At 41.2% G+C, this 57,671-nt stretch carries 59 protein-coding genes, 2 tRNA genes and 1 other RNA gene (1 of these 62 running past the window's edge); 2 read left to right on the forward strand and 60 right to left on the reverse strand.

The window, feature by feature from the left end; genetic code table 11:
- Window positions 1-212 precede the first annotated feature (212 nt).
- From FZF09_RS11210 to FZF09_RS11255, 10 genes are all read right to left on the reverse strand, one after another.
- A complete protein-coding gene (locus FZF09_RS11210; protein ID WP_158736694.1) occupies window positions 213-1,226 on the reverse strand; it encodes a DUF3231 family protein in 1,014 nt (337 codons plus the stop codon).
- 327 nt (window positions 1,227-1,553) lie between these two features.
- On the reverse strand, window positions 1,554-2,534 hold the full coding sequence (locus FZF09_RS11215; protein WP_158736695.1) for a tyrosine-type recombinase/integrase: 981 nt from the start codon (window positions 2,532-2,534) through the stop codon (window positions 1,554-1,556).
- Between the two features lie 162 nt (window positions 2,535-2,696).
- Window positions 2,697-2,778, reverse strand: a tRNA-Leu gene (locus FZF09_RS11220).
- Window positions 2,779-2,781: 3 nt separating this feature from the next.
- Window positions 2,782-2,871 (reverse strand) — tRNA-Leu (locus tag FZF09_RS11225).
- A gap of 406 nt (window positions 2,872-3,277) precedes the next feature.
- Window positions 3,278-3,652 (reverse strand): hypothetical protein, encoded by a 375-nt coding sequence (locus FZF09_RS11230; RefSeq protein ID WP_158736696.1) that lies wholly within the window; start codon window positions 3,650-3,652, stop codon window positions 3,278-3,280.
- 11 nt (window positions 3,653-3,663) lie between these two features.
- Complete coding sequence (locus tag FZF09_RS11235) at window positions 3,664-4,527, reverse strand: hypothetical protein (protein ID WP_158736697.1); 864 nt, start codon at window positions 4,525-4,527, stop codon at window positions 3,664-3,666.
- 22 nt (window positions 4,528-4,549) lie between these two features.
- On the reverse strand, window positions 4,550-5,521 hold the full coding sequence (locus FZF09_RS11240) for a hypothetical protein (protein WP_158736698.1): 972 nt from the start codon (window positions 5,519-5,521) through the stop codon (window positions 4,550-4,552).
- A gap of 15 nt (window positions 5,522-5,536) precedes the next feature.
- Complete coding sequence (locus FZF09_RS11245; RefSeq protein ID WP_158736699.1) at window positions 5,537-5,767, reverse strand: hypothetical protein; 231 nt, start codon at window positions 5,765-5,767, stop codon at window positions 5,537-5,539.
- Window positions 5,768-6,357: 590 nt separating this feature from the next.
- Window positions 6,358-7,044, reverse strand: a complete 687-nt coding sequence (locus FZF09_RS11250) for a YdhK family protein (protein WP_158736700.1) — start codon at window positions 7,042-7,044, stop codon at window positions 6,358-6,360.
- Between the two features lie 159 nt (window positions 7,045-7,203).
- Window positions 7,204-7,404: a hypothetical protein gene (locus FZF09_RS11255; protein WP_158736701.1), complete on the reverse strand. Its 201-nt coding sequence runs from the start codon at window positions 7,402-7,404 to the stop codon at window positions 7,204-7,206.
- Between the two features lie 214 nt (window positions 7,405-7,618).
- On the opposite strand from FZF09_RS11255, the gene FZF09_RS11260 reads away from it, so the two are divergent.
- Window positions 7,619-7,927, forward strand: a complete 309-nt coding sequence (locus tag FZF09_RS11260) for a hypothetical protein (protein ID WP_158736702.1) — start codon at window positions 7,619-7,621, stop codon at window positions 7,925-7,927.
- A gap of 60 nt (window positions 7,928-7,987) precedes the next feature.
- Here the strand turns inward: FZF09_RS11260 and FZF09_RS11265 are convergent, their stop codons facing one another.
- From FZF09_RS11265 to FZF09_RS11395, 27 genes are all read right to left on the reverse strand, one after another.
- Window positions 7,988-8,938: a F510_1955 family glycosylhydrolase gene (locus FZF09_RS11265; RefSeq protein ID WP_158736703.1), complete on the reverse strand. Its 951-nt coding sequence runs from the start codon at window positions 8,936-8,938 to the stop codon at window positions 7,988-7,990.
- On the reverse strand, window positions 8,935-9,153 hold the full coding sequence (locus FZF09_RS11270) for a hypothetical protein (RefSeq protein WP_158736704.1): 219 nt from the start codon (window positions 9,151-9,153) through the stop codon (window positions 8,935-8,937). Before FZF09_RS11270 ends, FZF09_RS11265 begins: the two co-directional genes overlap by 4 nt.
- Window positions 9,150-10,517 (reverse strand): HAMP domain-containing sensor histidine kinase, encoded by a 1,368-nt coding sequence (locus FZF09_RS11275; protein WP_158736705.1) that lies wholly within the window; start codon window positions 10,515-10,517, stop codon window positions 9,150-9,152. The genes FZF09_RS11270 and FZF09_RS11275 overlap by 4 nt, the downstream gene beginning before the upstream one ends.
- Complete coding sequence (locus tag FZF09_RS11280) at window positions 10,514-11,218, reverse strand: response regulator transcription factor (RefSeq protein ID WP_199256778.1); 705 nt, start codon at window positions 11,216-11,218, stop codon at window positions 10,514-10,516. Before FZF09_RS11280 ends, FZF09_RS11275 begins: the two co-directional genes overlap by 4 nt.
- A 639-nt stretch (window positions 11,219-11,857) precedes the next feature.
- Window positions 11,858-12,241, reverse strand: coding sequence for a DUF302 domain-containing protein (locus FZF09_RS11285; RefSeq protein ID WP_158736706.1), 384 nt, complete (start codon window positions 12,239-12,241; stop codon window positions 11,858-11,860).
- 72 nt (window positions 12,242-12,313) lie between these two features.
- Window positions 12,314-13,828 (reverse strand): multicopper oxidase family protein, encoded by a 1,515-nt coding sequence (locus FZF09_RS11290; RefSeq protein ID WP_158736707.1) that lies wholly within the window; start codon window positions 13,826-13,828, stop codon window positions 12,314-12,316.
- 107 nt (window positions 13,829-13,935) lie between these two features.
- Window positions 13,936-16,080, reverse strand: a complete 2,145-nt coding sequence (locus FZF09_RS11295) for a heavy metal translocating P-type ATPase (RefSeq protein WP_158736708.1) — start codon at window positions 16,078-16,080, stop codon at window positions 13,936-13,938.
- 93 nt (window positions 16,081-16,173) lie between these two features.
- Complete coding sequence (locus FZF09_RS11300) at window positions 16,174-16,410, reverse strand: SHOCT domain-containing protein (protein ID WP_199256779.1); 237 nt, start codon at window positions 16,408-16,410, stop codon at window positions 16,174-16,176.
- A gap of 359 nt (window positions 16,411-16,769) precedes the next feature.
- On the reverse strand, window positions 16,770-16,976 hold the full coding sequence (copZ, locus tag FZF09_RS11305) for a copper chaperone CopZ (RefSeq protein WP_199256780.1): 207 nt from the start codon (window positions 16,974-16,976) through the stop codon (window positions 16,770-16,772).
- A 144-nt stretch (window positions 16,977-17,120) separates the two neighbouring features.
- Window positions 17,121-18,209 (reverse strand): acyltransferase family protein, encoded by a 1,089-nt coding sequence (locus tag FZF09_RS11310; protein WP_158736709.1) that lies wholly within the window; start codon window positions 18,207-18,209, stop codon window positions 17,121-17,123.
- A gap of 898 nt (window positions 18,210-19,107) precedes the next feature.
- Window positions 19,108-19,602 (reverse strand): SRPBCC family protein, encoded by a 495-nt coding sequence (locus FZF09_RS11315; protein WP_158736710.1) that lies wholly within the window; start codon window positions 19,600-19,602, stop codon window positions 19,108-19,110.
- 225 nt (window positions 19,603-19,827) lie between these two features.
- Window positions 19,828-19,947, reverse strand: a complete 120-nt coding sequence (locus FZF09_RS23340; protein WP_370514456.1) for an ArsR family transcriptional regulator — start codon at window positions 19,945-19,947, stop codon at window positions 19,828-19,830.
- Window positions 19,948-20,123: 176 nt separating this feature from the next.
- Window positions 20,124-20,735, reverse strand: a complete 612-nt coding sequence (gene wrbA / locus FZF09_RS11325) for an NAD(P)H:quinone oxidoreductase (RefSeq protein WP_158736902.1) — start codon at window positions 20,733-20,735, stop codon at window positions 20,124-20,126.
- A 594-nt stretch (window positions 20,736-21,329) separates the two neighbouring features.
- Window positions 21,330-21,693, reverse strand: a transfer-messenger RNA (tmRNA) gene (gene ssrA / locus FZF09_RS11330).
- Between the two features lie 81 nt (window positions 21,694-21,774).
- The gene (gene smpB / locus FZF09_RS11335) at window positions 21,775-22,248 is read right to left on the reverse strand and encodes an SsrA-binding protein SmpB (RefSeq protein WP_158736711.1); all 474 of its coding nucleotides are present in this window, start codon (window positions 22,246-22,248) and stop codon (window positions 21,775-21,777) included.
- A 176-nt stretch (window positions 22,249-22,424) separates the two neighbouring features.
- Complete coding sequence (gene rnr / locus FZF09_RS11340) at window positions 22,425-24,758, reverse strand: ribonuclease R (protein ID WP_158736712.1); 2,334 nt, start codon at window positions 24,756-24,758, stop codon at window positions 22,425-22,427.
- Between the two features lie 39 nt (window positions 24,759-24,797).
- On the reverse strand, window positions 24,798-25,553 hold the full coding sequence (locus FZF09_RS11345; RefSeq protein ID WP_158736713.1) for an alpha/beta hydrolase: 756 nt from the start codon (window positions 25,551-25,553) through the stop codon (window positions 24,798-24,800).
- A gap of 47 nt (window positions 25,554-25,600) precedes the next feature.
- Complete coding sequence (locus tag FZF09_RS11350; protein WP_158736714.1) at window positions 25,601-26,323, reverse strand: alpha/beta hydrolase; 723 nt, start codon at window positions 26,321-26,323, stop codon at window positions 25,601-25,603.
- Window positions 26,324-26,703: 380 nt separating this feature from the next.
- On the reverse strand, window positions 26,704-26,934 hold the full coding sequence (gene secG / locus FZF09_RS11355) for a preprotein translocase subunit SecG (RefSeq protein ID WP_158736715.1): 231 nt from the start codon (window positions 26,932-26,934) through the stop codon (window positions 26,704-26,706).
- 251 nt (window positions 26,935-27,185) lie between these two features.
- A complete protein-coding gene (eno, locus tag FZF09_RS11360) occupies window positions 27,186-28,469 on the reverse strand; it encodes a phosphopyruvate hydratase (protein WP_158736716.1) in 1,284 nt (427 codons plus the stop codon).
- 18 nt (window positions 28,470-28,487) lie between these two features.
- Window positions 28,488-30,020: a 2,3-bisphosphoglycerate-independent phosphoglycerate mutase gene (gene gpmI, locus FZF09_RS11365; protein ID WP_158736717.1), complete on the reverse strand. Its 1,533-nt coding sequence runs from the start codon at window positions 30,018-30,020 to the stop codon at window positions 28,488-28,490.
- Window positions 30,013-30,774: a triose-phosphate isomerase gene (tpiA, locus tag FZF09_RS11370; protein ID WP_158736718.1), complete on the reverse strand. Its 762-nt coding sequence runs from the start codon at window positions 30,772-30,774 to the stop codon at window positions 30,013-30,015. The genes gpmI and tpiA overlap by 8 nt, the downstream gene beginning before the upstream one ends.
- A 42-nt stretch (window positions 30,775-30,816) precedes the next feature.
- On the reverse strand, window positions 30,817-32,001 hold the full coding sequence (locus FZF09_RS11375) for a phosphoglycerate kinase (protein WP_158736719.1): 1,185 nt from the start codon (window positions 31,999-32,001) through the stop codon (window positions 30,817-30,819).
- Between the two features lie 171 nt (window positions 32,002-32,172).
- On the reverse strand, window positions 32,173-33,177 hold the full coding sequence (gene gap / locus FZF09_RS11380; protein ID WP_158736720.1) for a type I glyceraldehyde-3-phosphate dehydrogenase: 1,005 nt from the start codon (window positions 33,175-33,177) through the stop codon (window positions 32,173-32,175).
- Between the two features lie 116 nt (window positions 33,178-33,293).
- The gene (locus FZF09_RS11385) at window positions 33,294-34,313 is read right to left on the reverse strand and encodes a sugar-binding transcriptional regulator (RefSeq protein WP_158736721.1); all 1,020 of its coding nucleotides are present in this window, start codon (window positions 34,311-34,313) and stop codon (window positions 33,294-33,296) included.
- Window positions 34,314-35,057: 744 nt separating this feature from the next.
- A complete protein-coding gene (rpoN, locus tag FZF09_RS11390) occupies window positions 35,058-36,410 on the reverse strand; it encodes an RNA polymerase factor sigma-54 (protein ID WP_233269477.1) in 1,353 nt (450 codons plus the stop codon).
- A 104-nt stretch (window positions 36,411-36,514) separates the two neighbouring features.
- Window positions 36,515-36,760, reverse strand: a complete 246-nt coding sequence (locus FZF09_RS11395; protein ID WP_158736722.1) for an amphi-Trp domain-containing protein — start codon at window positions 36,758-36,760, stop codon at window positions 36,515-36,517.
- A gap of 305 nt (window positions 36,761-37,065) precedes the next feature.
- On the opposite strand from FZF09_RS11395, the gene clpP reads away from it, so the two are divergent.
- Window positions 37,066-37,644, forward strand: coding sequence for an ATP-dependent Clp endopeptidase proteolytic subunit ClpP (clpP, locus tag FZF09_RS11400; RefSeq protein ID WP_158736723.1), 579 nt, complete (start codon window positions 37,066-37,068; stop codon window positions 37,642-37,644).
- 326 nt (window positions 37,645-37,970) lie between these two features.
- Here the strand turns inward: clpP and FZF09_RS11405 are convergent, their stop codons facing one another.
- The 23 genes from FZF09_RS11405 to FZF09_RS11515 form a co-directional block, all read right to left on the reverse strand.
- On the reverse strand, window positions 37,971-38,228 hold the full coding sequence (locus FZF09_RS11405) for an HPr family phosphocarrier protein (protein WP_158736724.1): 258 nt from the start codon (window positions 38,226-38,228) through the stop codon (window positions 37,971-37,973).
- Between the two features lie 31 nt (window positions 38,229-38,259).
- On the reverse strand, window positions 38,260-39,222 hold the full coding sequence (whiA, locus tag FZF09_RS11410) for a DNA-binding protein WhiA (RefSeq protein WP_158736725.1): 963 nt from the start codon (window positions 39,220-39,222) through the stop codon (window positions 38,260-38,262).
- 68 nt (window positions 39,223-39,290) lie between these two features.
- On the reverse strand, window positions 39,291-40,235 hold the full coding sequence (locus tag FZF09_RS11415; RefSeq protein ID WP_304503063.1) for a gluconeogenesis factor YvcK family protein: 945 nt from the start codon (window positions 40,233-40,235) through the stop codon (window positions 39,291-39,293).
- Window positions 40,228-41,121: an RNase adapter RapZ gene (gene rapZ / locus FZF09_RS11420; RefSeq protein WP_158736726.1), complete on the reverse strand. Its 894-nt coding sequence runs from the start codon at window positions 41,119-41,121 to the stop codon at window positions 40,228-40,230. Before rapZ ends, FZF09_RS11415 begins: the two co-directional genes overlap by 8 nt.
- Before the next feature lie 30 nt (window positions 41,122-41,151).
- Window positions 41,152-41,619, reverse strand: coding sequence for an 8-oxo-dGTP diphosphatase (locus FZF09_RS11425; RefSeq protein ID WP_158736727.1), 468 nt, complete (start codon window positions 41,617-41,619; stop codon window positions 41,152-41,154).
- A 272-nt stretch (window positions 41,620-41,891) separates the two neighbouring features.
- Entirely contained in the window at window positions 41,892-42,836 is a 945-nt protein-coding gene (trxB, locus tag FZF09_RS11430) for a thioredoxin-disulfide reductase (RefSeq protein WP_158736728.1), read from the reverse strand.
- Window positions 42,837-42,983: 147 nt separating this feature from the next.
- A complete protein-coding gene (locus tag FZF09_RS11435) occupies window positions 42,984-44,039 on the reverse strand; it encodes a tetratricopeptide repeat protein (RefSeq protein ID WP_158736729.1) in 1,056 nt (351 codons plus the stop codon).
- Between the two features lie 239 nt (window positions 44,040-44,278).
- Window positions 44,279-44,908 carry a bifunctional phosphoribosyl-AMP cyclohydrolase/phosphoribosyl-ATP diphosphatase HisIE gene (hisIE, locus tag FZF09_RS11440; RefSeq protein ID WP_158736730.1) on the reverse strand — a complete coding sequence of 210 codons (630 nt, stop codon included), beginning with the start codon at window positions 44,906-44,908 and terminating at the stop codon, window positions 44,279-44,281.
- A complete protein-coding gene (hisF, locus tag FZF09_RS11445; protein WP_158736731.1) occupies window positions 44,905-45,663 on the reverse strand; it encodes an imidazole glycerol phosphate synthase subunit HisF in 759 nt (252 codons plus the stop codon). The genes hisIE and hisF overlap by 4 nt, the downstream gene beginning before the upstream one ends.
- On the reverse strand, window positions 45,664-46,398 hold the full coding sequence (gene hisA, locus FZF09_RS11450) for a 1-(5-phosphoribosyl)-5-[(5-phosphoribosylamino)methylideneamino]imidazole-4-carboxamide isomerase (RefSeq protein WP_158736732.1): 735 nt from the start codon (window positions 46,396-46,398) through the stop codon (window positions 45,664-45,666). It lies immediately after the preceding gene.
- On the reverse strand, window positions 46,391-47,035 hold the full coding sequence (hisH, locus tag FZF09_RS11455) for an imidazole glycerol phosphate synthase subunit HisH (protein WP_158736733.1): 645 nt from the start codon (window positions 47,033-47,035) through the stop codon (window positions 46,391-46,393). The genes hisA and hisH overlap by 8 nt, the downstream gene beginning before the upstream one ends.
- Window positions 47,036-47,577: 542 nt before the next feature.
- Window positions 47,578-48,168, reverse strand: coding sequence for an imidazoleglycerol-phosphate dehydratase HisB (gene hisB / locus FZF09_RS11460; RefSeq protein WP_158736734.1), 591 nt, complete (start codon window positions 48,166-48,168; stop codon window positions 47,578-47,580).
- Entirely contained in the window at window positions 48,168-49,442 is a 1,275-nt protein-coding gene (hisD, locus tag FZF09_RS11465; RefSeq protein ID WP_158736735.1) for a histidinol dehydrogenase, read from the reverse strand. Before hisD ends, hisB begins: the two co-directional genes overlap by 1 nt.
- Window positions 49,439-50,077: an ATP phosphoribosyltransferase gene (gene hisG, locus FZF09_RS11470; protein ID WP_158736736.1), complete on the reverse strand. Its 639-nt coding sequence runs from the start codon at window positions 50,075-50,077 to the stop codon at window positions 49,439-49,441. Before hisG ends, hisD begins: the two co-directional genes overlap by 4 nt.
- Window positions 50,070-51,257, reverse strand: a complete 1,188-nt coding sequence (locus FZF09_RS11475) for an ATP phosphoribosyltransferase regulatory subunit (RefSeq protein WP_158736737.1) — start codon at window positions 51,255-51,257, stop codon at window positions 50,070-50,072. The genes hisG and FZF09_RS11475 overlap by 8 nt, the downstream gene beginning before the upstream one ends.
- A 417-nt stretch (window positions 51,258-51,674) precedes the next feature.
- The gene (locus FZF09_RS11480; RefSeq protein ID WP_158736738.1) at window positions 51,675-52,184 is read right to left on the reverse strand and encodes an acyltransferase; all 510 of its coding nucleotides are present in this window, start codon (window positions 52,182-52,184) and stop codon (window positions 51,675-51,677) included.
- Complete coding sequence (gene ppaX, locus FZF09_RS11485; RefSeq protein WP_158736739.1) at window positions 52,181-52,828, reverse strand: pyrophosphatase PpaX; 648 nt, start codon at window positions 52,826-52,828, stop codon at window positions 52,181-52,183. The genes FZF09_RS11480 and ppaX overlap by 4 nt, the downstream gene beginning before the upstream one ends.
- On the reverse strand, window positions 52,818-53,768 hold the full coding sequence (locus tag FZF09_RS11490) for a nucleoside recognition domain-containing protein (RefSeq protein ID WP_158736740.1): 951 nt from the start codon (window positions 53,766-53,768) through the stop codon (window positions 52,818-52,820). The genes ppaX and FZF09_RS11490 overlap by 11 nt, the downstream gene beginning before the upstream one ends.
- A gap of 308 nt (window positions 53,769-54,076) precedes the next feature.
- Complete coding sequence (gene lgt / locus FZF09_RS11495) at window positions 54,077-54,955, reverse strand: prolipoprotein diacylglyceryl transferase (protein WP_158736741.1); 879 nt, start codon at window positions 54,953-54,955, stop codon at window positions 54,077-54,079.
- A 30-nt stretch (window positions 54,956-54,985) separates the two neighbouring features.
- Complete coding sequence (hprK, locus tag FZF09_RS11500; RefSeq protein ID WP_158736742.1) at window positions 54,986-55,921, reverse strand: HPr(Ser) kinase/phosphatase; 936 nt, start codon at window positions 55,919-55,921, stop codon at window positions 54,986-54,988.
- A gap of 188 nt (window positions 55,922-56,109) precedes the next feature.
- Window positions 56,110-56,466, reverse strand: a complete 357-nt coding sequence (locus FZF09_RS11505; RefSeq protein ID WP_158736743.1) for a phage holin family protein — start codon at window positions 56,464-56,466, stop codon at window positions 56,110-56,112.
- Window positions 56,466-56,666 (reverse strand): PspC domain-containing protein, encoded by a 201-nt coding sequence (locus FZF09_RS11510; RefSeq protein ID WP_158736744.1) that lies wholly within the window; start codon window positions 56,664-56,666, stop codon window positions 56,466-56,468. The genes FZF09_RS11505 and FZF09_RS11510 overlap by 1 nt, the downstream gene beginning before the upstream one ends.
- Window positions 56,667-56,678: 12 nt before the next feature.
- Window positions 56,679-57,671, reverse strand: partial view of a DUF4097 family beta strand repeat-containing protein gene (locus FZF09_RS11515; RefSeq protein WP_158736745.1) — the 3' portion only. It continues 201 nt past the right edge of the window; the window shows 993 of its 1,194 coding nt (coding positions 202-1,194); the start codon falls outside the window, past its right edge; its stop codon occupies window positions 56,679-56,681.

Consider the following 57,671-nt stretch of genomic DNA (forward strand, 5'->3'; position numbering starts at 1 on the left):
CACTAGATTACTTAACGCCGGCTGAATACAAGTCTATGCACCTTTAAATATTTGTCCAGTTTAGTGTTGACATACCATTATTAAAGTTTTGAAAATAAAAAAGGGAGGGGGGTTACCCCCCTAATCCAATCCTGTGTCTTATTTCATATACCCTTTCCACAAAATATAAACCTTTTTAACCCAAACTTTTTTACCGTTTTGTCTTTCATTTTTCACTTTTTAGCTAATTCATCACGGTCTAATGCCCGTGGTGGTTCTTCCATCCAGCCATGTTTAATCATGATTTTAGCCCCATCATCAGCGTATTTTAATATTTCCGCAACTAATCTGCTATACATAACGCCAATATCCCTTCTTGGACTCATGGACATGCTTCTTCCGTAGTATCCTACACTAAGTGCAATTAAACTTGTTGTATAAAACATCATTTTCCTGTCAGAAAAAGTGTACGTAGTAGAGTCAGTAACCTCTGTATCCCATGTCATAGGACAGGGTAAATCACTTTGCTTTAAGAGTGAACCAAATATTTCACAATGCTTATTTGCCATTTCCTTTCCTCTTAATAGAAACTGTTTTACTTCTTCATCCTGGGCAACTTGGCTATAGCCAATTAGGGTGGCTGCCCCTAATGCATTCCTTTGAAAATTGGTATATAGGTTTGTGATTTCGGTACCTGTAAGGGGTCTTTTTTCGCCAAAAAAGCCTGCCAAAAAACTTTTCTGTTTTACAAAGTCATATGATTCAGGTTTCGGGAGATATGGTGACCTGATAAACAGACCCTTTGCCAATAATATATCGTTGGTTTGTTTGATAAGATTATCGGATTCACTTAAACAATTACTAAAAAAGCTATAAACATCTTCTCTCACTGTTACAGGTATAGCCATGCTATATGCATTTAAACCAATCTTACCAAGTTGATTAACATTATATAAAAAATAAATGTCAGAAAACAATCTTGGGGCAGTCACATCAACGTCTTCATTTAATTTAAAGCCATGAGGTACAGGATAACCTTCCTGAGTAAATATTTCGGCTATTGTGTTAACGTGCAATTGCGAAGTGTCTAATGCATACTGAATAACAGATTTAATTTCCGTATCTTCCACGATATTTAGGTAATGTTTTAAATGACAGATGGAACCACTGTCATTCATGTATGCAGACCATAGATTTGTTATCTCTGCCGATGTTAATTTGATATCGTATTGTTGAGTAGAATTCATTTTCATCCCTCCAAAAGAATATTCCTTAACCTTCAGTTTCCCCAATAAATAACTATATATGTAAGTCTATTTAGTGTTGTCGATTTGAAATTCAGTCAAATCAAGTATAGTGAACTAATATTTGATGTTAAGAAGGAAAAACCCTATGTGGATTGAAAAAGTGTAGGTATATACAAAAAACTGTATGAAAATTTTGTGTAAAACTTGAAGAAAGAAAAAAATACGTGATAATTAAAAAGGGCAATCCCCTACTGTTCTTTTCTAAAAAGAATCTTGGGACTGCCCCATATTATTACTTTAAATCCGTGATTTCATTTTTTTTAAAATTTAAAGCCTACTCTTTAAATTCTTTAGTGGTGAAAAGTCCTTATGCTTTTCTAGTACATCATCACTGAATAAGTTCACATAGTTACGTACCATTTCCATAGAAGAATGTCCTAATATCGCTTGCAGTATGAAAATATCTGCCCCAGCTTTTACACTTAATTTTGCAAAGGTGTGCCTAAATGTATGGGCACTGCATCTAACCCCTTGAATATCTGCTTTCCTTCCATAGAAGGTAATTCTATTTTGAAGTTGTCTTTTTGACATTGGGGTGCCATCTATTGTTAGGAACAAGGCATCTGTATCTTCTACCCTGCCCCTTATGTGCAAGTATTTCGTCAATAGGTTTTGCATAGGCTTTTGAATTGGTACAAGCCGTTCTTTATAGGTTTTAGCGTTCCTGATTAGGACAGTACCCTCTTTAAGGTTCACATCCCTTACAGTGATTCCTATACACTCATTTGCCCTTATTCCTGTTTCCAGTAACAGAGACATAAGGACATAATCCCTCATGCCTGTGAACGTTCTTAAATCAGGAATCTTGAACAGTTCTTTTAACTGTTCCCGTGAAAAGGTTTCAACTGCTTGCTTTCTATCTTTCAAAAGCTTGATACCTTGAACGGGGTTCTTTCTTATATATCCTTCCCTATGCAGAAAGTTAAAGAAGCTTCTAACCGCCCTTATACGTGCATTAATAGTTACAATTTTTCTTTCTTGTTCTTCTTTCATGTAAAGAATCACATTTCTTTTAATGTGTTCACTGGTTATAGAAGAAGGGGCAGGTTCAATTCCTTGTTCCTTCATTATTTTATAAAAGGTTGATAGTTCATTCTGATAAAATTTGATGGTATGCCCTCTAAGGTTTCTTATGTTGCAATCTTCAAGAAACTTATTTAGTGCTTCTCGAAAGTCAATTTCATCACTTGTTACCCCATCAAAAATCTTTTCAATTTCTTCAGTATTTAAGCGGTTATTTCTTCTCATTGTTAAATGCCTTCCCTTCAATTAGTGTAATTGATAGGGCAATGCACACTACTATGGCACACTACATAAGGGCAAAAAATAGTGTGTAATAAGACACAAAAAAAGACCCTCTGCAATATGCAAAAAGTCTTCAAAATCAACGTTTTGTTAAGTTCCGTTTAGTACCGGTGGCCGGGGTCGAACCGACACTCCAGAAGGAACACGATTTTGAGTCGTGCGCGTCTGCCAATTCCGCCACACCGCCATGTGGTGCCGAGGGCCGGACTTGAACCGGCACGGTTGTACACCAACCGCAGGATTTTAAGTCCTGTGTGTCTGCCAATTCCACCACCCCGGCATCTATTTGAATGATGAAGACATCACCCGGATTCGAATGATTACCTTTAGCCACTCTCTCCAACAGCAGGACTATTAATATATCATCTTAAAGAAAGAACGTCAACAACCATTTATATAAAAAAAGAGCACACATCCTGTGTGCAACGTAGAAGTCACCACATCGTGTGGAAGTACGTCCTGTGACAACGCTGAACTGGCTTGCACAGGAGGTGTTGACTTTTGCGTTGCGACAGGACGTTCGCGGTTTTATCAAAAGTTCCTCTTTATCGTGTACGACTGAGCGGCTGGGCGCTGGAGCTAGACATTTAAAACGCGAAATATTTATACTATCTTACCTTTTAAAAAAAGAGGTATTTCTCCTCCTTTATAGATCTCGCTGTTCTTTTAAGCTGGTGAATGAAGAATTATTTACTACCTTTCCTCTTCATAACATTTATGATTACTTTGTGTCTGAATAGGATATAGAACAATGCAGCAGCCCACCAATAATGATAAAAGGTCCACCTTGTACTATATATTTCGGGAATAAGAAGCAGCGTCATGCACGTTACAACAAATATCGGTGCTTCTTTTTTTATGGGTAACTTTGCCAAAAACCATAAGGAAGCTGCCAAAATAGCCATTAAGTAGATCCCGTTATAAATGGCCGAGATGTGTAGCAGCACATCATTCACATGATTGCCGTATGCAGTTCCAACGATGTGACTAAGTAATTCCCTGTCTGTAACGTAAAAGGAATAGGCTAGTGCGGCTGTTATCATATACCATAAGAAAAACATATGCAGTCCCCTTACGCTTGTCCTTCACGTAATTCTAGCAGTATTTCAATCGCTTCTTCTTTTGCATGGCCTTTGTGCATCATGGTTCCCCACATCATGTCTAAATCATTTTTATTCATGTCCTCATATTGTTCATACGCTTCCACGATGGCTTGCCTGTATTCTTCGTTAAAGACAAAACGGTCCCGCGGATGGTTGCTTTCTTTTATATAGGATTGAAGGTTTTCTGGAAGCTGTTCAAGACTTTCTTGCACTTCCTCTTCCTCCAGCTTTTCAAAGGTCGCTTCTCCTGTACGGTGTGCGCTACCCTCTTGCGATAACTCTTCTTTGGCCACGCGCGTGATGTTATACGGCTCATATTCCTCTACCCCGCGTATATAGTAATCAAGATCACGATACATTCTTAACAAGTCCATCACACGCGTCTTCCTTTCCTGTTCGTCCATGTTCTGTACGTCGTTTGCTTCTTCCACTTCTTTCTGTAAGGAAACAGAATGGTTATAGATGTCTGCTAGGTCTGCTATTAATGCGTCGCCTTCCGCGTTTTCTATCGCCTCTTCTGCCATGGGTATGTGTTTTTCCAGAGCCGCACCAAGGTCTGCATCATCACCGATGGTCCGTCCTTCCACTTCTATATATTTCATCATCGCGGCGTGGCCTGCGACAATAACATTATGGACGGTTTGATGGACGTTGTTTGCTTTCGCTTCCCCTTCGATATAAGGTCTACTTTTGTTTTCTTTTTCGTTTACTGCTACTTCCTCTGTCTCTTGTTCTTGCGCTTCCATTTCTGTTTCCTCGTTTGCGCTACTTTCACTGCAAGCGGACAACATAAGTGTGGCTGCCAACGCTGTCATAATAGTGCGTTTTTTCATTTTACTCTCCCCCCCCCCCACATTATTCGTTTTGTTGTGCTTCCTTCACTTTCTTTGCAAAATGCGTGGTGTCCGTTTTTTCAATTGTAATGTCTCCTTTTACGTAATAGTTAAGGTCCCGATATATTTCCGCCAACCTTAAAATAGATTCGTTTTCCGCGTAACGATCTATGTCTTCAAGGTTTTCTTCTAACCCTTGCAGCAACTCATGTGTTTCTGCCAGATCCTTTTTTAACGCTTCATCTTCTGCTACTTCAAGCGCTTGCTCTGTATAGGGAATATAGCTTTCCAATGTTTTATCCAAGCGTTTGTAATACGATATATCTTTATCGTCGCCATGTTCGATATAGCCGTTCATCCTATCATAGCCGCGCGATATAAGACCGTCTATTGTTTTATGGACACCGTCTTCATTCCCAGTCAGTTCTAAAAATCTTGGATGTGGTTTTAATCGATGGTCCATGCCGAGTTCTTCTAACTTAGATACATCATCAAAATAATACATGTCTTCTGGCAAATGATGATTAATCGTCACGTTAATAGCTTCGCCTGCTTCATATCCCCTGATCGGATAGTTAGACATGCGTATTTGAGTGCCATCTATGAAGTAATACTCGTTACTCTGCATCTTTTGTTCCACAATGTCTTCTACCATGCTTTCAAACTCAAACCCTGTCTCGTCTGGCGCTTCCATAGAAAACTTGAGAATGGCTACATAATCATCTATATACTCCTTATTTGCAGGTCCAGAAAATCTTGTATGCAGCTGCATCTCTCCCTTGTCAAAGAATGTATCTCGCGTAACTTGCCTGACGTATATCTCATCTTTTAAATCAAATTCGACTTTCCCCTCGTTTGGCGTGTTGTGGTGGGATATGTCTTGTGGTGTATAGTCGGTTGCAAACGCCTGGAATCGTTCTTCTACATCTGCATTGTTGTTGCAGCCTGTTAACAAGGCTGCTGTCAAACCTAAGATTAATAAGTATTTTTTCATCTCTTCCTGCCCCTATTATGGTTTTAATCGTTGTTCAGCACCTTCTTCTTTCAATTCCTGCAAAGCCGTGTAATGTGGGCTGTCTTCGTGTACATTGTTATCCACAAAAATATGAACGATTTCTTCGCCTTCATCTGAATTTCCAGGGTCCGTTTCGATTCTGGCAGTTATAATAGTGGTATCATTGTAATATCTTTTTTCTGTCCTAGCTGCTAAACCTGTTACGCATAATATCTTCCCTCTCACCGCACGTCACCCCTCTCCTATTACAGAATGACCTATGTTATAGATGACGCTTTCACTGCCAATGGTTACTAGAATATGAGTCGTCATGCTTCCTTTTTTCGTTACGACATCTAGCATAAAACACCTATCTTTACGATAGATTGGCCTCCAGGTCTTCTTTAGCTGGTGCACCTCGTGTTTCATGAAAAGCCTGGTTCCCTGGTGATCTATTCTTAGGATGAGCCCTTGCAGCAATAAATGGTTCAATCGCTGCCTGTTTACATTCAACATTCCGGATTCCTGGTAAGAGTAACAATGTTCGTGAAAAATGCTTTCCAATTGTTTCTAATCTTTATGATTCAGAAATTCAATAAAATCAATAACTTTGTTTTACCGGACGTTAGCGTGGTATAGAGGTTCTTTTAAATGAAATGGATGATGCGCTAACATATAGTTTTCCTCTTTTGAAATATTTACTGCAATGGTCATGCCTTATTTTCCGCTAAGTTGAGCGTTTCTCATACCATGAAATCTCATTCATGCATACGTAAAAAGAGAGCTATCCAAAAGAATTAGCTCTCTTTCACAACTCACATTCATTTTTTAAATTGTTATTCCACAGGGCTTAGTTCCTCTTCAATAACCCATTTATGATTTTCTACTTTTTCACCGCCAGAAGTTGTGGTGAAATCAACCATATAAACCGTCGTTTCTTCTGCTGAATCAATTTCAGCTGTTGCTCCTTCCATTCCTTCCATATGAGAGGCATCCAACGTGACTTCAGTTCCTGGTTCTAATGGGGCCTCATCAGGCTCTTCCAACTCTTCGTGGATAACCCACTTATGGTCTTCCACGGGGTCTCTGCCGTTAGTTGGAGTAAAAGAAACAGAATAGGCCGTTGTATCAAAAGCTCCTGTAATGGCTGCTTCAGCCCCTTTCATCATTTCTTCGCCCCCTTCGCTATGCTCAACTTCAATAATTACCTCATCGCCAACATCATAAGCAGGGTCTTCTGCTTCCGCGAGTCCTTCCGGAACTTCACCAGAGCTAGACATATGGTCATGCATGTTCTCCTCGGAATGTTCCCCCGCCTCTTCGTCCATCTCCATATCTTCATGATTTTTGTCTTCGGAGTCAGACTCTGTTCCCGTATCGTCCTCGGTATGTTCTTCAGAATCGGGCTCTGTCTCCATATCTGTGTTATTTTCCGGATTTGTTTCTTCATTACCGCCGCATGCTGCTAAGAGCAATATAGAGAAAATAAGAATGAACCCCATGCGTATGTAAATGTTTGTCATTTTTTATCCTCCTATCAATTTTTTATAAAATAACATTCCCCGTATGAATCGTATTATAAACATTCTTTCTCATTTTTATAGAACTTATCGTAGGATTTATATTCTCTTTTCTATTACCTGTAATAGTGGGTTAACCTATCCCTTTTTGGATGAAAGTTGTCAGCCACCTTTAATACATGTCATATCAGAACTTCCAACAGAAATGTTTAATTCTTGAAGAAGTGAAGAAAGATGTTTGTTTTCGACTAATATTTCTAAGGTTTGATTGGTAATAGGGATATCATGTTTTTTAAAGGTATGTACTGTCTCTCCCCAAATTTCCACAATTGCTTTTGATGACATATTTGATTGTATGACCAATTGTAACCCCTCCTTTTTCATCCTTTATTTGCCATTACTTTATACTTATCTCTTTATAATGTCGTTTGTTCTAATGATTTTCATCTTTACTGCACTCACTACAGTAATGTTCACTAAGATTCATAATATACACAAAGCTGTCAATTCATCTTCACAGTTCCTTGATAATTTTCATGCAAAATAGAAGTATCCAGAGACAAAGGAGCTGATTACATTGAAAAAAATATTTATCGGTGTGTTGTCATTAGGGTTAGTGGCTGCTGGTGGCATTACGGCAGTGTATGCTCAGAGTAGCAGCAACGATATGTCGGTAGTAAAAGCAGAGCAAATGGCGAATAGGAACAACATGCACCAAATGATGCACGATGAAATTGGCCCAATTAATTATGGACAAATGAAGAAAGCGATGGAACAAGTTCATCCTGAATGGACGAAAGAGCAAGTAAAAGAAATGTACAATTCGATGCACGGCAAAAACAGCGCTGAACCTAGTGTGAATTTTGAAGAAATGAATGAAAATTAAGAGATGACACATAGGAATGCTGCCCTGGATTAGAAAGATAGATGCCAGGACAGCTTTTTCTTATGAATTATTTTGGCTTTTTCCTTCTTTAACTGTTTTTTCCCATGATTCCCCATTATCTTCTGTATAAAAGATATCCCTTTCCATAGTGGTTACCATTATTGTTTTAGAAGACTCAGGGTTTTGTGCTATGTATTGAATAGCATCTTCCTCTTTTATATCCGGCTCCGGCATTTGTTCTGTTTCTCCGGACGAATCAATCACTTGTAGAGTCGTTTTTTCCCCAATCCCTTCAGCAGCAAGCATCTTACCGTCATGAGTAAATATTAAAGCTGGAACCGGGCTTACGTCTAATACTTGTTCAAATGTGTCTCCAGCATCCTGTGATAGAAATACTCCTTCCTCTGTACTTACGGCCACTGTGGATTTCTCTTCCGGATGAGCTGCAAGAGCTATAATATTTCCAGATACCCCGCCCATATCTCCTTTATCCCAATCCTTTGCTTCGTTGGTGGTTACATATAGGCCTGTATCCTCCATACTAGAGTTTGGGTGGGGATTTATCACATAGATCGCTCCAGAGTTATATCCTGCCGACATGAGATGAAAATCCACTTCTCCTTCTAAACCCAAAACTTCCGTAGATTTTCCTTCATCGGTACTTTTGATAATACCGAGTGGATTCTCATTATTCGTCTGTACGGAAGGGTGTCCGCTACTATAGAAGCCATCTGCCGTCATCGTAAATCCCATATAATCATGTCGCGGCCCTTCTACTCGGCTCCATATCCCCTCCTCAAATACCCTGAGGCCATCATGTACCGGAGTGAATGCTTTTTCTCCATCCTCTGTAAAACCAAGACCATGCATATGTGGAAATTCGACTTCTGCTGCATTCTCTTTTTCTTCTGCTTGTTCTTCTGAAACATCTGGTTCAGCTGAGTCTGTTCCACATCCCGTAATGATTGTTGCAGTTATTACACTTACAATAAAGGTACTTATAGGTTTCATAATACTTTTCCTTTCCGTTTTTTGATTGACATGATGATCATATAAATGACAAATCCCCCCAAGATGGGGATTCCCATCCAAAAACAAACGCGAAGCAAGAGAGAAAAATAGGCGGGATCTCCTACTGTTCCTGGCAAGAGAGTCCCAGCCATGACGAGACAATGAAGGCCCAAAGCAATAAAAATCGAGGCAATCACCCACTCTACTCTTTTCATTCGTCACCCTCCCTCGCTTCCGGAAAACACAGTGTAAAAGTTGTTCCTTTACCATCACAGCTTTCTACATCTATCGTTCCATATTGAAGTTCCGTCAATTGTTTCACAATGGCCAGCCCCAGACCTGTTCCCCCGAAGTCACGTGCCCGTGACTTTTCGATTCTATAGAAACGTTCAAAAATATGCGGGATTTCCTCAGAAGCGATTCCAAGTCCCGTGTCTGAGACCGTTCCTATTACTTTTCCATCTTCCGCCAATACCTTGACTCGAACGCAGCCATGCTCTGTATACCGGACGGCGTTTTGTAGTAAATTCATAAAAATCTGTTCCAAACGAAAGCTGTCTCCCACGATATCGGGGATATCTTCCTCTATTTCCGTGACGAGAGTTATTTCTTTATCTCCAGCACTTGGTCTCACTTTTTCCACTGCTTTTTGTGCAATATGCCCAAGATGTACAAGCTCCAACTCCAATGGAAATCGTTCTTCTTCCATCCGTGATAACTCGAATAAATCTTCAATCAATCGATTCATTCGGTTGGCTTCGTCATGGATAATATGGATAAATTGTTGTCTTTGATCCTCATTTTGTTGAAGACCATTCTTTAATGCATGACTGTATCCTTGTATATAAGATAGAGGGGTGCGAAATTCATGAGAAACATTAGAAAAAAATTCACGCCTGTTGTCCCGATACCTTTTTAATTCTCGTGCAAGTTCATTCATGGAGCGAGCGAGAGACCCTAATTCATCTCTTGTTGTAACAGGAACTTTCGTGTTCAGATCTCCACGTGCTAACTTCTTCGCTGTCTTTTCCATCATTTGAAGAGGATTTGTAAGTTTTTTGGAAAAGATAAATGTAAACCCCAGGGCCAAAAGAAGGGATCCGAGACCTGACAACCATAAAGCATTTTGTACTCGAACGGCTGAAGAACTCATCATATTTGATGGAGAAAAAACATATATAGATGCAATAGCGTTATCTAAAACGGGTTTCCCAGCATAAAAGTAGTGTTGATTAGTCTTAGGATCAATATAACTTCCTATTTCCTCTGTTCCTGAGGATTTTTTACGCGGACTAAAGCTTTCCATTCCAGAGCTTTCTATTATTGTTTCTGTCTGATCAAAAACGATAATCTCCCGCACGGTTTCTGTAGACATAGAATCTACGAGCAAATCGACGTCTAGTCGATCTGCAGCTGAAAGCATGATAGCATATTGTGAAGCCATTTCTTCTGTTTCTTCCTTTAAATGTGTATGATTATAATTATTAAAAATCTCCAACATAACAAAACCAAGCGGAAGCAGGACGACAAGAAATAAAATCGTGATAGCGCCACCAAGCTTATAAAAGATGGTATTCATTGGTTCATACCATCCGGAAAATTAAATTTATATCCGACTCCCCACACGGTTTTAATCGGGTTAAACGACAGTCTATTATTCTTTAGCTTGGTTCGGATATTTTTTATATGAGTATCAATCGTACGGGGATCATGCCATTCATTTATCGGCCAAACTTGCTCCATCACCTGTTCCCTGGTAAACACTCGTTTCGGACGATTTGCCAATAAAAATAAGATATCAAACTCTTTGGATGTAAGCTCAACAGGGGTGCTTGCTACTTTTACCTCATGACGCTCAATGTTTATGCATAATTCTCCAATTATTAAGTCTTGAGGTTTGTCGTGACCACCATGAGTGCTTCTTCTAAGTAATGCTTTTACGCGAGCAACAAGTTCTTCGGGAGCAAATGGTTTCATGAGATAATCGTCTGCTCCAAGATTAAGTCCCTTTACCCGATCTGCTACGTCGGTTTTTGCCGTAAGCATTAGAATTCCTGTATCTGCACGAACATGACGAACTTGTTTGCACACTTCCCATCCATCTACCCCGGGCATCATAATATCTAAAATAAGAGCATCATAGGATTGATCCTGCATCTTTTGTATCGCTTCTTCACCAGAATTTGCTTCATCCAAGCTATACCCTTCGTTCTGGAGATAAACATGAACTAATTGGCGCATCTGTTGTTCATCGTCTACGATCAGTATACGTGCCACCATTGTTCCTCCCATTCATTTCTACGTGTATAGTGTAGCGAATAATTATGGAATTTGTGTGAAGATCAAGAACTTCACCTTTTTGAAACAATCCCTATCTATAAGAAAAGCGCAAGCGACTTAAAAGAAGGAAGTTCGGCTACGAGCGTCACGTCCTGTGACAACGCCGAACTGACTCCCATCCTGGGAGCCCGCGACAGGTTCTGGAGCTTTCGCGCAGGGTCGTCTGCGGCCCGGAGTCGAAAGGGAAGACATCAGACGTTCAGCTTATTTTAATGAACTTCTACTAAAATCGCACACGTCGACGCATAGGATGTGCTCATGTCGCCAATGCCACAGGACGTGGTGTTTTTGGCGACGAGTGTGCAACGTAGAAGTCCCCACATCGTGTGGAAGGACGTCCTGTGACAACGCTGAACTGGCTTGCACAGGAGGTGTTGACTTTTGCGTTGCGACAGGACGTTCGCGGTCTTAGCAAAAGTTCCTCTTTATTGTGTGCGCCTGAGCGGCTGGGCGCTGAAGCTAGACATCAAAAACGCCAAATATTTATAACTTCTTACCTTATAAAAAACCCTTAAGACAGGATCACCGCCTCTGTCTAAGGGTTCTCATTATGTAACAAACTCCTTTACTATACCTGTTTTAAACGGCTCGATCCAAGCATGCGATTAATCGGTCTTCAATATCCTGTGCCAGCTCTTTGATCAATGGATCATTGACCATTTCTGTTAACGTCGTTGGTCGCGGCATGCCTATTTTCGTTTTCCCTGTATCTTCATAAACCACGATTTTACATGGTAAGAAGTACCCTACCATTTGATTTTCTGATAACACACGCTGCGCTTCTTTTGGGTTACATACTTCCATCACATGATAAGGCTGGTCAAACGCAAAACCTTTATTTTGCAGTGTCTCTTTGATATCAAAGTGCCATAACACGCCGAATTTCTCGTCTTTTAAACTCTTCTCCAAAGCCGACATCGCCTCTTCTATGGATTGGGTTGTTTCAACAGTATAATGAAACATGACCTCAGCCCCTTTCTATTTTTTTCTTTTATTGCCCGTTTTGGGATGACAACCATCATTTTTTCTGTCACATTATTCCGGCTGGTTTTCCCCACCTATCTCAAAAGGTGAATACACTCCTTGATAATCAACAACGGTTATCATACCAAGCTCTGCATGGTTATTGTCATGACAATGGAATAACCATTCCCCTATATTGTTTGCTTCAAAGTAAACGACATACTCTTCGCCGGGCCTCACATGAATCAAGTCTTTTACAATGGGATAATCATATTCTTTTCCATTTTTTGAAGCTACTTGAAAACGATGACCATGTAAATGCATTGGATGATTCATCATTCCCGAATTCGTGATATTTACTTTCACGATATCTCCTTCTTCGACTTTAATTGGAGAAGTGTTCGGAAATGTCTCACCATTGATTTGAAAGGACATTCCTTCTCCCATATTCATCCCCATACTTACGTCCATATCATAGGTAACATCTGGATCAGGTGTTTCCTCAAAAAGTAATTCTTCGCTTCCATAAGTCGTCCCATCTGCAATATCCGATCCGGACGACACGGTCCAGTTAATTTTAGAGTCAGCACTGTTTTCGGAAACCACCGGAATTCTCATGTCTTCCGAATGTTCCACACCAGGGTTTTCAGCAATCACTTCCGATTCTTTCCCTTGTTTGGTATACGCTACATCAATTCTCTCCCCTGGTGCAATTTCTAATACCTGAGAAGAACCTTGCTCACCATTTATTTCTTCTGCATCATTGGCAATCACTTTCATGGATCCTTCCGGAAAGACCAGCTGATGCTGCTGGTAACCTGCGTTCACAAACCGAAGTCTAGCTGTTTCTCCTTCTTCCATCACTAATGTCTCGATAGCATCTCCAGCCTTTCCATTAACTGTAAAGGTGTCGTACAATTGTTTTGTATCCATTTCTCCATCTCCAGACATGTGGCCTCGCATCATTCCTCCCATGTTAAAAGCTCCTTGATCACGTGATCTAGTCGCCCATTCGTCTAAGATGAAAAATTCATCTCGATCATACTCTGGTTCTTTTTCTTCAATAACAAGCGACCCATATAAGCCTCGATCTACTTGCTCCGCACTATGTTGATGCGAATGATACCAATAGGTACCGGGGTCATTAGCAATAAATTCATACGTAAAGGATTCCCCAGGCTCTACCGCATCTTGAGTGAGCCCCGGTACTCCGTCCATCCTATTAGGCAGGATGACACCGTGCCAATGAATCGTAACAGGAACACCTAATTCATTTTTTAGATGGACACGGACAAAGTCTCCTTCAGTCACTCGTAATGCTTCTCCAGGCACCGTCCCGTTATAAGTCCAGGCATTCACCTTTTTTCCGTCCCCTAACTCCCATTTTGTTTCTTGCGCGGTCAGGTCGAAAGTTTTTACCGGACGATCTCCTGCTTCCTGAGCTCCAACCTCTAAAATACTAATTCCATTTTGTGAACTCCCGTTATATTGGCTACTACCATTGTAAAAAGGGGAATTGATAAATAACCATCCACCAATAGCTAACAGAATAACGATTAATATGGAACCAACTACTTTTCTGTTCATGCATTCTTCACCTCCATTATCCTTTCTGCTCATTTACCCATAGGTGTATGATAAAAAGTTTAACAGACTGCGCAAGTCTATATGCTTGCACAGCCATTCTAGAACATTCATGCTTTCAATAGTTTAGCGTTAATCGCTACAATCACGGTACTTAAACTCATCAATATGGCACCCGCTGCTGGACTTAACACCAGACCAACCGGCGCCAGGACACCCGCAGCAAGTGGAATCGCTGCAATATTATACCCGGTCGCCCACCATAGGTTTTGCACCATTTTTCGGTAGGTCTTCTTGGATAAATCCATGAGTCCCACCACATCATTTGGATTGCTTTTGACAAGGATCACATCGGCGGTTTCCATCGCAACATCCGTTCCAGCTCCAATCGCAATACCTAAATCCGCTATGGCTAGGGCCGGGGCATCATTGACACCATCGCCTGTCATGGCAACCTTCCAACCCTTTTCTTGAATCTTCTTTACTTGATTGGCTTTGTCATCGGGTAAAACTTCCGCGTACACTTCATCGATACCTAATTGCTTCGCTACCCAATTGGCCACTTTTTCATTGTCCCCTGTCAGCATAATGGAGTGTATACCCTTTTCTTTCAACCTTGCCACAGCTTCCTTCGCTGATTCACGGACCATATCTGCGAGCGAAATCATACCGATTAAGGTATCATCCATGAGAACAAAAATGACAGTCTTTCCTTCTTCCGACATTTGGTTAAAGAGATCTTTGTCATAGGTAAGGTTCTGGCTTTTCACATAACCTGGGCTGACAGCATTTATTTTGTATCCGTCCACTTTTCCCTCAATGCCTTTCCCAGTAATCGACTGAAACTCCTCTATCTTCGCTAAGTTAATTCCCTTTTCCGTTGCATTTTTTACAATGCCGGCTGCGATAGGATGTTCTGATTGCTGTTCTAAGCTAGCGGCATAATATAAGACGTCTTCTTCAGTGTGACCTTCTCTAGGTACGATATCCGTTACACCGAATTCCCCTTTGGTCAAGGTACCGGTTTTGTCAAATACCACTGCATTTAAGTTCCTTGCTCCTTCAAAGTTCGCTCGATTGCGAATTAAAAGACCTTTCTTCGCTGAGATCGCTGTGGATACAGCAACAACAAGCGGTGCTGCCAAACCAAGGGCATGCGGACAAGTGATAACCATGACAGTCACCATTCTCTGCAAAGCTACATCGAACGAATAACCCAGTAATAGCCAAATCGTTAAGGTGAGAAAGCCTGCCACCAATGCAAGGTAAAACAACCACTTCGCTGCCCGGTTCGTTAAATCTTGGGTTTTTGACTTAGATTCCTGAGCTTCTTTGACCATCGTAATAACCTGAGATAAATAGGATTCCTCTCCCGTCTTTTCCACTTGAACGGTAAGAGATCCCTCTTTATTGACGGAACCACCGATGACTTCATCCCCAATAGACTTTTCTGCAGGAACCGATTCTCCTGTGAGCATCGCTTCATCAATGGCAGAGCTCCCATTCAAGATCGTACCGTCCACCGGTATTTTTTCACCGGGCTTGATAAGTACGCGGTCTTGATTACGTAAGTGGGAAACAGGGACATCTTCTACCTCATCCTTTTCATTCAATCGATGAGCTTCATTTGGCATCAGTTTCACTAACTGCTCCAGCGCATTGGATGCCCCCATAATCGATCGCATTTCAATCCAATGACCCAGCAGCATAATATCAACGAGTGTCGCCAATTCCCAAAAAAGCTGATCTCCTTCCCAGCCGAACACCACCATCGTACTGTAGCCATACGCAATGGTGATAGCCAGGCCGATAAGAGTCATCATTCCCGGGTTCTTTTCCCTTAACTCACTGGCGGCACCTGTAAGAAACGGCCAGCCTCCATAGAAAAAGACAACCGTAGATGGAACGAATAAAATATAGAGATCACCTGGGAATCTCCAGTCCACTCCAAGAAACATTTGAATCATTGGGGACAGAGCCAGAATTGGAATGCTTAAGATAAGAGAAATATAAAAACGTTTTTTAAAATCGGCAATCATTTCCCCATGGTCATGGTCTCCACCATGTCCATGATTATGATGGTCACGTTCCCCGTGATTGTGGGAATGATGATGTTCCTTCTGATCATGTCCTTCGTACTTACTTTTATGGTGATCCTGCTTGTTATTTTGGTTGTCAGTGTGATGGCGATGTTCGTGGTGGTGGTGATGCTCATGATGATGTTGATCGGTATGTTGTTCGTTATCCTTTGCCATGTTGCATTCTCCTTTTTGGCACCCTGTTGCCATATCATACATGTATCATTGCACGAACCTCCGCAATTTCTTTATCTCCCTCCTTTTCCACCATTACTCTTCTAACTTTCTTCTCAAACGATCATATTCTTCTTCAGATATTTCTCCTTTTGCCAAACGCTCCTTTAATATTTCTAACGAACGGCTGCTAGAAGACTGCGATGGATGATTAGTATTGGCTCCTCTCATCATCCAAACAACGACCGCAATGATAGCTAAAATAATGAGTATCCCAAAAAAACCAAAAAATCCACTGCCCATTCCAGTTCCGTTCATCATTCCATTCATCATATTTCTTTCCTCCCTATTCACATCCATGCTGGGAAATGACATGTCACACTTTTTCCTAACCTCCATTTTATAAAATGAAAAGTATAACAGATATCGGGACTTCCCCTATTCACTAGACGGATCGACATCCTTTATTCTATAAATTAATTGTCAAGAAAGTATGGAGAAAAGATCTTAACTGTATGGACTATAAAACGATTTCCCCTCATTTAAGAAGTTTTTATGGAGGAAATCGGAAAACACAACAATTAGAGTATTGAGGGATGTTTAAATAAAAGAGACCATGTAAACAGTCTATCTTTGATCATAATAAATAAGGCTGGTCCCAACCAACGTAAGGAACCAGCTCATGTTATTCGTTACGCTACTACGTCATAGCCTTGTTCTTCTACTGCTTCACGCATATTATCAAGAGTAACTTTTTCTTCGTTATAAGTGACATCTACTTTCCCAGCACTTAAGTTCACGTTAACTTCAGTAACACCGTCCAATTCTTTTAATGCACCTTTTACAGATTGTTCACAATGACCGCAAGTCATCCCTTTTACATCTAATGTTTTTTGCATGATATAATTTCCCCTTTCTTTATTTCATTTATACTTTGACACGTTTCAAACGAAGAGAGTTTGTCACTAAACTAACAGAGCTAAAGGCCATTGCAGCCCCTGCAATCCTTTTAAATTTGTTTTATACATTTATTCACCATATACTTAAATCTTTTGTTTATACATATTTTGCCATTTACTATTATTTTTAATCTGGTAAGGAACAGGAAGTGTTTTGCCAATAAAATATGAGCTCCAATTAAACGACGAAACGAACCAAGAAGCAACAACCGAGCTACCGACAGCAAAAGCAAAAGCAGCAATAAAATACATTAATGGTGACATGCCTTCTATAACAGGGAGATAATAGAGAAAGACTTTGTGAAGCAAATAAATATTAAACGAATATTTGCTAATAAAACTCACCCATTTTGGCACGCTTTGTAATCGAGACGTTAGCAGAATGATTAGAAAAATTATACTGACAGTATAAAAAATGTTGTCCACTCTCTTTGAAGATACTACGTCTAAAACTTCTGCCCTTGTGAGAATGAAGACAGTTAACAAACTAATCATTGGCAGTAACAAAACTAACCATTTGTAAGCCAATAATTTTTTCTTAAGACTATGATAATTGACACCGCAATAATAACCCAGCGTAAAGTAAAAAACCCATCCAAAAAAAACAAGCCAGTAACCACGCTCCCATATATAATCTGCTATTAGATTACCTGGAGCTTCTGTAAAATTAAACACCGAAAGATAGGCAATATTTATAAGAAGTGAAAAAATAAGTACTGTTTTAGGTTCCCATTTCTTTAGGTGCCGATGAAAGAAATAATGAAGAATATAAAATTGAAAAATAACTAAAATAAAATAACCAGTGTAGTTTCCAGCAAATACATTAAGGAAAATACCTGTTCCAATCTCACTCCACGTGTCATTCATTATGAAAGCAAAAATAATTCCCACAAAAATAAACGGAAATAATAAGTATTTAATACGTTTCCTAAAAAAACCCTGTGGCAAATTTTCTGGATATACATGGGCAAGCAGCATTTCAGAAATAAACACAAAGGCCGGTGTACCAAAAAAGACTGCAAAACGTACCGAAATTAACAGATGATTATCTGTTTGGGAAATGACACTTCCGTAATTATTAAGCGTTGTATTTACTGAATGGATGACAACTACGGCCAGACAGGCTAATGCTCTGATCCAAAATATTTCATTAATCACTCTCTCCTTTTTCAACAATAACACTCCCTTGGTACCACGAACTTTTGGCAGTCGTTGTTTAGTTGTTGTCAACTAAAACTAAAAAGCATCTTGATGAAATTTTTGATACCTTCTCTGTAATATTATTTGCTTGAAAGTTTTGCCAAGTCTCTCCTCTTTCAAACTCTGTTTTCAGCACTATCCAGTAGTACTACACCTTATCAATTAAATGTGAAGATTTTATAGAGATTGTAAATATCAAGGTTCTACTGATAGAGGTTAAGCAAGCACTATGTGATTTTTAATGTTCTTAACCCCTGATCATCAATAACTGTAATATACGTTGTATTTGGGGCACTGTAAGGCTCCTCTTCCCCTATTGCTACAAGGCTGTCGTCATCAATTTCTTCTGATAACTCCCTGAGTTCACAACAATGGTTTCAAAATTTTTTCCTTTTGCACAATACGTTACTTTAAAATATGGCCATCGTTTGTAGAGAATCGTACCTTTCTTTTAACGGGTTAGACCAAAGTAAAGATACATTTCCTTTTACATCTTTTAAACGACATTTAGAAAAAAATAACACAACAAATAAAGAGGGATTGCTCCCCCTTTATCGTTCTTCCCTTTTATAATGGTAAAAAGCAGAATTGTCTGGTCCAATTAAAGGTATACAGCAGCTCAATTTCCTATCATTCTCCCTGCTTATTTCAACCTTTCGCAACCTGACCATCGCGACTTGGTGTTACATATCCACTTGGATGCAGATGCGCTATATTGATCGAGTCTCAAACAATGCGTTTTATTGTGGAATAAAAAGGGGGAATGAGGTGTGGAAGGAATAGCATTCTAGTTACTTGGAATTTTAAACCGGTTATAATTCATGTAACGAAACGACACCACTAGTTGGTGTTTTTTTGTTAAAGCAATATATTAACTGTGTAACTTTGACAGATAATCGGCTAATTGTTCGAAGGTTCCTTCAAACCCCTTTTGTACCATCTCTTGTGATTCCTCGAAGGTCTTGATTTCTTCCTCAGTAGGGGAGACCGGAACACCAATCATTGTAAGTGTGGTTTTGCCATCATCCTCAATAAACGTCAAAACATTCTGAATTTCTAATGGCCAGTTAGCGTTAAAGGGAGCCCGTACGATATTTCCTTCCTCGTCAGAAAATGAATTGGTATAAACAAGTTTCTCTGGAGGTTCAATTTCATTATAAACAAATTTCCCCCACATAACGAGGCCATCTTGAGACTTCTGGCTGTAATGAAAGACACCATCCGGGCGGAGTTCTAGTTTAGTAACATCAATTGTCCATCCCTTTGGACCCCACCAGTTTAAAAGATGTTCCTTTTCGGTAAAAGCTTTAAACACAAGATTACGTGGAGCATCGAAAGTTCGAATGATTTCAATTTTAGCAGACATTGTTCTTCCTCCCAAAATTTTATTCACAGGACCGAAACGAACAATAAAACCGTTCTATTAACTGTCACTTATGTTTCATTTCTCTTTTTCTTTTGCAACTCCTGCAATTAACGATCTAAACTATCGAATTTTTCTTCCCCCAGTTCACGGTATTGGTCCAACCTAGAATTTAATTCTTTGAAAGGCTCTTGTATATGCGGCGATTGGGGGCACCATAAAATTCCACTATTCCTGCTGCATATAATATAGTACGCGCAGATGTTTTGATGCTTGTGGCTGTCGTATGTGAAGCTGAGCCACAATTTTCCCTAAGGTAAGAGGACTGGCACGAAGTAATTTAACTATGCGTAATCTACTCCCTCACTTCATCTATGAAGCTACAGGATAGTTACTTATTTTCATCCAAATATATCTTTATTTCATTTAAAGATAAATGTATAAAAAATTTTAAGAATATTACTCCAAAGAATGTAAAACATAAAAGGTGGCGAAGTAATCTCCCCCACCTTTCAGATAATCATTTATTGCTGTCCTTGTTTTACCCATGAAGCGATCGTCACCGTACGTTTCGCTTGGTGTTTCACAGCTTCTTGTACATCTTCCTGCATGTTTCCTTCCTGATCGACAGTTACACTGACGCCATATGGGTTTCCGCCTGAAGTAAATTGAACGGCATCTGTGTAACCAGGTGCAGCAATAATCGCACCCCAGTGCATCATTGATGTGTAAAGAGCCTTTACTGTTGCCTCTTGACCACCATGCGGATTGTTTGCTGAAGACATTCCGCTAACTACTTTGTTGACCAGTTTGCCATTAAACCAAAGACCTCCGGTTGTATCAAGGAACTGTTTCATCTGCCCCGGCAGATTACCGAAACGAGTTGGCATGCTGAAAATAATAGCATCTGCCCATTCAAGATCATCATTCGTTACCTCTGGCACATCTTTCGTTGCATCCAAGTGAGCTTTCCAGGCTGGATTGGACTCCACTGCTGCTTGCGGTGCAAGTTCAGGCACTTTTAATACTTTGACTTCCGCACCTGCTGCTTCTGCTCCTTCTTTTGCCCACTGTGCCATTTGATAGTTTGTTCCTGTTGAACTGTAATATATTACTGCTAATTTTACGTTTTCCATCGGTGAATCGCTCCCTTTTTTATCTTTTTTAAAGAAATCAAATATACCCATTGGATGCACCACCACTTCATTTTTCCTACTAATGCCTTCGACAATATGCCCACTTAAAGCAAATGCGCAGTCCTTATTCTTACCGGAATGGGCCAGTAATAAAACTTTTCAAAATAAGGTACCTTTTGCTAATTGAAAATATCCATTCTTTTATTTCCAAACGGACATGTATTTTTTTAATATTTGTTATCTTCCCCGGATTCAATCACCTTTTATTCTCATTTAAAAAGTGAATTTCCCGATAATAATTTCTTCATCTATTTGTTACCATTAGAAACTAACATGGCGGCTAAGAGCGTGCCGCCACCATCTATCATGAAAAAGCAACTTTAACTCTAAAACTGATATTTAACTAATTTGACTGTGCTCTAGAATGTTTGCCTTAATACAAAATTACCGCAAGTCTTTATGACGAAAGTCGTCGTTTTACTTATACGTTGATCCTTTAACAAAGATAAAAACTGCCAGCCTTCAATTGAAAGCTGACAGTTTATACATATCTTATTATCAAAGTGAGAAATAATTAAAAATCCCAATTATGTATGGTGGAGACGGTGGGAATCGAACCCACGTCCAGAGACATCGCCACTTAAGCTTCTACGAGCGTAGTCACTATATTATGATTCGCCGTTGCATTGGCCTAGTGACGGGCCGCTGCAAGGCTAGTCTGATTGGTCTCTTCTGCCGGCCTCAGACGGCGGCCGGACAGCGTAGCCCACTGATTAGTGAGACCCCGGTCACTCCACATGGGCGATGGAGAGCGGGATCCGCAGGTAACTACTTACGCAGCTACTGCGAGGTTTTCGTTAGATTTGCCAGTTATTATTGGCGCAGGCCTTTTACGAGACTGCCTAGCTCGACTCGCTACTTAAGCTCGACCTATCCCTGTCGAAGCCGTGTCGTCCCCATTTGGAATAGGAAGAGAAATATTCTTTTTTCCCTTTGGACATTTTATTATAACACATTCTCTTCCCAATGCAAACATTTTTTATTCGCCTTTCATTTCACGCCGGATTGCGCGCTCCATATCGCGTTTTGCATCTTTTTGTTTCAGTGCTTCACGCTTATCATATTTCTTCTTACCTTTAGCAAGTCCGATCAGCACTTTCGCTACACCGTTTTTAATGTACACTTTGAGCGGAACAATCGAGTAGCCGGCTTGCTGGCTTTTTCCGATCAATTTATTGATTTCTCGGCGGTGAAGCAGTAGTTTTCGTGTCCGCAAAGGATCATGGTTAAACTGATTGCCTTGCTCATAGTGGCTGATATGAGCATTATGCAAAAACAGTTCCCCGTGTTCTATTCTCGCAAAACTATCTTTTATATTAACTCGTCCGGCACGAATTGCCTTAATTTCGGTCCCTTTTAGTACGATTCCCGCTTCATACGTTTCTTCGATAAAATAATCGTGGCGGGCTTTTTTGTTTTGTGCTAGAACTCTTCCTTCCGTTTTTACTGCCATCTCCCGAACACCTTTCTTCCTATGACAGAGAATTCTCTCTGTGCTCTGTGAAAAGTCGCTATCATCCTTTTATAGTAGCAAAAAAAGGGAAACAGCGTCAATACACAGCGACCGTCTCGAGGAGAGAACCGCTTGCTTCCATGTGATTCATAGCAGCAGCCGCTCTCCTCCTATTACTATCTTTTCTTGCTTTTTTTCTTAGGGACATTTTCATAAAAAGGCTTATTCCTGCGATTTTTATTTTTTCCTTTTTGCCGGCCTTTTTTCGCTTTTGATCCATTTTCACTTTGTTTACTTCCTTTTTTACCATTGGAGCGTTTTCCGCCTTCGATTACTTTAGGACGGTCTTTTCTAGTACGTTTTTTAGAGCCTTTCATGCCGACAATTTCAAAGTCGATATCATGCTCTTCTACGTTCACGTTGATTACACGGACCTCTACTTCATCCCCGATTCTGAAAATATTCGCAGTGCGCTCCCCGATTAACGCATACTGTTTTTCATCGAAATGGTAATAGTCATCCGTGAGATAACTAATGTGCACCATGCCTTCGATCGTATTTTCGAGTTCTACGAATAAACCAAAATTGGCAGCTCCGCTTATAAACCCGGTGAATTCTTCTCCAACCTTGTCTTCCATATACTGTGCTTTCTTTAAATCATCTACTTCACGTTCTGCATCTACCGCGCGGCGCTCCATTTCTGAGGAGTGCCGGGTAATGTCAGGAAGCTTTTCCTTCCATTCAGACTGTGTTTTTCCATCCATGTTTTTCTTCACTAAATACTCTCGAATCAATCGATGGACGATTAAATCGGGATAGCGCCGAATGGGAGACGTGAAATGAGTATAAAACTCAGAAGCAAGTCCAAAATGGCCGACGTTTTCTGGATCGTATTTTGCCTGCTGCATGGAGCGAAGCAATACCGTATTAATAACTGCTTCTTCTGACTCGCCTTTTACTTCATCGAGCACTTTTTGCAGAGCGCTTGGATGAACGGTATTGGCGCTTCCTTTCACCACATAGCCGAAGTTCGTAACAAATTCTAAAAACCGTTCCAGCTTTTCAGAATCCGGATCTTCGTGAATCCGGTATACAAATGGCACTTTCATCCAGTGAAAATGCTCAGCAACTGTTTCGTTTGCTGCAAGCATAAATTCCTCAATAAGGCGTTCTGCTACCGAACGATCAAGCAGCACAACGTCGATTGGATTACCTTCTTCATCCACTTTCACGCTTGCTTCTTTAAAGTCAAAATCAATCGCTCCGCGGCTGAAACGTTTCTTTCTTAAAATAGCCGCCAGCTCTTCCATCAGCTCAAAAAACGGAACGAGCTCTTTGTATTTTTCGCGTGTTTCTTCATCTTTTTCTTCTAAAATCAATCGTACATCCGTATACGTCATTCGTTCATTCGTTCGAATGACGCTTTGGAATATATCGTGGTTCACGACTTCCCCTTTTTCGTTAATTTCCATTTCACAAGAAAGGGTCAAACGATCGACCTTTGGATTCAAGCTGCAAATCCCATTCGAAAGACGATGAGGAATCATGGGAATAACTCTATCGACTAAATATACACTGGTGCCTCGTTCAAACGCTTCTTCATCAATCGGTGAACCCTCTTCCACATAATAGCTGACATCGGCGATATGAACACCGAGAAGATAATTGCCATTATCGAGCTTTTTCACTTGAACTGCGTCATCGAGGTCCTTCGCATCGGCTCCATCAATCGTCACAATCGTTTCTTCACGCAAGTCTCTGCGGTTAGCGATTTCTTCAGGATTGATCTGATCTGGCACACTGTGCGCATGATTGATAGCTTCTTCAGGAAAATCGCCTGGAAGCCCGTGTTTATGAATGATGGATAAAATATCAACACCAGGGTCATTTTTGTGCCCGAGGATATTGACCACTTTTCCTTCTGCACTAAAACGCCCTTCTGGATATTTGGTGATTTCAACGACCACTTTATGACCGTCGACTGCACCATTTTCTGCATCCTGCGGTATGAAAATGTCATTGGTAATATGTTTATCATCGACTTCAACAAAACCGTAAGAACGGTTATCCACATAGGTACCAACAATTTTTGAAGTGCCCCGCTCTAAGATGCGGACGATGGCTCCTTCTGGTTTGGATCCTGATGATTTTCGGTGAACGCGGACAAGTACTGTATCTCGATTCATTGCTCCATTTAAATCACCAGCTGGTACAAATACATCGTCTTCGTCTTTATTTTCGGGCAGGATAAAAGCAAAACCGCGTTGATGGCTTTGCACCTTCCCTTTTAATAAATTCATTTTTTCCGGTATTCCGTAACGGTTGCTGCGGGTTCGGACAATGTCTCCTTCTTCCTCCAACTCATTAAGGACCTTCATTAATGCTTTTGTTTCTTCTGAACCATTCATGTCCATTTCTTCTTGTATCTCACTAACAGACATAGGTTTTACTGCTTCTTCTTTCATGTACTGCAATAATTGCTGCCTTTTTTCTTCGTCCAACTTTTTCATCTCCTTTCACTGCTATTCGTCATAGCACTATACTGAATCTTACTTATCTGTTTCCCAATCAAGCTGTTCTAAAAACTGGTAGATATCTTCTTGAAGCTGTTCTCTTTCTTTATCCATCGTAATAACATGACCCGATTCTTCATACCATTTTAATTCTTTCTTATCAGAAGAAATTTCCTCATGAATGATTTCCGCACTTTTTAGCGGAACCATGTCATCCTGCTCTGCTTGGACAACAAACGCAGGAGCATAAATCATGTCAAGCGAGTCACGCACCTCTCCGATCAATTCATTAACAGACGTGAGTGGATCAAGAGGGAGCTGTTTAAATGCTTCCATCTCTTTATCGATTTGTTCATCATCTTTTTTTTCAAGCTGCTTATACTCTTTTGCGTATTGTAAGACTCCCTTATACAAACGTTCTTTGTTGTCTGAAGTGATCATAGGGGCGCACATAGGAACAATTCCCTTTACTTGATAAGTGTAAGCGACTTTTAACGTCATTAAACCACCTAAAGACAATCCTGCAACGGCGATTTCTTCATAACCGTCATTTTTCAGCTTTTGCCAGGCTCTTTCGACATCCTGCCACCAATCAAAATGCTCCGTTTCCATCAATTCTTCCGGAGGAACGCCATGACCTTGATAAATAGGAGCGTGACACGTATATCCTCTTTGTTGTAAATAACGCCCTAACATGCGTACATCTGCGGATGAGCCGGTAAATGCATGCAATAACAATACAGCACGTTTTCCACCTTCAAATGTAAATGGTTTTGGCGGTACAATTTTCATGATACACTTTCCCCTTTCTCTCTCTTCCTATCCATTTTTATTATTTTTCAATCCGCACTTTTCCATACTACTTGCTGTCCAGGTGATGCAGAAAGTAAAAATGTCTCGACGTCTTTTATTACTTGCGCGTTGTTTTCGCCATGACAGAGAAAATGTTTGGATTGTTCATAAAAGTGAAGCTGTTTCACGGGTGTCTTGATTTTTTCATGTAAAAATTCGGCGCTTCTTCTAGGCACCAAACCATCCTGTACTCCTTGCCCGATAAATACAGGCACGTTGATGTCTTTTAAAAACGGTGTTACTGCTTTAACGGCTTTTCGGAATTCTACCACTGCCTGGATTGGTGTGTGAATTTTGTCATTAAAAATCGGATACCATGGATGCTTTTTCATTTGTCCTTTCACGCCTGTTTCAATCATCACACCCATATCTTTGACGAGCTGGCCAGCTCCAATGTATTGAGCCGCAGCACTTAATAATACTACCCTTGATACAGGGTAGCGAGCAGCTATGTAACTCGCGAGCATCCCGCCCATTGAAAAACCAATAACAAAGACTTTTTCGCAATGTAAAAATAATTCTTTTGCTGCAAGATCAGCTTTATAAATCCATGCTTTATAAGAAGCTTCCTTTAAATTTTCATGTTGATCATGGCCTGGCAGCACCGGCGTATACACTAGCCACTTATACTCTTGTCTCAGCCGCTCTGCCAATGGCTCTAATTCCCAGGGTGATCCTGTAAAACCGTGTAAACATAAACAACCAATCATAGGTCTCCCCTGCTCTTTCTTCACTGCCTTTTTATGTCAGTGTTTTTTATCCTTTACCAATATAACCCAAATACTTGAAAAGAAGCCCAAAAATAATCATATCAAAATGAATGTTAAATTGCTCCTTTTTTATACTTTAGTAAAGTTTAACTTTGTTAAGGGAACAAAGTATAAGAAAAACTAGGTTTGCGCCATAAGAACTCGGCGGCAAGCCTGGGAGAAGATGAGACAAACTTTCTCTTGGACTTTATTCAAAGCTTCCCCAGACAGCTGCAATTAAACGCAGCTCAACCATCACAAAAGAAAAAATGTAATTTTTAGACAAACAAAAAAGCAGCAAGATTATATCCCGCTGCTGTTTCTGCTAGTATATTTTCAGCTTATAAAAAGTAAGCAAGCAGTAACGTGAGAATAAAAAAGATCACTGCAAGTACTACTGTTGCTCGGCTAAGAAATGCCTCAACACCACGTGCTTTTTGTTTCCCCATTAATTGCTCGGCTCCGCCGGAAATAGCACCGGACAACCCAGCGCTGCGCCCGGACTGTAATAACACGACAGTAATTAAAGCTACCGAGACAATAATTAACAAGACATACAGCAAGGTTTCCAAACATTACACCTCCACGACCGTTTCACATATTGTAAATCTAACACACCCCATACAAATTGGCAATAAGAAAAGAGAGGCACCTGCGTAATGAAATAGGAAAAAATATAGGTATATCTAATCCAGGCTTTTTTTAGGTCTATAGCACTTAGAGTCTCTATCGCAAAAATCCGCAGCGTACTCTTCTTGTAGAGAACGCTGCGGTCTTTATTTCGCTGTGTTAACTCATTTGGCTATAAACCGAAGTTTTTTTATTATTTATTTACATTATAAAAAGCTTGTTTTCCTGGATAAACAGAAGTACTTCCAAGTTCATCAGCTATACGAATAAGCTGATTATACTTTGCTACGCGGTCTGTACGCGATGGTGCACCTGTTTTAATCTGACCGGCGTTAACTGCTACAGCAATGTCTGCAATGGTTGCATCTTCCGTCTCGCCGGAGCGGTGGGAAATAACTGCTGTGTAGCCAGCCCGTTTTGCCATTTCAATTGCATCGAAGGTTTCTGTCAACGTACCGATTTGGTTCACTTTGACGAGAATAGAATTTCCAACGCCTTGTTCAATTCCTTGAGAAAGTTTGTTGGTGTTTGTCACAAAAAGGTCATCCCCTACGAGCTGAACTTTATCACCAATTGTTTCGGTCAGCTTCTTCCAACCTTCCCAATCGTTTTCATCTAAACCATCTTCAATAGAAATGATTGGGTATTTTTCACAAAGGTCTTTATAGAAATCAATCATTTCGTCAGCTGTTTTTACAACTCCTTCGCCTTTAAGGTTGTATTTACCGTCTTCATATACTTCAGAAGAAGCGGCGTCCATAGCGAGCTGTACTTCTTCTCCAGGCTTGTAGCCTGCTTTTTCAATAGCTTCCACGATGGTTTGAAGTGCTTCTTCATTGGAGCCAAGGTTTGGAGCAAAACCGCCTTCATCGCCTACTGCAGTGTTGTAACCTTTGTCCTTTAATACCTTTTTAAGGTTATGGAAAATCTCGGCACCGATGCGGATAGCTTGCGGGAAGTCTTCTGCTCCTACCGGCATAATCATAAATTCTTGAATGTCTACATTGTTATCCGCATGCTCTCCACCATTTAAAATGTTCATCATTGGAACAGGAAGCGTTTTTGCATTGAAGCCGCCTAAATACTCATACAGCGGTACACCAAGATCATTTGCTGCTGCGTGCGCTGCTGCCATAGAAACACCTAAAATTGCATTGGCGCCCAGCTTTTCTTTATTATCTGTGCCATCAAGGTCAAGAAGCAGCTCATCGATTCCTGTTTGATCTGTTACATCCATCCCAACTACTTCTGGAGCAATATCTTCATTAACGTGATCAACAGCCTTCAAAACACCTTTCCCCATAAAACGATCGCCGCCATCACGAAGTTCTACTGCTTCGTATTCACCTGTTGAAGCACCACTTGGCACGAGAGCACGTCCGAAAGCTCCTGTTTCTGTAAACACTTCCACTTCCACTGTTGGATTACCGCGAGAATCTAGAACTTCACGTGCATAAATATCTGTAATCATACTCATAAGTAATAAGCTCCTTTTCTATTTAATTAATGTTTTTCCTGTCATTTCAGCTGGTTTATTAATTTGAAGAAGATCCACTGCTGTTGGTGAAAGATCAGCAAGAATACCGCCTTCACGGAGAGCTGCTCCCTCTTTTGTCACGATAACGGGAACCGGGTTCGTCGTATGTGCTGTCATCGGTTCATCTTCCACCGTAACGACCTCGTCTGCATTACCGTGATCGGCTGTAATAATGGCATGTCCGCCTTTTTCATGGAGAGTGTCCACCACTTTTCCTAAACATGCATCTACTGCTTCAACCGCTTGAATCGTTGCGTCGAGTTTTCCGGAATGACCCACCATATCTGGGTTAGCAAAATTTAAAACAATAAAATCATGATTTTCTGCTTCCATTTCTTTGACCAGAGCATCGGTTACTTCGTAAGCACTCATTTCCGGCTGTAAATCATAGGTAGCTACTTTTGGAGAATCAATCAATATCCGTTGTTCTCCTTCAAATTCGTGTTCCTGTCCACCGCTGAAGAAAAATGTCACATGGGGATATTTCTCCGTTTCTGCTATTCGAAGCTGTTTAAGGCCAGCTTTCGAAACCGTCTCTCCCATTGTGTTTACTAAATTCTGCGGCGGGTAAGCAACTTCTGCCTGCACCGTATCACTGTACGCTGTCATTGTTACGTAATGAAGGTTTTCAGGAAAACGATCTCCTACTTCAAAACCGTTGAATTCCTTATTCGTAAAAACTTCAGAAAGCTGGATAGCACGGTCCGGCCGGAAATTAAAAAATACGACTGCATCATTATCTTTAATTGTCGCAACCGGTTCGCCCTCTTCGTCCTTTAACACAGCAGGAACTAAAAACTCATCCCACACTTCTTCGTTATACGAATGCTCAATCGCTTCTTCTGGACTGTTAAATGAGGGACCTTCTCCATAAACCATCGCCCGGTATGATTTTTCTAACCGTTCCCAGCGGCGGTCGCGGTCCATCGAATAATAACGTCCATGTAAAGTCGCAAGACGACCTGTACCGCTTTCGTTCATTTTATTTTCCAATTCTTCAATGTACGTTTTCGCAGTAGTAGGACCTACATCTCTTCCATCTAAAAAGGCATGCACATACACTTTCTCAATTCCTTTTTCTTTCGCTAAATCAAGCAATGCAAATAAATGCTTAATATGACTGTGTACGCCTCCATCGGAAAGAAGTCCATAAATATGCAGGCTGCTGTCATTTTCCTTTGCGTGTTCACACGCTCCGGCTAGTGCTTTATTTTCTCGGAAGGTTCCTTCTTCAATTCCTTTATTAATGCGCGTCAAGCTTTGATAGACGACGCGTCCGGCACCAATGTTTAAATGGCCTACTTCTGAATTTCCCATTTGTCCTTCTGGAAGTCCGACCGCTTCTCCGCATGCTTGCAGCGTTGTGTGGGGATATTTTTCCCAGTAACGGTCGAAATTGGGGGTGTTAGCTTGTGTAACGGCATTTCCCTTTTGTTCTTCTCGAAGTGCGTAGCCGTCTAGAATAATTAACGCGACAGGCGACTTACTCATTTTTCCCAGCCTCCGCTAGCTGCACAAAAGCATCCGGTTTCAAGCTCGCTCCGCCGACAAGCGCACCGTCAATATGTTCTTGAGCCATGTATCCATCAATATTTTCAGGCTTTACACTGCCGCCGTATTGAATACGAACTGCATCAGCGGTTTGTTCATCATACAGTTCTGCTAACACTTTACGTACCGTACCACAAGTTTCATTTGCATCTTCGGCTGAAGAAGACTTACCCGTTCCAATTGCCCAAATTGGCTCATAAGCCACGACAACTTGCTTAGCCTGCTCAGCACTTAATCCTTGAAATCCTTTTTCAACCTGCGTACGAACGACTTGTTCTGTTTTATTGCTTTCTCTTTCTTCTAAGGTTTCACCGCAGCACATAATTGGCGTAATGCCATGAGTAAATGCAGCATGAAGCTTTTGGTTGACGGTCTCGTCTGTTTCATTGAACATTTCCCGACGCTCCGAATGACCGATAATAGCGTACTTAATGCCCAAGTCTGCAAGAGCAGCTGGACTGATTTCTCCGGTAAAGGCACCGTTTTCTTCAAAGTGCATCGTTTGAGCACCAACTTCTACGTCGCTGCCTTCTGCTTTGTCGTTCATTTCTTTTAAAAATAAAGCAGGAGCACAAACGACTGTTTCTACTTCGCTTTTTGCGGGAGTATTTCCTTTAATTTCTTCCATAAAAGAAACTGCTTCGCTATGTGTTTTATTCATTTTCCAGTTCCCTGCAATAATTGGTTTTCTCATAACAATTCCCACCTCAACCTTTTATATGCTTAGATACTAATCTTACTTATCATCTAATGCGGCAACACCGGGAAGAACTTTTCCTTCCATAAATTCAAGAGAAGCACCGCCGCCTGTAGAAATATGGCTCATTTGTTCAGCAAAGCCGAATTTTTCAACAGCTGCAGCAGAATCTCCTCCGCCTATAACAGAATATGTTTCAGAAGCATTAGCAAGTGCTTCTCCAATAGCTTTCGTACCGTTAGCAAAAGCATCGAGCTCAAATACACCCATTGGTCCGTTCCAAATAACTAGTTTAGACGCATTAATAACATCTTTATATGCATCCATTGTTTTTGGCCCAATATCAAGTGCCTCCCAATCGGCTGGGATGTTATCAATATTTACAATTTTAGTATTGGCGTCATTCCCAAAGTCATCGGCCACTTTAACATCAAGCGGCATGTAAAAATTAACACCCTTGTCTTCCGCTTTTTTCATAAAATCTTTAGCCAAATCTATTTTGTCTTCTTCTAAAAGGGATTTTCCTATTTCATATCCTTTTGCTTTTACAAACGTATACGCTAGTCCGCCGCCGATAATCAAGTTATCTACTTTATCAAGCAGGTTATCAATAACACCAATCTTATCTTTCACTTTAGCTCCGCCTACGATAGCGGTGAAGGGACGTTCTGGGTCGGATATAGCATTCCCTAATACTTCAAGCTCTTTTTCCATCAGCAATCCGGCAGCGGATGGAAGATGGCGGGCCACCCCTTCTGTGGAAGCATGGGCACGGTGAGCGGCACCAAACGCATCGTTAACATAAAAGTCTGCCAGGGAAGCGATATTTTCAGATAATTGTGCGTCGTTTTTTTCTTCTCCTGGTTCAAAGCGAAGGTTCTCGAGCAATACTACTTCCCCTTCTGCTAAGTGTGCAGCTTCATGTTTTGCTTCTTCTCCAAATACTTCATCTACTTTTTTGACGTCTTTATGGAGGAGCTCCCCAAGACGAACAGCTACAGGTCCTAGTCGAAGTTCATCCGATACTTCTCCTTTTGGCCGGCCTAGGTGGCTTCCAAGAATGATTTTAGCTCCTTGTTCCATTAAATACTCGATTGTAGGAAGGGCTGCACGAATTCGAGTGTCGTCTGTTACTTTTCCTTCACTCATAGGAACGTTAAAATCAACCCGGCAAAATACAGTTTTCCCGTTCAAGTCAACGTCGCGAATAGACTTTTTATTCATTAGGATGAACCTCCCTTTTCTTTTCCAATACCTCGTTATCCTTTTTAGCAGCACAATATTTCAAGGCTTTTTCTAAACACGAAGCACATGCATCCGTTGTTTCATTAAAAAGGGGAGTAAGAAATATTACTTCCTTCTCCCCCTGTATTTGTCATCCCCAGTTTTGGTTTCTTATTGTTGTTTTGCCATATATGCCGCAAGGTCAACAACACGATTAGAATATCCAAACTCGTTGTCATACCAGGAAATAACTTTAACCATATTGTCTTCCATTACCATTGTAGAAAGGGCATCAATAGTGGAAGAGTTAGCATTGCCGTTGTAGTCGCCGGAAACGAGAGGTTCTTCGCTGTAACCAAGAACGCCTTTCAATTCGCCTTCCGCCGCTTCTTTTAACGCATTGTTTACATCATCAACGGTTACATTTTCTTCAAGCTCAGCAACAAGGTCTACAAGTGAAACGTTAGGAGTCGGCACGCGCATTGCTCCGCCGTTCAATTTACCTTCAAGCTCAGGAAGTACAAGTGCTACTGCTTTTGCTGCTCCTGTAGAGGTTGGAATAATATTTTCTGCGGCAGCACGGGCACGGCGATAGTCTTTATGCGGCAGGTCAAGAATCTGCTGGTCATTAGTATAGGAGTGTACGGTAGTCATCATTCCGCGTTTTAAGCCAAATTTGTCGTTCAATACTTTGGCATAAGGAGCGAGGCAGTTTGTCGTACAAGATGCATTAGAAACAACATCGTGCTTAGATGGATCATACGTATTTTCGTTAACGCCCATAACAAATGTTGCATCTACTTCTTTACCTGGTGCAGAAATAATAACTTTCTTCGCTCCAGCTTCCAAGTGTTTTGCAGCATCGCTACGCTCTACAAAACGGCCGGTAGATTCAATGACGAGTTCAACACCAGCATCTCCCCAGCCAATATCAGCAGGATTTCTTTCAGCTGTTACACGAATTTCTTTACCGCCGATAACTAAGTTCTCGCCGTTAACAGAAACTTCCTCTTCAAGTTTGCCATGTACAGAATCATACTTCAACAGGTGAGCCAGCATTTCAGCATCTGTTAAGTCGTTAATAGCTACAACTTCTACATCATCATTTTTCAAAGCTGCACGGAATACGACACGACCGATTCTTCCAAATCCATTAATACCAATTTTTGTTGCCATCACAAAATTCCTCCTAATTATAAAATACTGCTTTTATTTATTCCGGCAGAGGTGCCTTTCTTTTAGAGAACGGCCTCTACTGCAGGGTCTAGCTTAATTTTTCATCCAGGGCATTGTTACAAGTCCAATATGGCTTGGGCCGCCCCTTCATCTGTAATGAGAACATCGCTTGGCCGATGCTTCATGTAAGCGGTAATGGCTTCAGCTTTGGAAGCCCCTCCAGCAACAGTTATTACGATTTGCTCATTAGTAAGATCATCAAGCTGAAGACCAACTGTATTTTCTTTATGAACAATTCGGCCTGCTCGATCAAAATAGTAGCCAAACGCTTCAGCTGCCGCTTCTTTATCTTTTAGCGACCCTAACGTTTCTGCTTTTGTTTTGCGTCTTGCCGCCATTGTTTCTGCTTCCCCGACACCGTGGACGACCATTTTGGCGTGGCGGATGATAGAGAGCAGTTCCTTAATTCCTGGTTCTAAAATTAATGACTCTCTTGTTTCATCACTCAATTGATCTGGTACATGTAATAATCTGTACTTCCCATGAGCTTTCTGCGCCATTGTAGAACTAATCGTATTGGATTGAATTTCCACTTTTTCACCAAGACCGCCTCTAGCAGGGACAAAAGATACTTCGTCTAAGTTCGAATCTGGTGACATCATTTCAGCTACAGCAGCTAGCGTTGTTCCTCCTGCAACCGCAACAATATCTTTAGGAGCAAGCTTTTCTTTCATTTGTTGAACGCACGCTCTCCCCATTTCTTTTTTTACCCATGAATAACGATCACTATTCCCGGATACAATAATTGCTTGATTGACATGAAGCGTTCGGGCAAGACGTTCTTCCATGTCTTGCAGCCCTGAAACAGATTTCATCACTTCTTCAAGCCCTTCAAGAAGATCTTCTCCTTCTTCGGTTAACGTCATTCCGCCGCTTCCTATATGAACAAGGCCTTGTTCTTTTAAAAACATAACTTCACTGCGCAAAATACGTTCAGAAACATCGAGGCTGGCAGCGAGAGTACGTCTGCCGACAGGCTGCTTTAAACGAAGGTATTGTAAAATCTGATAACGCTTTTCCATCACTTCAAGAACGTCCGGCTGTAATTTTTTTTGTAGCTCAATCAAGTTCCTCATATGTAACCATCACCAGATTTTCTTTAGTGGACATTTTTTGTCCCACTGAGACATTTTACGTCCCACTTACGGTATAAAAAAAGAATTATTTCTTTTTTCTGTTTTATCATATCAATAAATGATGAGTTTAGCAATAATCTGTTTATAATTATTCCCCCTGCCCTTATCTTTTAAACATGACCGAAAAAACATTTTTATACTTGAATCAATTTCATAATTCAGTTCTTGAATATCATATACGAATATTCTATGAATTCAATTCACTTATCATTCGATTTTCGCTACAGGCGGACGCTTTCACCCTCGGGGCACAAGTGCGACATCTACTCCAACTCACTTTGTTCGTTCTCGTAGTGTCTTCTTTGCCGCGGGCTTGGCCTCAGCCTCCTCGGCAGCAAGCTGCCTGCGGGGTCTTCACCTCAATCTTTTCCCGCAGAAGTCGCCGCCTTTCGCTGCAATCGATGGAGTGTTCGCTTTTCATAAATAAAAAGGTACTTATGAAATTGATTCACTTTGGGGAAATTTAAAGTTGTTAAAGGATCGAAGTCTAAGTAAAACTATGTCTTCCGCCATTGCTCGGCGGCAAGTCAAGTTTTTCTAATATTTCCAATGAATGCTCGCAAAAGCAGCTTAAAAACGCTGCTTCCTGTAACAACGGATGTCTATACCTTGAACAGCAGAACACACAAAAAACGCCGGCCGTAACATACATTATTTAACGACCGCCGTTTTTACTTAAGGGCTTTAATATCGTTTACGTTTAGAAGAAGAAGGAATGTTAAGCTCTCTTCTATACTTTGCGATAGCCCTGCGTGATATAGAAATGTCATGTTCTTCTTTTATATATTCTGCTATTTTTTGATCAGATAAAGGTTTTTGTTTATTTTCATGAGCTATTAAGTCTTTTATCATCGACTTTATAACAAACGTAGAAGTTTGTTCTCCAGTACTGTTATTCATTCCTGCACTGAAAAAGTATTTTAACTCAAATAAACCGTGCGGTGTCTGTACGTATTTTTGATTTGTTGTTCTTGAAACGGTGGATTCGTGTACGTCCGCTGCTTCTGCTACATCTTTTAATGTGAGCGGCTTAATTGCTGAAGGCCCTTTTTGAAAGAAATCATGCTGAAAGTGAACGATCGCTTCGGTTATATTTCGTATCGTTTGCTGGCGCTGATCAATGCTTTTTAACAGCCATACGAGCTGTTTATATTTTTTCTTTGCGTATTCCGTCGCTTCTCCTTCTTCCTTAGTTTCTAGAAGGTGGCGGTACTGGCGGTTCATTCGAATTTTGGGGAGCCCGTCATTATTTAAGCGAACAACGAAACGATCTCCGTCCCGTTCTACATACACATCAGGATATAAATGTCCGGGATGATCTCCTCCGCCAAAACTTGAGCCTGGGTATGGATCAAGCTTCTGTACATCATCGTACACCTGTTGGATCTCTTCTAAAGAAGTGTCAAGACTTTTTGCAATTTGTTTCCACTTCCTAGAAGCTAAATCTTCAAGGTGATCTCTAATCAGCATTTCAGCAAAATGATTTCTTGGAGACTGCCTCTCTAGCTGGAGCAATAAACATTCTTTTAATGACCGGGCTCCAATCCCTGCAGGCTCTAGGCTTTGCAGCTTTGAGACATATGCTTCATAGTATTCTTCGGTAATAGGAAACAATGCGGCGGTTTCGTCATAGGTTCCTTCTAGATATCCACTGTCACTGACATTTCTCGCCATATGTGTTAATACCCGTTTATCATCTTCTGAACCTGGCAAAAATCGAATTTGTTGAATTAAATAGTCTGAAATCCTTTCTCTGTCATCTTTGATTCGATCAAAAGGTGAAGATTGCTCTTCTTCTTTTTCTTGTACCTCGGAAGGCTCGTCATGCCACATGACAGGCATATTATAAACAGGTTCATCTTTTAAGCCAGTATTTTGCTCTTCTATTTCCATCATTGGGTTTTCAAGCGCTTGCTCTTCTAAAAATTCCGACAGTTCCAAGGCTGAAAATTGCAATAAGGAGATGGCCTGGCGTAATTCTTGTGTCATGACGAGCTTCATCGTTTGCTGTTGATACAATCCCATTTCTAGATTCACGCCGCTTCCCCCTCTCTTTTGTAAGCGTTTACTACATATATTATACCATATGTGAAAGAGCACGTACTTTTTCCTACTACATTTATATAAGAGTAGAAAAAATTTTAATCATGCCATTCCAAGTAAAATCCAGTTTTATGGTTTTTTCCTTTTTTTACATACTCCAATAGCATATTAACTTCCCGAGAAGGTGAGATCGTAATTTGGTGGTTTTCATTTTTTTCTGTAAATTTCCCTTGTGTTCGTAACGCTGATGCGATCTCTTCTAATTTGGCTGCCGCTTCTTCTAAAGATGTTTTTTCTTCTTTTTCAAACCGCTTATCTTCTCCGAGACGATCCTGGCCAAACATAATACCTGCCTCCTCTATTTATAGAGTCTTCCTTCTATTATATCTTACTTTTGTTATTAATGAAAAAAGGAGTTTGGTTTGAAACACAGAAAAAAAGGATAAGATACATGCAGGGTTTATCGGATAGCTTATCGAATTACAGGACAAGAACAGTTTCATAGGAACACACTGATCTTTTCTGTATAATATGGATCAGCAGAGATAATTAACTGCTTTTCATTTGATCATTATTGACCATTAAGTTATGATGGAATCAACAGCAAAGATAAGCGCTGGATTCACTATATGATAGGAGGATGTATAACATGAATCTAATACCTACAGTAATTGAACAGACAAACCGCGGGGAACGTGCCTATGACATTTATTCCCGCCTTTTAAAAGACCGCATTATCATGCTGGGTTCAGGCATTGACGATAATATTGCCAATTCCGTTGTGGCACAGCTTCTTTTCCTGGCTGCTGATGATCCTGAAAAAGACATATCATTGTACATTAACAGTCCTGGCGGCTCCATTACTGCCGGTATGGCTATTTACGATACGATGCAGCATATCAAACCACAAGTATCTACGATTTGTGTAGGAATGGCAGCTTCTATGGGTTCATTCTTACTTACAGCAGGAGAACCTGGGAAACGTTTTGCCCTTCCAAATAGTGAAGTCATGATTCACCAGCCGCTTGGCGGAACCCAGGGGCAGGCTTCTGATATTGAAATTCATGCCCGCCGTATTATAGAAATGCGCGAAAAGCTGAACAAAATTCTTTCAGAACGTACAGGTCAGCCGATGGAAGTTATTGAAAGAGATACAGACCGCGACAACTTCATGTCCGCTGAAGAAGCTAAAAAATACGGCATGATTGACGAAGTTCTTTATAAGTAAGAATAGCGTAAGCGCCTTAAAAGAAGGAAGTTCGGCTACGAGCGTCACGTCCTGTGACAACGCCGAACTGACTCCCATCCTGGGAGCCCGCGACAGATTCTGGAGCTTTCGCGCAGGGCCGCCTGCGGCCCGGAGTCGAAAGGGAAGACATAAGACGTTCAGCTAAAACCGTCACGTCCTGTGACAACGCTGAACTGACCCACATCGTGTGCGCCTGAGCGGCTGGGCGCTGAAGCTAGACATCAAAACGCCAACTATTTATAATTTCTTACCTTTTAAAAAACAGAAAAAGCTCCGGTCCTACACAAAAGGAACCGGAGCTTTTCTTATTCTTCTTTTTCTACATAGTCCGTTAAAGCCTGCATAGCCTCTTCTTCATCCGTACCTTCCGTTATAATCTGCAGCGTTCCGCCGTTGCGAACAGCCAGACTCATAACTCCCATGATACTTTTTGCATTTACTTTTTTATCGTCTTTTTGAAGATGAATATTTGACTGGAAACGGTTTGCTTCCTGTACGAATAATGCTGCTGGCCTTGCTTGTAACCCTGTTTTTAATTTTACTTCAACTGTGTTTTCTATCACTCACATCTCCTCCATTTAAGTTTATCAATGCTTACGTTTTTTCTAGTTGGACGGTCTCGCCTTTTCGAATTTTTTCTGCTAATTGATCAATTTTTCGAAGGCGGTGATTGACCCCTGATTTACTTACTGGACCATTCGGTACCATTTCTCCGAGTTCTTTTAGGGTAACGTCTTGATGTTTAACACGAAGCTCTGCAATTTCTCTAACTTTATCTGGTAAATGCTGCAGGCCTATTTCATTGTCAACGAGCTGAATATTTTCCACTTGTCTCAATGCTGCACCAACTGTTTTGTTTAAGTTAGCAGTTTCGCAATTGACAAGACGGTTTACCGAATTTCTCATATCCTTCATGATGCGGACATCTTCAAAATAAAGAAGAGCTTGATGGGCACCTATGACATTTAGAAATTCTGTTATTTTTTCACTTTCTTTAATGTATAAGATAAACCCTTTTTTTCTTTCTAAACTTTTTGAGGGAAGGTAAAATTCAAGTAATAAGTCACGTAATGCTTTATTATGTTCTTCATATAAAGAAAATATTTCTAAATGATAAGACGAGGTTTCTGGATGATTGACCGACCCTCCCGCTAAAAAAGCTCCTCGTAGATATGCGCGTTTGCAGCAGTTGTTTTTAATAATATCGGGAGAAATCGAACGAATAAAACGATACCCGTCTTTCATTATGCTTAAATCACTTAAAAGCTCCCGTGCTTCTTCTGAGATACGTACTAAGTATACGTTATTTTTTTTTAAACGCATCTTTTTTCTTACCATCAATTCAACAACTGTTCCTCGGTACACCTTTTTTATTAACTTGTATATACGCCGCGCTATTGCTGCATTTTCAGTAGAAACATCTAAAAGCATCTCTTTCTTTCCAAAAGATATAGAACCATTCATTCTTATTAATGCAGCCAGTTCAGCCTTCGCACAACAATCATCTGTCTCAAATTGAGTTAACTCTTTTTTTGTCATAGCCGCAAAGGATGACATGGTTGAATCACCGCCCTTTTACTCGTTAGGGCCGTATCTTTTCAGAAGCGGCCTTTCCTGCCTTTTCTTTATAGTTCGGTTAATAAAGACTGAGAAACTTTTACTGCATCGTGGCGTAAAAGATTATCTTTAAATTGCATAAACTCATCTTTAATGACTCTCAAACCAAGACTGTCTATTTTATTATCATCACATTGAACTGGTGCAGCATTTTCCTCTTGGTAACGTTTAATAATCGTTTCCGGGATGCTGCCATTATTAACAAGTACGGTATCAATCACGCCATTGCCCGTGTGCTTGTAAATAGCTTCAACATGGTGAGAAGCGGAGAAGTGATCTGTCTCTCCTGCTTGTGTCATTCCGTTGCAGATATAAACTTTTCTTGCTCGCGCTTCATGTATTGCTTTTGTAATACCAGGAACGAGCAAATTTGGGATGACACTCGTATAAAGACTTCCAGGTCCTAAGACAATTAAATCAGCTTTTTGGATCGCTTCTAGACTTTCTGGCAGCGGCTGAATGGTAGAAGGAGATAAAAATACTCTTTTAATATGCTTGCCTGATTTCGGAATACTTGATTCTCCTTTTACAAATGAACCATCTGTCATTTCAGCATGCAATTCAATGCTTTGATTTGCTGCCGGGAACACTTTTCCTCTAACATTTAACACAGTACTAAGTTCACTTATCCCTCTAGCAAAATCACCGGTAATCGAAGTCATACCGGCAAGAAGCAAGTTTCCCAGGGAATGTCCGGAAAGACCATTTCCATTTTCAAAACGGTGCTGAAATAATTGCTCAATCATTGGTTCTACTTCAGCAAGTGCGACGAGAACGTTGCGGACGTCCCCAGGAGGAGGAATATTTAATTCTTTGCGAAGTATTCCTGAACTGCCGCCATCATCAGCAACGGTTACAATAGCTGTAATGTTAACCGGGAAGGTTTTAAGCCCCCTAAGCAGTACAGAAAGTCCTGTCCCTCCGCCGATGACAACAATATTCGGCTTATCCACGATTATATTTCTTTCCTTTCTCTACATCCCGGTGACTTTTATGGGTGGCGTAGTCTCCGGCAAAATAATCTGCAATATACTCAGCCAGGGTTACGGATCGATGCTTGCCTCCTGTACAGCCAATCGCAATAATGAGCTGGCTTTTGCCTTCGCGTTTATATTGAGGAAGCATATACTCTAACATATCAATTAATTTTTTCATAAATTCTTTTGTCTCCGACCATTTTAACACATACGAAGAGACTTCTTCTTCTAATCCTGTTTTTGGCTGAAGGTGTTCAATGTAATGGGGATTTGGCAAAAAACGGACATCAAAGACAAGATCAGCATCGATTGGCAGACCATATTTAAATCCAAAGGACATAACATTAACAGAAAATGCGTCTTTTTCCGGACCTGTAAAAGATTGAATGATGCGTTCGCGCAGCTGTTTAGGCTTTAAATCACTCGTATCAATAATCTGCCGGGCTCTGCCTTTTAAATCCTCTAGAATTTCTCGTTCATGTTGAATCCCTTCAAGCGGCGCTTCTTCAGCAGCAAGCGGATGAGAACGGCGTGTTTCTTTATAACGCTGGACAAGAACATTATCTTTAGCATCTAAAAATAATATATGAGTCCGTAAATTCGTTTTCAATCTTAATTGATCGACCGCTTCAAATAAATGATCAAAAAACTCTCTGCCCCGTAAATCTATAACTAAAGCTACTTTATTCATTTTACCGCCGGAGCTTTCTATTAGATCAATAAATGTGGGAATTAATGCTGGCGGGAGATTGTCAACACAATAATATCCTAAATCTTCAAAGCTTTGCATAGCAACTGTTTTGCCTGCCCCAGACATTCCGGTAATGATTACTACCTGGATATCCTCATTTGGCTGCCCCATCACTGTATCCGTCCCTTCTCTCTATCTTATTCAAATGTTTTCGTCATTTTGCAATTCACTTGATATTAATTGATAGGTTGGGCTGTAGCGGAATGTCCCGTATAATACACCGCTATTTTCTAAAATATGCTGCCAAATCTTCCGGTCTCCTTCTGCCATGGATAGAGCTTTTACTTGTTCTTTTGGCTGCCAGGAAAGAATTCCTTCTGGTGACTTTTTTAATAAATTTCCTTCCCATTTGTTAGCGCTAAAAGTAAACATCATCCACTCGGAAATAACTTTTTCATCTTCTATGATTAAAAAAGTGAAAATCCCTCTAATAACAGGGTTTTTCACCGTAACACCTGTTTCTTCCCAAAATTCACGGACAACAGAATCCCGTACAGATTCCCCTGCCTCCATTTTACCACCGGGTGCGACCCACCAGTTACGGCTCGGTTTTTGAAGCATAAGAACGTGATCATGATCGGTTAGTACACAATTTGTCACACGCTGCATGTTCATCACCTCACATTTACTCTTTCTAGTATACTAAAAGAGCGGGGGATTGCTCAATTTTTTACACCTTTCTGATAAAAATATTTAGAAAAGCACTAATGTTAATGTCAAAATTTCTCTATTTGATGCAAAAAAAGAGCACAGGCATTTGCCTGTGCTACACCAGGATATATAAAAAGGGGGTCAATTACTGTTTCCATTCTACTCTATATTTATTTCATATTTGTTACAGTAGCGTTAAAATCGATTTAAAATTGTAAACATCTTTTTTGTTATGCTTCGACTGTATTTTTCAATTCTTCTACATAATGCTGTGCCGTCTGTGCTGCTAGCGATCCGTCGCCAGTAGCTGTCACAATTTGACGAAGAGATTTTTCACGGAGGTCTCCGGCTGCAAAAATGCCAGGAATTTTTGTTTCCATTTCTTCGTTTGTCACAACGTACCCTTCTTCATTTAAAATATCCAAGCCTTTAACAGCGTCGTTTAAAGGCAGCATCCCGATATAAATAAATGCACCCTCTGTTTCGAATTCATAATCCTCTCCAGACTTCAAATCAGTGAGTGTGACACTGCCGACTTTACCATTGTTTTCGTTAATTTCTTTCACAACTGTGTCCCATTTAAATTCAATTTTATCATTGACAAACGCGCGCTGCTGCAGAATCTTTTGAGCACGGAGCTGATCACGGCGGTGGACTACTGTTACTTTAGAAGCAAAACGCGTCAAGTAAACAGCCTCTTCGACAGCTGAATCTCCGCCACCGACAACAACAATTTCTTTATTGCGGAAAAACGCGCCGTCACACACCGCACAATAAGAGACACCGCGTCCTCCCAATTCTTTTTCGCCTGGTACACCGAGCTGCTTATATTCTGCACCTGTTGCAACGATAACCGAGCGTGTTTTATACTCTTTTCCGCCTGCTCTTACCGTTTTGTACTCTTTTCCGTCTATGATTTCTTTTACATCACCATAAGCGTACTCCGCACCAAATTTTCTCGCATGTTCAAACATTTTATTAGAAAGGTCCGGACCGAGAATATGATCAAATCCCGGATAGTTCTCCACATCTTCTGTATTAGCCATTTGTCCGCCTGGTACACCGCGTTCAAGCATAAGTGTATCCATTTCAGCACGGGACGTATATACAGCAGCTGTCATACCTGCCGGGCCGGCACCTGCTATGATGACATCATAAATTTTTTCTTCTGACATGATGATTCACTCCTCTTTCATATCCATAATATCCCCTGTGAAGCTTTAGCGAATACATTGTGATTTGTCTTATTCATGCCTTATCGTAAATAAATCGAGCAATTAAGTCCAATATTCTGCTTGGGGAAATAATATAGCAGAAAACAATTACAGTTGATGGTGCTGATAAGATTCATGGTTCACATCGCTTGCTGTCAAAAGTCCATGCTGCATCTTTTCTAATAAGACAGAGGCTCCGTGATGATTTCTTATCTGTGCTTGTCTCCACCATTTTTCTGCTTGGTTGTAACGCTTTGTTTGATATGCAGCTACACCGTATTGAAAGAAGAAATTTTCGTCTTCTGAACCAAAACGCTGTGCAAGCATCCGGAAAAAATAATACGCTTCGTCATACTCTCTTAACCTGCATAAGGTTGAAGCAATCCTTTGTAAATGATCTTTATCTAAAGGCACCGTTCTTTTTAACATCTCTGCTATTTCAGAAGCTTCTTTTTCTCTTCCCATTTCTTTATATAAAACGGCTAACTGACATACTGCTGGCAAATATGCATTTTCTTTTAACAAGTCTTTCGTGTAAGCTAATGCCTCTTCTGTCTGGCCTTTTAAATGAAGCACGCGGGCGAGCTGACTTTGAGCAGGCCAATAAGCCGGATAATCAGTAATAATATTTTCAAGCAGCGTTTCCGCTTCATAATATCTTTCTTCTTCTATCATACGTACGGCTTTTTCATACGTTATAATTAGTTCGTCTCCCGTTTTTGTAAAATCATCTTCGGGCTCTTCCTCGACGTCTTCAAGCTTTAAAAGCTGAAGCAAATCTTCGGTATCAGCTGCAAAGTCCCCTTCTGGAACAAAACGCAAGTAAAGCTTTGCCGTTTCTCTTGCCCGGTCGAACAATCCTTGATAAGCATAATTGTTCGCCAAGAAAAAATAACACTCATACATCGATTCATCTAACTCATCAAGAACATAAAGAAGTAATTCATTTGATTTTTCGTATTCTGCCATGTCCGCGTATATAGCAGCCAGTTGGCAGTGAAATACTCCTTGTTCTGGATTTAATTCAACCGCTCGTCGTAAATACTTAACGGCGCGTGTCAGCTCTTTTTTTTGATAAGCCGTGACGCCCCGTTTAAAAAAGTATTCACCATTTTGTATAAAAGGAATCACTTGTCCTTGTTTTTGTTCATTTTGAGTTTTCATAAACTTCCTTCCCCTCCATTAGGAGCACCGTTGCAATATGCCTAGTATATCATCAGACAGAAAGGAAAAAAAGCTGTTCATTTAGGGAATTTCCCCCTTTTTGAACAGCTAAAACAGGCATTATCTTTTACACTCGTAAGTATTTATTAAGGAACAAGAAAGCGGCAGCATGGCCATTCACGCATTCGATGCAGAAAAACGGCCGCTTCCATAAACGAGGTGTTTGTACACTGTTTCCTTTATTTCCCATGGCGTTGTTCAAGTACACCTAATACGTGATCAAGCGGTAGTTTTTGTTCGCGAAGCAGGACAAAAAGGTGATACAAAAGATCCGCACTTTCCCATTTCAGTTCCTCAGCATCACGATTTTTAGAAGCAATGATTACTTCGCTTGCTTCTTCTCCAACTTTCTTTAAAATTTTATCCACACCTTCGGTAAACAGGTATGTCGTATAAGCCCCTTCCGGCATTTCTGCTTCTCTTGCCGCAATCGTTTGCTCTAATTGATTTAAAATATCGAAACGGCCGGCGTGGGCCTCTGTTTTTTCTTCTTCTAAAAGAGATTGACTAAAACAGCTGTACGTACCTTTGTGACAGGCAGGTCCATGAGGGGTCACTTTTACGACCAGTGCGTCTTGGTCACAATCGTAGCGGATATCTGTTACTTGCTGAGTGTTCCCAGATGTTTCTCCTTTATGCCAAAGTTCCTGTCTTGAACGGCTGTAAAACCAGGTCTCTTTTGTCTCCATTGTTTTTGTAAGGGATTCTTTGTTCATATAAGCGAGTGTCAGCACTTCTTTACTAACAGCATCTTGAACAATTGCAGGAATAAGCCCTTTTTCATCAAATGAAAGCTCTTCTATATTCATCGCACCAACACCCCATTCTCTCTTAAATACGTTTTCACTTCTTCCACAGAAGTTTCTTTATAATGAAAAATGGAAGCAGCTAATGCAGCATCTGCTTGTGCCTCTTCAAATATATCTACAAAATGTTCTTTAGCTCCTGCTCCTCCTGATGCAATCACTGGAACGGATACGGCTTCATTTACTTTTTCCGTTAAAGCCTGATCAAACCCCGTTTTAGCGCCGTCCTGATCCATACTTGTTAATAAAATTTCCCCGGCACCGAGGCGGACGACTTCTTTGGCCCAGTCGGATACTTCCCAGTCGGTCGGGGTGCGCCCGCCGTGCGTATAAATTCTCCAGGATCCGAGCTCTTCTTCATATTTTGCATCAATAGCAACCACAATACATTGTGAACCGAAGTAATCTGCGCCTTCTGTAATTAGTTCAGGCCGTTTTACCGCAGCTGTATTCAGCGATACTTTATCTGCCCCTGCCCGCAGGATTGTACGCATGTCACCCAAAGAATTGATGCCGCCTCCTACAGTAAATGGAATAGCAAGGGTTCCAGCCACTTCTTTTACAACTTCCACCATTGTTTTCCGTCCTTCATGAGACGCAGAAATATCAAGAAATACTAGTTCGTCCGCTCCCTGTTCATCATAAAAAGCAGCAAGCTCTACTGGATCACCAGCGTCGCGAAGGTCAACAAACTGAACCCCTTTAACAACGCGTCCTTCTTTTACATCCAAGCATGGAATAATTCGCTTCGTCAGCATTTATTGATCCACCTCCGTCAGCGCCTGTTTGAGGTCGACTTTATCTGTATAAATTGCTTTACCTACAATGGCACCTGCAACACCCTCATTTCGGTAGTTTGCCAGTTCTTTTAAATCGTCCAGTTTACTGACTCCTCCCGATGCAATTACTTTTTTCCCCGTCGCTTTTGCGAGCTCTGCAATGGCTTCAACATTGGGGCCGGATAACATACCATCTTTTGCAATATCTGTGAAAATAAACGTTTCTGCTCCGTATTCGGCCATTTTCTGCCCAAGTGCAACGGCTGTTACTTCAGATGTTTCCAGCCAGCCATTTACCGCCACATATCCATCTCTTGCATCAAGGCCGATTGCAATTTTTTCTTTGTATTTTGCTAGCATTTCTTTTGCAAAGTCAGGGTGCTGTACCGCTACACTTCCTAAAATGACGCGTGCCACCCCATTTTCGAGATAATACGCCACATCTTCTGCCGTACGAATTCCACCGCCTACCTGAACGTTAGCAGAAAGCTCTTTTGCCGCTTTTACGACAAACTCATCGTTAACACGTTTTTTTTCTTTCGCTCCATCTAAATCTACCATATGTATCCAGGAAGCACCGGCTTTTTCAAAGCGTGCTGCCATATCAACTGGAGAGTCACCGTAAACCGTTTCTTTATCATAATCGCCTTGCAGCAGACGAACACATTTTCCACCGCGGATATCAATGGCTGGGTATATTTTAAATTCACTCATATGTCCGGCTCCCTTCTGCGACTACTTTCCCGAAGTTATCCAGCATTTTCATGCCAAGCCGGCTGCTTTTTTCAGGGTGAAATTGGGTTCCCATGATGCGTCCGCGTCCTACAACGGCAGGTACTTCTTGATAGTAATCGCTTGTCGCTACCAGAACATCTTTGTCTGGCGTTTCAATCACGTAGGAATGAACGAAATATACGTGGCCTTCTTCTGTATTTTGCAGCAAATCATGTTCCGGCTGTTCAAATCCCAGTTTATTCCATCCCATGTGCGGAACTTTATATGCTTCTCCGTTTTCGCTCTTTCCTTTGAAAAGTCTCGCATAGCCAGGTAAAAAACCGAGCCCTTCTGTATCTCCGTTTTCTTCGCTGCCTTCAAACAATAACTGCATGCCAAGACAAATGCCTAGAAGCGGTTTTCCATCAGCTGCCCATGTTTTAATAAACTCTTCCTGCTGCTTTTCTTTGAGCAATGTCATAGCATCTCGAAAAGAACCTACTCCTGGTAAAATCAATCCATCCGCTTTCTCAAGCTCTTCTGGGTCTTCGGATAAGAAATAAGAAAGGTCGAGCCGTTCTAGTGCTTTGCTGACACTGTGCAGATTTCCCATACCGTAATCAATAATCCCGATCATGCCCAACTCATTCCTTTCTTTATTGTTTTTCTGGTTTTATTTTGGTTTGGCGAGTCACTGCTGAGATTTGGCAAGGTGCTGCGATTTGGTGTATGCTGTGATGTTCCAGCACTCTACCGGTTATTTTCAGAACTCTTTTTGGATATTTCAGCGCTTCATGGTCGTGATTCAGCTCTTCAGCACTTTAACTCCCTGATTCAGCGCTTTTCATCCCATATTCAGCGCTTCTTCTCGCCTTTTCAGCTCTTTAACTCCTTGACTCAGCGCTTTTCATCCTATATTCAGCGCTTCTTCTCGCCTTTTCAGCTCTTCCCTTCTTTCTTTCAGCGCTCTACCGGTTATTTTCAGAACTTCTTTTGGATATTTCAGCGCTTCATGGTCGTGATTCAGCTCTTCAGCACTTTAACTCCCTGATTCAGCGCTTTTCATCCCATATTCAGCGCTTTTTCTCGCCTTTTCAGCTCTTCCCTTCGTTCTTTCAGCGCTTCGAAACATTGGAGCGGCACTTCTTTCTAATTTTATCTTAGCTCGCTGTGCCCTGTTTAAAGCATTCCCTTCGTAGACGGCACACCTTTTACGCGCTCATCTATTTGCGTTGCCTCATCTAGAGCACGAGCCATTGCTTTAAAGATCGCTTCAATAATATGATGGGTATTGCAGCCATAATGAACAATCACATGAAGGTTCATCCGGGCTTCTAGTGCAAACTTCCATAAAAATTCATGCACCAGTTCCGTGTCAAATGTACCGACTTTCTGACTTGGAAACTCTGCACGACATTCTAGATGCGGGCGATTGCTTAAATCTACGACCACTTGCGCTAGTGTTTCATCCATTGGAACAAACGAGTTTCCGTAGCGGCGGATCCCTTTTTTATCACCGAGAGCGTCCTTAAAAACCTGACCTAGGCAAATGCCGATATCTTCGGTCGTATGGTGATCATCTACTTCGGTATCTCCTTTGGCGTTAATCGTTAGATCAAAGTGCCCGTGTTTCGTAAATAAATCGAGCATATGTGTCATAAATGGGACGCCCGTGGAAATATTGCTTTGGCCTTCTCCATCAATATTCATATCTAAATGAATCTGGGTTTCTCCCGTATTTCTTTCTATAGAGCTAATACGTTCTGCCATTAGTTCTCCCCCTTTTTCCGAACCTCTATGGAGCGAGCGTGAGCTTCTAATCCTTCTAATCTTGCAATCACTGCTATGTCTTCAGCATCCCGCTCAAAAGCTGTTTGGCTGTAAGAGATAATGCTTGATTTTTTCGTAAAATCATCGACATTTAATGGGCTTGAAAAACGGGCCGTTCCATTGGTTGGCAGGACATGGTTCGGACCGGCAAAATAATCCCCAACCGGTTCGGCGCTTAATGGACCGAGAAAAATAGCTCCGGCATGACGAATTTTACCTAGCAGTTCATTTGGCTTTGCGGTTATGATTTCTAAGTGTTCGGGCGCGAGCTGGTTTACTGCTTCCACCGCTTCATCCAGTCCAGCCGCTGTATAAATTGCGCCATGGTCCTTGATGGATGCAGAAGCAATTTCTTTTCTTGGCAGTTCAGCGATCTGTTTTTCTATTTCTGTTTGTACGTTTTCTGCGAGCGTTTTAGAGGTTGTCACTAATACCGCAGATGACATTTCATCATGTTCGGCCTGAGACAGAAGATCTGCCGCTACATAATCAGAACGGGCTGTGTCATCCGCTAACACTACAATTTCACTTGGTCCGGCAATCATATCAATATCAACCTGGCCAAATACTTCGCGTTTTGCAAGAGCGACAAAAATGTTGCCCGGACCCGTAATTTTATCGACAGACGGAACGGTTTCTGTCCCATAAGCAAGAGCTGCAACAGCTTGAGCTCCTCCGGCTTTTAAAATGTGAGTAACACCAAGCTCAGCAGCAGTCACAAGAACAGCAGGAGCAAGCTTGCCTTCTCGGTCGGGCGGGGACGTCATTATAATGTTTCTCACCCCGGCGACCTGTGCTGGAATCACATTCATCATAATCGTAGAAGGATACGCAGCCTTGCCTCCTGGAACATAAACGCCGGCAGAATCGAGCGGTGTAATTTTTTGTCCGAGCATCGTGCCGTCTTCATTTGTCGTTACCCAGGACTGACGAGTTTGGCGTTCATGAAAAGAACGAATATTCCTGCTGGCCCGGCGTAGAGATTCAAGCGTTTGCTGATCAATATGGTCATACGCTTCTTTCATCTCTTCTTCAGTAACAAAAAGATTTTCCAATCGGACACCGTCATACATTTCCGTAAGATCTGTCAGGGCTTTATCACCGTTTTGACGCACTTGGTTAATAATAGCGCCTACGGATTCTCTTTGCTTTTCTGTGCCGGTTTCAATGTCTCGAGTGAGACTAACATCTCCTGTTAGTTCAATAATTTTCACGCTTCATCCTCCTCTACCACTCTGGCAAGACGTTCAACTAAATCATCAATACGAGCATCTTTCACACGGTAGCTCACCGGGTTCACAATCAATCTGGAGGTGATAGGGACAATTGTTTCTAATTCTACCAGACCATTTTCTCTTAATGTACGGCCGGTAGATACAATATCTACGATTCGATCAGCAAGTCCAACGAGAGGAGCCAGTTCAATCGACCCGTTCAATTTAATGATTTCTACTTGTTCGCCTTGTTCTTTAAAATACTGGGTGGCAAGGTTAGGGTATTTCGATGCTACTTTTGGATTGATATCTGTTTTTTCATAGCCAGGCAGTCCAGCGACAGCAAGGTAGCATTCACTGATATTCAAATCAAGCACTTCATATACGTCGCGCTCTTCTTCAATCATCGTATCTTTTCCCGCCACTCCGAGATCTGCCACACCGTGCTCTACATAGGTCGGTACGTCCATTGGTTTGGCTAAAATAAAACGAAGATCAGCTTCCGGCGCATCTACTATTAATTTACGAGAGTCATCAAATTCTGGCGGAAGCGGAAAATCAGCTTCTCGAAGAAGCTCTGCTGCTTCTTCAAAAATTCGTCCCTTTGGCATTGCTACTGTCAATGGTTCACTCATTGCTGGCGCCTCCTTGCTTCTTTCCGATAAAATAGTACACTTCGGCAAAGGCTTCGCTTAGTTCATCAACGTTTTCAACACCTTGCAAGTCTTGCAGTACGACCCTTTTGCCGCTTTCGCGAAGCTGTCCTGCTTCTTCGATGGCTTCTTTTCTGCGCTCTTTACTAAAAAGGATACACGTTTGTTCAGGTAATTCTTCTGTATCCCCAAGCGCCTCTACGAGTAAATCCAAGCGAATGCCAAACCCTGTTGCTTGAGCCGGGCGGTTGAAGTTTTGCAGCAACTCATCATAACGGCCTCCGCTTGATAATGGAAAGCCTAATTTACTTCCATACCCTTCAAAAACCACACCTGTGTAATAGCTCATATGCATAACGAGGTTCAAATCAAGCTTTATATGCTCACTTACCCCATAACCTTCTAGCACATCCCAAAGCTGATGCAAGTCATTTAATGCTTTTGCCGCTTCTCCATTTTGAACGAGTTCTTCGGCATCTTTTAATTTTTCCTGTCCGCCTCTCAACTTTAATAAAGAAAGGAGACGTTTTTCATCAATAGAAGAAAGAGGAAGACTCTTTACATGTTGTTTAAAGCCTACATAATTTTTCTCATATAAGTAACGGCGGAGCGTATTTGCTCTTTCTTCGCTTCCTACTACATCAAGCAGCAGAGCATTTACATAGCCGATATGGCCGATCGCTATTTGAAAATCTTGAAGTCCTGCTTTTTTTAATGCTGCTGCCATTAGTGCGATAACTTCCCCGTCTGCACTTGCTGTTCCGTCTCCGACAAGTTCCACTCCCATCTGTTCAAACTCAGCGGGGCGTCCTCCTTCTCTTTGCTGTGCACGAAACAGCGGGCTGTGATAAGAGAGACGGAGCGGGAAAGCTTGATCTTTTAAGCTCGAAGCTGCGACCCGTGCAATGGGTGCTGTCATATCCGGACGAAGCACAAGTGTGTTCCCTTCTTGGTCAAGCAGTTTAAAAAGCTGCTGATCCAATATCGCTGAAGCAGTGCCGACAGTGTCGTAGTATTCCAAAGCAGGAGTCTCAATAGGCAGATAACCCCAGCAGTCTATTTCTTTTTCCATCCGTTCTCTTACTTTATTTTTTGTTTGATAGTAAGCCGGCAGCGTATCTCTCATTCCGACCGGCTTTTCAAACATAAAAGGTTTGCTCATGATTAGAATGCTCCTTCCGTCTGCTTTCCATATCGCTTTTATCATTTATGTATATTTTAAATATTATTACCGAACGCTTTAGTCTGCTAATGTACTAATGAGATAAAGAATATATCGTGTAGTTTACACGGCTTCCCATTATCCGTCAATAGGAAGATGAAGGCACTTTGTTGAATCCATTGTTAGGTTTAGTGAATAGCTTTAAAAAGCGGTCGATAAATCAAGGTTACAACGGTATATAAGAGGCTGGCATGGGATTTTGAATCTGTAATAAATCCTGCCTTCTCTCAGTTCCTCGAAAAACTTCCCTCTATCTACAAGGCAGATCCCGATGTTCTTCGTATACTTGGCTTGTTGTTTTCATAAAAAGGATGATTTAAACCTATAAATAAAGAAACTTCCCGAAGCAGAATTTCTTTATGTCGGGAAGGAATCATCGTTATTCTTTTTTTCTCGGATAACACGTAGCGGGTTGCCGCCGACAAAACTTCCCGGCGCCACGTCTTTATGTACAACAGAACCGGCGGCCACCACGGCTCCGTTTCCAATCGTAACCCCGGGTAAAATCGTCGCGTTCGCTCCAATTAATACATCGTCCCCTATTTCAACATTTCCGATGCGGTACTCTTTGATTAAATACTCATGGGCTAGTATCGTCGTATTGTAGCCGATGACACTGTTTCGACCGACGCTGATTTTTTCAGGGAACATGATATCCGGCATAACCATTAACGCAAATGCAGTCGTTTCTCCAACCTTCATTTTTAAAAATGTCCGGTACAGCCAATTTTTTATCGGCAAAAATGGAGTGTAACGCGCAGCTTGGATGACAATAAAATTTTTTACCACTTTCCAGAACGGTACCGTTTTGTAAATATGCCAGAGCGAATTGACTGATTCTACCGGAAAACGGTCCGTCCGTCTCATCTCGTCTTCACTCCAACGTAGTCAAGCAGATCTGGCATTTTCTTTAACATAATATCTGGTTCAAACGAGCACAGGTAATCTTCTCCTTTTATCGTCCAGGCCACTCCTGCTGTTTTCACGCCGGCGTTTTTTCCGCCAAGAATGTCATATTGACTGTCACCGACCATCATCGTCTCCTCCGGACGTGATCCTAACTCTTTGATCGCTTTATCGAGTGGTTCTGCATCCGGTTTGACTTTATCTACATCATTAAACGTAATAACAGAGGAAAAATACGGCATTAAGCCAGAAACCTCAAGTCCCAGGCGTGCTGTATGTTTTCGTTTCGTCGTAACAACCCCCAGCTTAACCCCCTGCTCATGCAGTTTTTGGATGGTTTCCGCCACTCCTTCGTATTCTTCAATCAGCTCATCATGGTGGGCCAGGTTATGTTTTTGATACATATCAATGAGCTCCTCAGCACGGTCCGGGTCAATTGTTCGAAAGCTTTCTGTCAGCGGAAGGCCGATATAACCGACAATATCTTCTCTCGTATACCGCCCTGGTGCATAGCTGTCCAACGCATGTTGAAAGGAAGCGATAATCAATTCATTCGTATTTACAAGTGTTCCATCAAAATCAAATAATACAGTATTAATAGTCATACGTTGCCTCCTTACGGGCAAAATCTCTTTTTTCTGATTTGTTCCAAATATAAGCAATCAGTATCGTTAACAGAACAGCCGTTACAAGTCTAATTAGTAATAAAGGAAGAACCGGAATACCCAGCGGAATAAAGATGAGTGTATCTTCTATAACAGCATGACAGGCAACCAGAAAAATAAAGACAAGATATAAATCCTTTTTCTTTACATTATCTTCTTTTATGGCTTGAATCATAACCCCTGCTCCAAAAGCGAGACCAAAAATCACCCCTGAAGCAAGCGTAGTCGAAGTATTTTCACGGATTCCTAGCATCTTTGTAAACGGCGACATCCATTTTGAAAAAACCTGCAGCCAGTTTAAATCTTTCATCACTTGAATAAACACCATAATTGGAATAACGACTAATGCTATCTGTACCACACCCATAATTGCACTCGTTATCCCTTCCCAAACGGCACCTTCCCAGCCGTTAACAGTAGACTGTCCTTCTTGAGATACGAGGCCGTACTGAGCCTGCTTCGCCCCTCCCTGCCATATCCAATGAATCATCAAGGCGGAAAAGAAAGCAAGACCAAGCCGCACTGCAAGCACCACAGACATGCGTATGCCTACTTTTACAGCAACCGCAGATTCTACGAATAAATTATGAGAAAAAGACAGCATAACGGCTAATATAAATACCTCTTTTACTGTTAAATCCATAGATAATATCGCACCGATGGCCGCATATAAATTTAACATGTTCCCGAGGACCAGCGGAATGGCAGCCTCACCCGGAAGTCCAATCCAGCCCATCAGCGGTGCAAGCATGCTGGCCAGCCAATCCAAAAATGGAGTAAACCCGAGTATGGTTATAATGAATGTAATCGGAAAAATAATTTTCCCCAGCGTCCACGTCGTTTGCAGACCTACTTTCAGTCCCTTTTTCAGCGTCTCCATCTCTCTCAAACCTCCATACGCTTAAAACCCCAGTTTCATTGGCAAAAATCACTATCATCGGTGTAAGACAAGCACAAGCACTTTAAAGTCTTTAAGGTAATCGTCTCTTTTATTAGAGCGGAAAGGATTAGACTCCTCTTTTGGTTCACCATCGTTTATCACATAGGCCTTCAGCGGTTGTACATACCGCTGTGCTTTTGGTGAACGTCCGCGTGCGTGTGAAAATTCTATAATAGCACTACTTGTCAGTCCATCCGAGAACGAACGACCAGGGGCAAGCCAGCCAAATGTTGTCGTATGAATGGCCTTTATTTCTTTTTTTTGTTTGTATTTGTTCGTGATTTTCGGTTTTTGTTTTTCCGAAGTCCAGCTCCGTCTTCATCTAAATAATGAGCACGAGCGAGCCCTGTTTTTCTGCGATAGATCCACAATACGATCGATCCAGCAATAAGCAGTAAGGACAACACTTGCGCAGCACGCAGCATGTCTCCTATCATCAAACTGTCTGTGCGCATTCCTTCTACGAAAAAACGACCGATAGAATACCAAATAATATAGCTTAAAAACAGTTCTCCGCGACGTAAATTGACACGGCGCAAAAACATCAAAATCACAAAACCAGCAATATTCCATAATGATTCATATAAAAAGGTAGGATGGTAATAGACCCCATCAATATACATTTGATTAATAATGAATTCAGGCAGCTGCAATCCTTCAAGAAAATCCCGTGATACCGGTCCGCCATGAGCTTCCTGATTCATGAAATTTCCCCAGCGTCCAATCGCTTGACCGAGGATTATACTTGGTGCCGCAATATCAGTAAGTTTCCAAAAAGACACGCTTTTTTTTCGTGCAAAAATGACAGTCGTTAAGACAGCTCCAATCAGTCCTCCATGAATAGCAAGGCCGCCTTCCCAAACAGCCAAAATCTGTCCTGGGTTTTGGGAATAATACTCCCATCTAAAAATCACGTAATAAAGCCTCGCACAAATAATAGAGATGGGAATGGCAAATATAAGCAAGTCTGCAAAAATATCTTTTGGCATGCCGCGTTTGGCAGCTTCTCTGTTTGCAATAATAAAACCTAAAAACGCCCCTAAACCAATAATGATTCCGTACCAATAGACGGTGAGCGGCCCCAGTTCAAAGGCAATCCGATCCATAGGCTGTATCGAATGTATCATGACCGATTTCTCTCCAATCTAATCTTAAACTTAAAATTCTTCCCGGTCTCCGTCTTCAATAACATCGGTAAGGCGGTCAGAAAACTGCTGAGCAGTATTAATGCCCATACGTTTTAAACGGAAGTTCATAGCTGCTACTTCTACAATAACAGCAAGGTTTCGTCCCGGACGTACAGGAATGGTGTATTTCGGAATTTCCGTGTCAATAATTTGCATTTTCGCTTCTTCTATCCCTAAACGATCATACGCTTTAGTCTCATCCCATAGTTCTAAGTGTATCGTCAATGCAATTCGTTTAAACGGACGAACAGCACCAGCACCAAATAGTGTCATCACATCAATGATGCCGAGCCCGCGAATTTCAAGAAGATGCTGAATCAATTCAGGAGGCCGGCCTACAAGAGTATCTCCGTGCTGCTGACTGATCTCAACAGAATCATCTGCAACAAGCCGGTGGCCGCGGCGCACTAAATCGAGTGCTGTCTCACTTTTACCAACACCGCTTGCACCGGTTAAAAGGACTCCTATCCCATAAATATCGACAAGAACACCATGTACTGCAGTGGCCTTAGCTAGCTGAGCTTCCAGATAATTTGTCAGCTGACTGCTTAAACGGGTCGTCGTAACGTCGGCACGCATAATGGGCACTCCCGTTTTTTCTGCGCTTTCAATAAGCTCTGGGGGTGCTGTTAAACCACGGGAAATAATAATGCCCGGCGTGTCATATGTACATAACTTTTCCATTCGTTCACTTTTTTCCTCATCATTTAACTGCTGAAAAAAAGAAAGTTCTGTGCGTCCAAACAACTGTAAACGTTTTGCTGGATAATAGGTAAAAAACCCGGCCATTTCTATACCCGGACGGGAAATGTCACTCGTTGTAATCGCACGATACACACCATCTTCTCCTGCTAATACTTCCAGATTAAAACGTTCCACTAAATCATTTGCCGTTACTTTTGGCATTTATGCTACCCTCCAACCATTTCGACAATCAGGCATTTGCCCGGTTAGAACATCATATTTTTTTACACTTTCACTATTGTAGCATGATTTCTAAAAAATGTGGAAATTTGAGCTAGGGGGCTGCTGGAAAGCGGTAGCAAAAAACATGAAGAATGCTGCCTCTTAGAAAGGGGCAGCATTCGATTTCATCATTTCCTGCGAAGAGGATCAACAATGAAGTTATTAATAAATATATTTAATATCGCTATAATAATTGCAGCCAGTAATGCCATGCCAAACCCTGAAATATAAAAGGAGTCTCCCATTAATTCAGATGTAAGCATTAACAAAGCTGCATTAATGATAAAAATGAAAAGTCCGAGAGTAAACACGGTAATTGGCAGTGTAAGAACAACGAGAAGCGGCCGGACCAGCATATTAATAATCGTTAAAATAATGCTCGCCATCACGGCTGCACCGACTCCTTGCAGCTCAAACCCTTGAAAGAAACCGGCCACCACCATAAGCGTTACCGCATTTACGATAAACGGAACAATACAGCCCATTATTCGACGATATCTCCTTCATTAGGCATGATAATAGCTAAGACAATGTAAGCAATGGGCACAGGCAGCCCCCAGGTAATAATAGCTAATAATACGGTCACGATACGGATTAAAGTTGGATCAACGTTAAAATAATTGGCAATTCCCCCGCACACTCCTGCGAGCATGCGATTATGCTGACTGCGGTGTAATTTTTTCATTCTTTTTCCTCCTTACACATGTTTCGGTTTTATAGAAATAGAACCCGTTTTCGTGGTGGCGTCCAATCGTAAGCGCGGGGAGGCTGCATGATTAGAAGTAAACTGTAATGATTTTTGAATAAAATCTTTTTTCTCTTCTGTAATTTCCATATCGCTTAATGAATAATTGTAATTCCCTACATTGGTTCTTAGCTGTCCTTCCGTGCGAATGTGCTCTGGAATCGTAATAAAAATACTTCCGGTGGTGGCAGAAAGACTAGCTCGTGCATCTTGACTGATAGAGAGCTTACTATCAATTGTGCCGTTAACCGATTCCGCTTCTAAGTCTCGAATATCAGCATCTAATTCAATCGTTCCATTCATTGTTTTAACATCAGCAATATCAAGCTTTCCGCCGTTTAATTTTATCGGACCATTTACCGTTTCACCACTGAACCGCATATGATCGGGGTGATCGATGGTCAAACTGCCGTTTACGGCCTTTCCGGAAAAGCTGTCCGCTTTTATTAATTCCCCTTTCAAATGCCCATTAAACGTGTAGAGCTGAACACGTTCATACGTCTTGCGCGGTAAATACATCACGGCATTCACTTTCATGGACTTGGTTTTCGTGTAAAAGTTCAGCTGGTTTCCTTCCACCTCAAAAGCCGTTTCTTTTAAAAATTCCCGTCGTGCCTCTTCTTGGGTTTTCCCTTTATATACTTTGACCTCACAATTTATTTTTACATCTTTTTCGTTCCAGGGTTTTAATTCAATCGAACCATTTTCAAGGGATATATCGAGCACCGTTTGTTCCATATTTTTGTGCTGAAAAATATGGTGGATATTTTGGTACGTGCCAAAATTAAAGTCCAGGTCCAACTCTTTTATTTTTTGGATAGCACTGTCGATGAAATCGGTAAAACTTGTAGTGGCATCTGACTTTTTCCGTTTTTCTCGTTCCCATTCATCAAAACGCTTGTTGCCTTCATCCCAATTCACATTGGTCGAAAGGCTGTTTGATGT

Source organism: Alteribacillus sp. YIM 98480, from assembly GCF_009765375.1.
Lineage (GTDB): Bacteria > Bacillota > Bacilli > Bacillales > Marinococcaceae > Alteribacillus.

What these genes read in the sequence shown, in the direction of transcription:
- eno (WP_158736716.1), bottom strand. Translation starts at nt 28,469, where the DNA reads ATGAGTATGATTACAGATATTTATGCACGTGAAGTTCTAGATTCTCGC.
- gpmI (WP_158736717.1), bottom strand. Translation starts at nt 30,020, where the DNA reads ATGAGTAAGTCGCCTGTCGCGTTAATTATTCTAGACGGCTACGCACTT.
- FZF09_RS11215 (WP_158736695.1), bottom strand. Translation starts at nt 2,534, where the DNA reads ATGAGAAGAAATAACCGCTTAAATACTGAAGAAATTGAAAAGATTTTT.
- tpiA (WP_158736718.1), bottom strand. Translation starts at nt 30,774, where the DNA reads ATGAGAAAACCAATTATTGCAGGGAACTGGAAAATGAATAAAACACAT.
- FZF09_RS11425 (WP_158736727.1), bottom strand. Translation starts at nt 41,619, where the DNA reads ATGCAGCGTGTGACAAATTGTGTACTAACCGATCATGATCACGTTCTT.
- lgt (WP_158736741.1), bottom strand. Translation starts at nt 54,955, where the DNA reads ATGATACATTCGATACAGCCTATGGATCGGATTGCCTTTGAACTGGGG.
- FZF09_RS11235 (WP_158736697.1), bottom strand. Translation starts at nt 4,527, where the DNA reads ATGAAAAAACGCACTATTATGACAGCGTTGGCAGCCACACTTATGTTG.
- FZF09_RS11240 (WP_158736698.1), bottom strand. Translation starts at nt 5,521, where the DNA reads ATGAAAAAATACTTATTAATCTTAGGTTTGACAGCAGCCTTGTTAACA.
- FZF09_RS11295 (WP_158736708.1), bottom strand. Translation starts at nt 16,080, where the DNA reads ATGGCAAAGGATAACGAACAACATACCGATCAACATCATCATGAGCAT.
- FZF09_RS11315 (WP_158736710.1), bottom strand. Translation starts at nt 19,602, where the DNA reads ATGTCTGCTAAAATTGAAATCATTCGAACTTTCGATGCTCCACGTAAT.
- FZF09_RS11510 (WP_158736744.1), bottom strand. Translation starts at nt 56,666, where the DNA reads ATGAAAAAATTACACCGCAGTCAGCATAATCGCATGCTCGCAGGAGTG.
- smpB (WP_158736711.1), bottom strand. Translation starts at nt 22,248, where the DNA reads ATGGCAGTAAAAACGGAAGGAAGAGTTCTAGCACAAAACAAAAAAGCC.
- FZF09_RS11480 (WP_158736738.1), bottom strand. Translation starts at nt 52,184, where the DNA reads ATGAGACGGACGGACCGTTTTCCGGTAGAATCAGTCAATTCGCTCTGG.
- FZF09_RS11285 (WP_158736706.1), bottom strand. Translation starts at nt 12,241, where the DNA reads ATGTTTCATTATACTGTTGAAACAACCCAATCCATAGAAGAGGCGATG.
- hisB (WP_158736734.1), bottom strand. Translation starts at nt 48,168, where the DNA reads ATGGCAGAACGTATTAGCTCTATAGAAAGAAATACGGGAGAAACCCAG.
- copZ (WP_199256780.1), bottom strand. Translation starts at nt 16,976, where the DNA reads ATGCAAAAAACATTAGATGTAAAAGGGATGACTTGCGGTCATTGTGAA.
- gap (WP_158736720.1), bottom strand. Translation starts at nt 33,177, where the DNA reads ATGGCAACAAAAATTGGTATTAATGGATTTGGAAGAATCGGTCGTGTC.
- FZF09_RS11345 (WP_158736713.1), bottom strand. Translation starts at nt 25,553, where the DNA reads ATGAAAATTGTACCGCCAAAACCATTTACATTTGAAGGTGGAAAACGT.
- FZF09_RS11505 (WP_158736743.1), bottom strand. Translation starts at nt 56,466, where the DNA reads ATGGGCTGTATTGTTCCGTTTATCGTAAATGCGGTAACGCTTATGGTG.
- FZF09_RS11270 (WP_158736704.1), bottom strand. Translation starts at nt 9,153, where the DNA reads ATGAAAAGAGTAGAGTGGGTGATTGCCTCGATTTTTATTGCTTTGGGC.
- FZF09_RS11490 (WP_158736740.1), bottom strand. Translation starts at nt 53,768, where the DNA reads ATGGAGACGCTGAAAAAGGGACTGAAAGTAGGTCTGCAAACGACGTGG.
- hisG (WP_158736736.1), bottom strand. Translation starts at nt 50,077, where the DNA reads ATGAGTGAACCATTGACAGTAGCAATGCCAAAGGGACGAATTTTTGAA.
- hisH (WP_158736733.1), bottom strand. Translation starts at nt 47,035, where the DNA reads ATGATCGGGATTATTGATTACGGTATGGGAAATCTGCACAGTGTCAGC.
- trxB (WP_158736728.1), bottom strand. Translation starts at nt 42,836, where the DNA reads ATGTCAGAAGAAAAAATTTATGATGTCATCATAGCAGGTGCCGGCCCG.
- wrbA (WP_158736902.1), bottom strand. Translation starts at nt 20,735, where the DNA reads ATGGAAAACGTAAAATTAGCAGTAATATATTACAGTTCAACAGGAACA.
- FZF09_RS11275 (WP_158736705.1), bottom strand. Translation starts at nt 10,517, where the DNA reads ATGAATACCATCTTTTATAAGCTTGGTGGCGCTATCACGATTTTATTT.
- FZF09_RS11375 (WP_158736719.1), bottom strand. Translation starts at nt 32,001, where the DNA reads ATGAATAAAAAGTCTATTCGCGACGTTGACTTGAACGGGAAAACTGTA.
- FZF09_RS11290 (WP_158736707.1), bottom strand. Translation starts at nt 13,828, where the DNA reads ATGAACAGAAAAGTAGTTGGTTCCATATTAATCGTTATTCTGTTAGCT.
- FZF09_RS11230 (WP_158736696.1), bottom strand. Translation starts at nt 3,652, where the DNA reads ATGTTTTTCTTATGGTATATGATAACAGCCGCACTAGCCTATTCCTTT.
- FZF09_RS11280 (WP_199256778.1), bottom strand. Translation starts at nt 11,218, where the DNA reads ATGGTGGCACGTATACTGATCGTAGACGATGAACAACAGATGCGCCAA.
- rapZ (WP_158736726.1), bottom strand. Translation starts at nt 41,121, where the DNA reads ATGGGGCAGCCAAATGAGGATATCCAGGTAGTAATCATTACCGGAATG.
- hprK (WP_158736742.1), bottom strand. Translation starts at nt 55,921, where the DNA reads ATGCCAAAAGTAACGGCAAATGATTTAGTGGAACGTTTTAATCTGGAA.
- hisF (WP_158736731.1), bottom strand. Translation starts at nt 45,663, where the DNA reads ATGCTGACGAAGCGAATTATTCCATGCTTGGATGTAAAAGAAGGACGC.
- hisA (WP_158736732.1), bottom strand. Translation starts at nt 46,398, where the DNA reads ATGAGTGAATTTAAAATATACCCAGCCATTGATATCCGCGGTGGAAAA.
- FZF09_RS11475 (WP_158736737.1), bottom strand. Translation starts at nt 51,257, where the DNA reads ATGAGCAAACCTTTTATGTTTGAAAAGCCGGTCGGAATGAGAGATACG.
- FZF09_RS11250 (WP_158736700.1), bottom strand. Translation starts at nt 7,044, where the DNA reads ATGACAAACATTTACATACGCATGGGGTTCATTCTTATTTTCTCTATA.
- FZF09_RS11350 (WP_158736714.1), bottom strand. Translation starts at nt 26,323, where the DNA reads ATGATTGGTTGTTTATGTTTACACGGTTTTACAGGATCACCCTGGGAA.
- FZF09_RS11435 (WP_158736729.1), bottom strand. Translation starts at nt 44,039, where the DNA reads ATGAAAACTCAAAATGAACAAAAACAAGGACAAGTGATTCCTTTTATA.
- FZF09_RS11210 (WP_158736694.1), bottom strand. Translation starts at nt 1,226, where the DNA reads ATGAATTCTACTCAACAATACGATATCAAATTAACATCGGCAGAGATA.
- hisIE (WP_158736730.1), bottom strand. Translation starts at nt 44,908, where the DNA reads ATGAATATAGAAGAGCTTTCATTTGATGAAAAAGGGCTTATTCCTGCA.
- ppaX (WP_158736739.1), bottom strand. Translation starts at nt 52,828, where the DNA reads ATGACTATTAATACTGTATTATTTGATTTTGATGGAACACTTGTAAAT.
- FZF09_RS11395 (WP_158736722.1), bottom strand. Translation starts at nt 36,760, where the DNA reads ATGTTTGGCCAGGATCGTCTCGGAGAAGATAAGCGGTTTGAAAAAGAA.
- FZF09_RS11385 (WP_158736721.1), bottom strand. Translation starts at nt 34,313, where the DNA reads ATGAGGAACTTGATTGAGCTACAAAAAAAATTACAGCCGGACGTTCTT.
- rnr (WP_158736712.1), bottom strand. Translation starts at nt 24,758, where the DNA reads ATGAAAAAGTTGGACGAAGAAAAAAGGCAGCAATTATTGCAGTACATG.
- whiA (WP_158736725.1), bottom strand. Translation starts at nt 39,222, where the DNA reads ATGTCATCCTTTGCGGCTATGACAAAAAAAGAGTTAACTCAATTTGAG.
- FZF09_RS11300 (WP_199256779.1), bottom strand. Translation starts at nt 16,410, where the DNA reads ATGATGAATGGAATGATGAACGGAACTGGAATGGGCAGTGGATTTTTT.
- clpP (WP_158736723.1), top strand. Translation starts at nt 37,066, where the DNA reads ATGAATCTAATACCTACAGTAATTGAACAGACAAACCGCGGGGAACGT.
- FZF09_RS11265 (WP_158736703.1), bottom strand. Translation starts at nt 8,938, where the DNA reads ATGAAACCTATAAGTACCTTTATTGTAAGTGTAATAACTGCAACAATC.